Source organism: Campylobacter peloridis LMG 23910, assembly GCF_000816785.1.
GTDB classification, from domain to species: Bacteria; Campylobacterota; Campylobacteria; order Campylobacterales; family Campylobacteraceae; genus Campylobacter_D; species Campylobacter_D peloridis.
This window is the reverse complement of sequence record NZ_CP007766.1, coordinates 519043-576713: the sequence shown is the minus strand read 5'-3', so window position 1 is coordinate 576713 and position 57671 is coordinate 519043. Positions and strand designations below refer to the sequence as shown.

50 protein-coding genes, 6 tRNA genes and 2 rRNA genes (2 of these 58 only partly in view) are annotated in these 57671 nt (G+C 28.9%); 24 read left to right on the top strand and 34 right to left on the bottom strand.

What is annotated here, in order from left to right; all coding sequences use genetic code 11:
- From CPEL_RS02840 to CPEL_RS02810, 7 genes are all read right to left on the bottom strand, one after another.
- Positions 1-1645: ribosomal RNA gene (locus tag CPEL_RS02840) — 23S ribosomal RNA — on the bottom strand; it reaches 1263 nt to the left of the window's first position.
- A gap of 513 nt (positions 1646-2158) precedes the next feature.
- A tRNA-Ile gene (locus CPEL_RS02835) sits at positions 2159-2235 on the bottom strand.
- 7 nt (positions 2236-2242) lie between these two features.
- Positions 2243-2318 (bottom strand) — tRNA-Ala (locus tag CPEL_RS02830).
- A gap of 96 nt (positions 2319-2414) precedes the next feature.
- Positions 2415-3927, bottom strand: a 16S ribosomal RNA gene (locus tag CPEL_RS02825).
- The 16S and 23S rRNA genes sit together here with 2 tRNA genes alongside, the layout of an rRNA operon.
- Positions 3928-4504: 577 nt before the next feature.
- Positions 4505-7306, bottom strand: a complete 2802-nt coding sequence (locus CPEL_RS08700; protein WP_049984573.1) for a two-partner secretion domain-containing protein — start codon at positions 7304-7306, stop codon at positions 4505-4507.
- Positions 7307-7451: 145 nt separating this feature from the next.
- Positions 7452-7527, bottom strand: a tRNA-Met gene (locus CPEL_RS02815).
- A 13-nt stretch (positions 7528-7540) separates the two neighbouring features.
- A tRNA-Gln gene (locus CPEL_RS02810) sits at positions 7541-7615 on the bottom strand.
- A 94-nt stretch (positions 7616-7709) separates the two neighbouring features.
- Here CPEL_RS02810 and CPEL_RS02805 point away from each other — a divergent pair.
- The gene (locus tag CPEL_RS02805) at positions 7710-8732 is read left to right on the top strand and encodes a bifunctional 3,4-dihydroxy-2-butanone 4-phosphate synthase/GTP cyclohydrolase II (protein ID WP_044598530.1); all 1023 of its coding nucleotides are present in this window, start codon (positions 7710-7712) and stop codon (positions 8730-8732) included.
- Here the strand turns inward: CPEL_RS02805 and CPEL_RS02800 are convergent.
- From CPEL_RS02800 to CPEL_RS02785, 5 genes are read right to left on the bottom strand one after another with little or no spacing between them, the layout of a single operon-like run.
- Positions 8722-9672 carry an SAM-dependent methyltransferase gene (locus CPEL_RS02800; RefSeq protein WP_044599501.1) on the bottom strand — a complete coding sequence of 317 codons (951 nt, stop codon included), beginning with the start codon at positions 9670-9672 and terminating at the stop codon, positions 8722-8724. The genes CPEL_RS02805 and CPEL_RS02800 overlap by 11 nt on opposite strands.
- 2 nt (positions 9673-9674) lie before the next feature.
- Positions 9675-10481: a peptidoglycan metallopeptidase Pgp3 gene (gene pgp3 / locus CPEL_RS02795; protein ID WP_044598529.1), complete on the bottom strand. Its 807-nt coding sequence runs from the start codon at positions 10479-10481 to the stop codon at positions 9675-9677.
- Positions 10478-12472 (bottom strand): glycine--tRNA ligase subunit beta, encoded by a 1995-nt coding sequence (gene glyS, locus CPEL_RS02790; protein ID WP_044598528.1) that lies wholly within the window; start codon positions 12470-12472, stop codon positions 10478-10480. Before glyS ends, pgp3 begins: the two co-directional genes overlap by 4 nt.
- 33 nt (positions 12473-12505) lie before the next feature.
- Positions 12506-12646: a hypothetical protein gene (locus tag CPEL_RS09210; protein WP_167332807.1), complete on the bottom strand. Its 141-nt coding sequence runs from the start codon at positions 12644-12646 to the stop codon at positions 12506-12508.
- Positions 12646-14088, bottom strand: a complete 1443-nt coding sequence (locus CPEL_RS02785) for an alanine/glycine:cation symporter family protein (RefSeq protein ID WP_044598527.1) — start codon at positions 14086-14088, stop codon at positions 12646-12648. Before CPEL_RS02785 ends, CPEL_RS09210 begins: the two co-directional genes overlap by 1 nt.
- 219 nt (positions 14089-14307) lie before the next feature.
- Between CPEL_RS02785 and CPEL_RS02780 the strand changes: the two genes are divergently transcribed.
- The gene (locus tag CPEL_RS02780) at positions 14308-15060 is read left to right on the top strand and encodes an amino acid ABC transporter permease (protein ID WP_044598526.1); all 753 of its coding nucleotides are present in this window, start codon (positions 14308-14310) and stop codon (positions 15058-15060) included.
- Positions 15053-15781 carry an amino acid ABC transporter ATP-binding protein gene (locus tag CPEL_RS02775; protein WP_044598525.1) on the top strand — a complete coding sequence of 243 codons (729 nt, stop codon included), beginning with the start codon at positions 15053-15055 and terminating at the stop codon, positions 15779-15781. The genes CPEL_RS02780 and CPEL_RS02775 overlap by 8 nt, the downstream gene beginning before the upstream one ends.
- Here the strand turns inward: CPEL_RS02775 and CPEL_RS02770 are convergent.
- The 4 genes from CPEL_RS02770 to CPEL_RS02755 all read right to left on the bottom strand — a co-directional run bounded on the left by CPEL_RS02770 (position 15778) and on the right by CPEL_RS02755 (position 18085).
- Positions 15778-16242, bottom strand: coding sequence for a tRNA (cytidine(34)-2'-O)-methyltransferase (locus CPEL_RS02770; RefSeq protein WP_044598524.1), 465 nt, complete (start codon positions 16240-16242; stop codon positions 15778-15780). The genes CPEL_RS02775 and CPEL_RS02770 overlap by 4 nt on opposite strands.
- Before the next feature lie 15 nt (positions 16243-16257).
- Positions 16258-16334: transfer RNA gene (locus CPEL_RS02765), tRNA-Arg, on the bottom strand.
- 43 nt (positions 16335-16377) lie between these two features.
- Positions 16378-17391, bottom strand: a complete 1014-nt coding sequence (locus CPEL_RS02760) for a fla regulon two-component system sensor histidine kinase FlgS (protein WP_044599500.1) — start codon at positions 17389-17391, stop codon at positions 16378-16380.
- A 4-nt stretch (positions 17392-17395) separates the two neighbouring features.
- Positions 17396-18085: a DUF234 domain-containing protein gene (locus CPEL_RS02755; protein WP_232088151.1), complete on the bottom strand. Its 690-nt coding sequence runs from the start codon at positions 18083-18085 to the stop codon at positions 17396-17398.
- A gap of 220 nt (positions 18086-18305) precedes the next feature.
- On the opposite strand from CPEL_RS02755, the gene CPEL_RS02750 reads away from it, so the two are divergent.
- Complete coding sequence (locus CPEL_RS02750; RefSeq protein ID WP_044598522.1) at positions 18306-19571, top strand: cysteine sulfinate desulfinase; 1266 nt, start codon at positions 18306-18308, stop codon at positions 19569-19571.
- Here CPEL_RS02750 and CPEL_RS02745 read toward each other — a convergent pair whose 3' ends face one another.
- The 6 genes from CPEL_RS02745 to CPEL_RS02720 form a co-directional block, all read right to left on the bottom strand.
- On the bottom strand, positions 19572-20333 hold the full coding sequence (locus CPEL_RS02745; RefSeq protein ID WP_044598521.1) for an amino acid ABC transporter, permease/substrate-binding lipoprotein: 762 nt from the start codon (positions 20331-20333) through the stop codon (positions 19572-19574). It abuts the gene before it with no gap.
- Between the two features lie 193 nt (positions 20334-20526).
- A complete protein-coding gene (gene ftsW / locus CPEL_RS02740; protein WP_044598520.1) occupies positions 20527-21690 on the bottom strand; it encodes a putative lipid II flippase FtsW in 1164 nt (387 codons plus the stop codon).
- 109 nt (positions 21691-21799) lie between these two features.
- Positions 21800-22606 (bottom strand): adenylosuccinate lyase, encoded by an 807-nt coding sequence (locus CPEL_RS02735; protein WP_044598519.1) that lies wholly within the window; start codon positions 22604-22606, stop codon positions 21800-21802.
- Between the two features lie 18 nt (positions 22607-22624).
- A complete protein-coding gene (locus CPEL_RS02730) occupies positions 22625-23341 on the bottom strand; it encodes an arginyltransferase (protein ID WP_044598518.1) in 717 nt (238 codons plus the stop codon).
- Complete coding sequence (locus CPEL_RS02725; protein ID WP_044598517.1) at positions 23338-23601, bottom strand: hypothetical protein; 264 nt, start codon at positions 23599-23601, stop codon at positions 23338-23340. The genes CPEL_RS02730 and CPEL_RS02725 overlap by 4 nt, the downstream gene beginning before the upstream one ends.
- Positions 23601-25043 carry an acetyl-CoA carboxylase subunit A gene (locus tag CPEL_RS02720; RefSeq protein ID WP_414437338.1) on the bottom strand — a complete coding sequence of 481 codons (1443 nt, stop codon included), beginning with the start codon at positions 25041-25043 and terminating at the stop codon, positions 23601-23603. The genes CPEL_RS02725 and CPEL_RS02720 overlap by 1 nt, the downstream gene beginning before the upstream one ends.
- A 117-nt stretch (positions 25044-25160) precedes the next feature.
- Between CPEL_RS02720 and CPEL_RS02715 the strand changes: the two genes are divergently transcribed.
- Positions 25161-25237: transfer RNA gene (locus CPEL_RS02715), tRNA-Arg, on the top strand.
- 9 nt (positions 25238-25246) lie between these two features.
- On the opposite strand, the gene tgt is transcribed toward CPEL_RS02715, so the two are convergent.
- The 4 genes from tgt to folD all read right to left on the bottom strand — a co-directional run bounded on the left by tgt (position 25247) and on the right by folD (position 29473).
- Positions 25247-26365, bottom strand: coding sequence for a tRNA guanosine(34) transglycosylase Tgt (gene tgt / locus CPEL_RS02710; RefSeq protein WP_044598516.1), 1119 nt, complete (start codon positions 26363-26365; stop codon positions 25247-25249).
- A gap of 89 nt (positions 26366-26454) precedes the next feature.
- On the bottom strand, positions 26455-27621 hold the full coding sequence (locus tag CPEL_RS02705; RefSeq protein ID WP_044598515.1) for a pyridoxal phosphate-dependent aminotransferase: 1167 nt from the start codon (positions 27619-27621) through the stop codon (positions 26455-26457).
- Positions 27622-27779: 158 nt separating this feature from the next.
- Positions 27780-28628 (bottom strand): signal peptidase I, encoded by an 849-nt coding sequence (lepB, locus tag CPEL_RS02700; RefSeq protein ID WP_044598514.1) that lies wholly within the window; start codon positions 28626-28628, stop codon positions 27780-27782.
- The gene (gene folD / locus CPEL_RS02695) at positions 28625-29473 is read right to left on the bottom strand and encodes a bifunctional methylenetetrahydrofolate dehydrogenase/methenyltetrahydrofolate cyclohydrolase FolD (protein ID WP_044598513.1); all 849 of its coding nucleotides are present in this window, start codon (positions 29471-29473) and stop codon (positions 28625-28627) included. The genes lepB and folD overlap by 4 nt, the downstream gene beginning before the upstream one ends.
- 80 nt (positions 29474-29553) lie before the next feature.
- Here folD and CPEL_RS02690 point away from each other — a divergent pair, with 80 nt between their 5' ends.
- From CPEL_RS02690 to CPEL_RS02660, 7 genes are read left to right on the top strand one after another with little or no spacing between them, the layout of a single operon-like run.
- Complete coding sequence (locus CPEL_RS02690) at positions 29554-29895, top strand: c-type cytochrome (RefSeq protein ID WP_044598512.1); 342 nt, start codon at positions 29554-29556, stop codon at positions 29893-29895.
- Positions 29895-31172: a glutamate-1-semialdehyde 2,1-aminomutase gene (hemL, locus tag CPEL_RS02685; protein WP_044598511.1), complete on the top strand. Its 1278-nt coding sequence runs from the start codon at positions 29895-29897 to the stop codon at positions 31170-31172. Before CPEL_RS02690 ends, hemL begins: the two co-directional genes overlap by 1 nt.
- Positions 31169-31447 carry an AtpZ/AtpI family protein gene (locus tag CPEL_RS02680; RefSeq protein ID WP_044598510.1) on the top strand — a complete coding sequence of 93 codons (279 nt, stop codon included), beginning with the start codon at positions 31169-31171 and terminating at the stop codon, positions 31445-31447. The genes hemL and CPEL_RS02680 overlap by 4 nt, the downstream gene beginning before the upstream one ends.
- Positions 31431-31916: a hypothetical protein gene (locus CPEL_RS02675; RefSeq protein WP_049984571.1), complete on the top strand. Its 486-nt coding sequence runs from the start codon at positions 31431-31433 to the stop codon at positions 31914-31916. The genes CPEL_RS02680 and CPEL_RS02675 overlap by 17 nt, the downstream gene beginning before the upstream one ends.
- A complete protein-coding gene (locus CPEL_RS02670) occupies positions 31910-33106 on the top strand; it encodes an MFS transporter (protein ID WP_044598509.1) in 1197 nt (398 codons plus the stop codon). Before CPEL_RS02675 ends, CPEL_RS02670 begins: the two co-directional genes overlap by 7 nt.
- Positions 33096-35207, top strand: a complete 2112-nt coding sequence (gene fliK, locus CPEL_RS02665) for a flagellar hook-length control protein FliK (RefSeq protein ID WP_044598508.1) — start codon at positions 33096-33098, stop codon at positions 35205-35207. The genes CPEL_RS02670 and fliK overlap by 11 nt, the downstream gene beginning before the upstream one ends.
- A gap of 1 nt (position 35208) precedes the next feature.
- Positions 35209-35499: a FlhB-like flagellar biosynthesis protein gene (locus CPEL_RS02660; protein WP_044598507.1), complete on the top strand. Its 291-nt coding sequence runs from the start codon at positions 35209-35211 to the stop codon at positions 35497-35499.
- Here the strand turns inward: CPEL_RS02660 and CPEL_RS02655 are convergent.
- Positions 35474-36283, bottom strand: a complete 810-nt coding sequence (locus CPEL_RS02655; protein WP_044598506.1) for a phosphatidylserine decarboxylase — start codon at positions 36281-36283, stop codon at positions 35474-35476. The genes CPEL_RS02660 and CPEL_RS02655 overlap by 26 nt on opposite strands.
- The gene (locus CPEL_RS02650) at positions 36284-37435 is read right to left on the bottom strand and encodes a metallophosphoesterase (RefSeq protein ID WP_049984570.1); all 1152 of its coding nucleotides are present in this window, start codon (positions 37433-37435) and stop codon (positions 36284-36286) included.
- A 50-nt stretch (positions 37436-37485) separates the two neighbouring features.
- Between CPEL_RS02650 and abc-f the strand changes: the two genes are divergently transcribed.
- The 7 genes from abc-f (at position 37486) to CPEL_RS02615 (ending at position 44238) form a co-directional block, all read left to right on the top strand.
- Complete coding sequence (gene abc-f / locus CPEL_RS02645) at positions 37486-39426, top strand: ribosomal protection-like ABC-F family protein (protein ID WP_044598505.1); 1941 nt, start codon at positions 37486-37488, stop codon at positions 39424-39426.
- 61 nt (positions 39427-39487) lie between these two features.
- Positions 39488-40675 carry a M48 family metallopeptidase gene (locus tag CPEL_RS02640; protein WP_044598504.1) on the top strand — a complete coding sequence of 396 codons (1188 nt, stop codon included), beginning with the start codon at positions 39488-39490 and terminating at the stop codon, positions 40673-40675.
- Positions 40675-41475: a HemK/PrmC family methyltransferase gene (locus CPEL_RS02635; RefSeq protein WP_044599496.1), complete on the top strand. Its 801-nt coding sequence runs from the start codon at positions 40675-40677 to the stop codon at positions 41473-41475. Before CPEL_RS02640 ends, CPEL_RS02635 begins: the two co-directional genes overlap by 1 nt.
- Before the next feature lie 35 nt (positions 41476-41510).
- Positions 41511-41984, top strand: coding sequence for a DUF4149 domain-containing protein (locus tag CPEL_RS02630; RefSeq protein ID WP_044598503.1), 474 nt, complete (start codon positions 41511-41513; stop codon positions 41982-41984).
- 28 nt (positions 41985-42012) lie between these two features.
- Positions 42013-42762, top strand: coding sequence for a flagellin (locus CPEL_RS02625; protein WP_044598502.1), 750 nt, complete (start codon positions 42013-42015; stop codon positions 42760-42762).
- Between the two features lie 40 nt (positions 42763-42802).
- Positions 42803-43678, top strand: a complete 876-nt coding sequence (gene cmoB / locus CPEL_RS02620) for a tRNA 5-methoxyuridine(34)/uridine 5-oxyacetic acid(34) synthase CmoB (protein WP_044598501.1) — start codon at positions 42803-42805, stop codon at positions 43676-43678.
- Between the two features lie 20 nt (positions 43679-43698).
- Complete coding sequence (locus CPEL_RS02615) at positions 43699-44238, top strand: hypothetical protein (RefSeq protein WP_414437351.1); 540 nt, start codon at positions 43699-43701, stop codon at positions 44236-44238.
- Here the strand turns inward: CPEL_RS02615 and CPEL_RS02610 are convergent.
- Both CPEL_RS02610 and CPEL_RS02605 read right to left on the bottom strand, forming a co-directional pair.
- Complete coding sequence (locus CPEL_RS02610) at positions 44218-44391, bottom strand: hypothetical protein (protein WP_232088181.1); 174 nt, start codon at positions 44389-44391, stop codon at positions 44218-44220. The genes CPEL_RS02615 and CPEL_RS02610 overlap by 21 nt on opposite strands.
- A gap of 21 nt (positions 44392-44412) precedes the next feature.
- Complete coding sequence (locus CPEL_RS02605; RefSeq protein WP_044598498.1) at positions 44413-44937, bottom strand: thermonuclease family protein; 525 nt, start codon at positions 44935-44937, stop codon at positions 44413-44415.
- A gap of 56 nt (positions 44938-44993) precedes the next feature.
- Between CPEL_RS02605 and CPEL_RS02600 the strand changes: the two genes are divergently transcribed.
- Together CPEL_RS02600 and CPEL_RS02595 are read left to right on the top strand one after the other, a co-directional pair.
- Positions 44994-46262 carry a M20/M25/M40 family metallo-hydrolase gene (locus tag CPEL_RS02600; protein ID WP_044598497.1) on the top strand — a complete coding sequence of 423 codons (1269 nt, stop codon included), beginning with the start codon at positions 44994-44996 and terminating at the stop codon, positions 46260-46262.
- 134 nt (positions 46263-46396) lie between these two features.
- Positions 46397-47791, top strand: coding sequence for an anaerobic C4-dicarboxylate transporter (locus CPEL_RS02595; RefSeq protein ID WP_044598496.1), 1395 nt, complete (start codon positions 46397-46399; stop codon positions 47789-47791).
- Positions 47792-47812: 21 nt separating this feature from the next.
- Here the strand turns inward: CPEL_RS02595 and CPEL_RS02590 are convergent, their stop codons facing one another.
- Positions 47813-49663, bottom strand: coding sequence for an aryl-sulfate sulfotransferase (locus CPEL_RS02590; RefSeq protein WP_044598495.1), 1851 nt, complete (start codon positions 49661-49663; stop codon positions 47813-47815).
- 15 nt (positions 49664-49678) lie between these two features.
- On the bottom strand, positions 49679-50329 hold the full coding sequence (locus CPEL_RS02585; protein ID WP_044598494.1) for a thiol:disulfide interchange protein DsbA/DsbL: 651 nt from the start codon (positions 50327-50329) through the stop codon (positions 49679-49681).
- 132 nt (positions 50330-50461) lie between these two features.
- Here CPEL_RS02585 and CPEL_RS02580 point away from each other — a divergent pair, with 132 nt between their 5' ends.
- From CPEL_RS02580 to CPEL_RS02570, 3 genes are read left to right on the top strand one after another with little or no spacing between them, the layout of a single operon-like run.
- Positions 50462-54277, top strand: a complete 3816-nt coding sequence (locus CPEL_RS02580) for a type IIS restriction/modification enzyme (RefSeq protein ID WP_049984569.1) — start codon at positions 50462-50464, stop codon at positions 54275-54277.
- Complete coding sequence (locus CPEL_RS02575) at positions 54277-55719, top strand: pentapeptide repeat-containing protein (RefSeq protein WP_049984568.1); 1443 nt, start codon at positions 54277-54279, stop codon at positions 55717-55719. The genes CPEL_RS02580 and CPEL_RS02575 overlap by 1 nt, the downstream gene beginning before the upstream one ends.
- Positions 55720-55729: 10 nt before the next feature.
- Positions 55730-56116, top strand: a complete 387-nt coding sequence (locus CPEL_RS02570; protein WP_044598493.1) for a YbgC/FadM family acyl-CoA thioesterase — start codon at positions 55730-55732, stop codon at positions 56114-56116.
- Here CPEL_RS02570 and CPEL_RS02565 read toward each other — a convergent pair.
- Both CPEL_RS02565 and CPEL_RS02560 read right to left on the bottom strand, forming a co-directional pair.
- On the bottom strand, positions 56090-57304 hold the full coding sequence (locus CPEL_RS02565; RefSeq protein WP_044598492.1) for a hypothetical protein: 1215 nt from the start codon (positions 57302-57304) through the stop codon (positions 56090-56092). The two genes, CPEL_RS02570 and CPEL_RS02565, sit on opposite strands and share 27 nt — an antisense overlap.
- Positions 57301-57671: the 3' portion of a uracil-DNA glycosylase family protein gene (locus CPEL_RS02560; RefSeq protein WP_044598491.1), read on the bottom strand. It continues 241 nt past the right edge of the window; 371 of the gene's 612 nt are visible here — the last part of the coding sequence; the start codon falls outside the window, past its right edge; it ends in the stop codon at positions 57301-57303. Before CPEL_RS02560 ends, CPEL_RS02565 begins: the two co-directional genes overlap by 4 nt.

Below are 57671 nucleotides of genomic sequence, written 5' to 3'. Positions count from 1 at the left end.
CCTGTGTCGGTTTACGGTACGGGCAACATTAGCTAAACTTAGAAACTTTTCTTGGCTCGACGGCATCAGCAATTCTCCTATCCATCCGAAGACTTCAAAGAGCCTTTAAGATCTCGGAGTATTCTTATACGGATTTGCCTATATAAGCTCCTACATCCTTAGACTAGCACTTCCATCCGCTAGCTTGCTTAGCCCTAAGCGTCCTTCCATCGCACACTAATGTTGGTATTGGAATATTAACCAATTTGCCATCACCTACCCCTTTCGGACTCGGCTTAGGACCCGACTAACCCTACGATGACGAGCATCGCGTAGGAAACCTTGGGTTTACGGCGTTAATGATTCTCACATTAATTATCGCTACTCATGCCTGCATGCTCACTTCTATTCGCTCCAGCACTCCTTACCGGTATACCTTCGACGCAAATAGAACGCTCTCCTACCACTTAGTAAAACTAAGTCTATAGCTTCGGTGCTTACTTTAGCCCCGTTATATTTTCCGCGCAAAATCACTAGACCAGTGAGCTATTACGCTTTCTTTAAAGGATGGCTGCTTCTAAGCCAACCTCCTGGTTGTTTAAGTAACTTCACATCGTTTTCCACTTAAGTAAGACTTGGGGACCTTAGCTGATAGTCTGGGTTGTTTCCCTCTTGACGACGGATTTTATCACTCGCCGCCTGACTGCTGTGATTACATATAAGGTATTCGGAGTTTGATAGGGTTTGGTACATTGGTGTATGCCCTAGCCCATTCAGTGCTCTACCCCCTTATATTACGACACAACGCTATACCTAAATATATTTCGGAGAGAACCAGCTATCACGAAGTTTGATTGGCCTTTCACCCCTATCCACAAGTCATCCCATAGCTTTTCAACGCTAGCGGGTTCAGTCCTCCACTAGTTCTTACACTAGCTTCAACTTGCTCATGGATAGATCACTTCGTTTCGGGTCTGCAGCATCTGACTTAAGCGCCCTATTCAGACTCGCTTTCGCTACGGCTTCGCGTGTGCTTAACCTTGCCAGACACCACAACTCGCAGGCTCATTATGCAAAAGGCAGTCCATCACCCTGTATTGCTACATAGGGCTCTGAATGATTGTAAGCAAATGGTTTCAGGTTCTATTTCACTCTGATCACCTCAGTTCTTTTCACCTTTCCCTCACGGTACTTGTGCACTATCGATCTGGTATTAGTATTTAGGGTTGGATCGTGGTCGACCCAGCTTCAGACAAAATTCCACGTGTTTCGCCCTACTCAGGATACTGCTAGCTAAAGTTTGGTTTTCGTATACGGGACTATCACCCTCTATGGCTACACTTTCCAGAGTGTTCTACTAACCTTACTTATTGCACATTGCAGTCCTACAACCCCCAGTGCAAGCACTGGGTTTGCCCTCTTACGCTTTCGCTCGCCGCTACTGACGCAATCTCTATTGATTTCTTTTCCTGTAGGTACTAAGATGTTTCAATTCCCTACGTTCGCTCCATTATGGTAGTATATATCTCTATATACTGGGTTGCCCCATTCGGAAATCTACGGATCAAAGCTTCTTGACAGCTCCCCGTAGCTTATCGCAGTCTAGTACGTCCTTCATCGCCTTTACCAGTCAAGGCATCCACCATTCGCTCTTAGTAGCTTACCTTTTTTACCTTTTATTCTAAAACGCATCACTTCCTTGTTAAAGTTTTTAATGATAAGACTTTACTATCTTAAGACGGAAAGCATTTAAACACTTAAGGCAAACTAAAATATTAGTTTTATTAAGTCGTGAGTTTAAAACTTATCTTCAACTAGAGGTTAAAGAAAAGATAGTTAGGTTTTATCCTTTAACAAGTCCTGTAAAATTGTTTTTATTAAACTTGCTTGTGACTCTTAACAATGATAATTTAAATAACATTAAATAAAGCAATAAAATCTATAAAGTATAAGTTTTATAAAAGCATATGAAAAAACTTTTACAAATCTTGTTTTAAATTAATCAATTTTATTATTTTATTTAGCTTAGGTCTTAAAACCTAAAGCAAGTATATATAAAGAGTTTAAATAATTTAAAAATATAAATAAAGTAGTAAGTCTTTAATTTATATGTTTTTATATACTTGCTTTAAGTTTTAAAACTTATAAATGCTTATATGTTTTTCAAATCTTTTTTACATGGTGGGCCTAACAAGACTTGAACTTGTGACCTCACCCTTATCAGGGGTGCACTCTAACCAGCTGAGCTATAGGCCCTTAATAATGGTGGAGAATAGCGGGATCGAACCGCTGACCTCCTGCGTGCAAAGCAGGCGCTCTCCCAGCTGAGCTAATTCCCCAAAATTAGCTTTTTCATCAATCTTTGAAATCTAAACAAGGATGATTGAGTTATATATGAAGTAATAGTTGTGAGACTTATTACTTTAGTACTCTAGAAAGGAGGTGATCCAACCGCAGGTTCTCCTACGGTTACCTTGTTACGACTTCACCCCAGTCGCTGATTCCACTGTGGGGGATAACTAGTTTAGTATTTCCACTTCGAGTGAAATCAACTCCCATGGTGTGACGGGCGGTGAGTACAAGACCCGGGAACGTATTCACCGTAGCATGGCTGATCTACGATTACTAGCGATTCCGGCTTCATGCTCTCGAGTTGCAGAGAACAATCCGAACTGGGACATATTTTATAGATTTGCTCCATCTTGCGATATTGCGTCTCATTGTATATGCCATTGTAGCACGTGTGTCGCCCTGGGCATAAGGGCCATGATGACTTGACGTCGTCCACACCTTCCTCCTCCTTACGAAGGCAGTCTATTTAGAGTGCTCACCCGAAGTGTTAGCAACTAAATACGTGGGTTGCGCTCGTTGCGGGACTTAACCCAACATCTCACGACACGAGCTGACGACAGCCGTGCAGCACCTGTCTCTAAGTTCTAGCAAGCTAGCACCCTCATATCTCTATAAGGTTCTTAGGATATCAAGCCCAGGTAAGGTTCTTCGCGTATCTTCGAATTAAACCACATGCTCCACCGCTTGTGCGGGTCCCCGTCTATTCCTTTGAGTTTTAATCTTGCGACCGTACTCCCCAGGCGGTATGCTTAATGCGTTAGCTGCATTACTGAGATGACTAGCACCCCAACAACTAGCATACATCGTTTAGGGCGTGGACTACCAGGGTATCTAATCCTGTTTGCTCCCCACGCTTTCGCGCCTTAGCGTCAGTTGAGTTCCAGCAGATCGCCTTCGCAATGGGTATTCTTGGTGATATCTACGGATTTTACCCCTACACCACCAATTCCATCTGCCTCTCCCTCACTCTAGATTACCAGTTTCCCAAGCAGTTTAATGGTTAAGCCATTAGATTTCACAAGAGACTTGATAATCCGCCTACGCGCCCTTTACGCCCAGTGATTCCGAGTAACGCTTGCACCCTCCGTATTACCGCGGCTGCTGGCACGGAGTTAGCCGGTGCTTATTCCTTAGGTACCGTCAGAATTCTTCCCTAAGAAAAGGAGTTTACGCTCCGAAAAGTGTCATCCTCCACGCGGCGTTGCTGCGTCAGGGTTTCCCCCATTGCGCAATATTCCCTACTGCTGCCTCCCGTAGGAGTCTGGACCGTGTCTCAGTTCCAGTGTGACTGATCATCCTCTCAGACCAGTTAAGCGTCATAGCCTTGGTGAGCCATTACCTCACCAACTAGCTGATACTATATAGTCTCATCCTACACCGAAAAACTTTCCCTACTTAACTTGTGTTAAGCAGGAGTATAGAGTATTAGCAGCCATTTCTAGCTGTTGTCCTCTTGTGTAGGGCAGATTAACTATACCTTACTCACCCGTGCGCCACTAATCCACAACTAGCAAGCTAGTTGCTTCATCGTTCGACTTGCATGTATTAGGCACGCCGCCAGCGTTCACTCTGAGCCAGGATCAAACTCTCCATAATAATTAAAAATTATATTGATTGAAAAGTTTAATCTTTTTCATCAAAGAAAAAAGTTTATATTTGTTTTTATAGTTAAAGACAATTAAGCTTTAACTATCTGGCTCAATCGATCACTTATTTAGATTTCAAAGATTGACTAATAAGATTTGATTAACAATATTAATATTTTAAAGAACATAAAAAATTAAAACAAAAAGTTTTATTTTTAATTTCCTTTCAATAAAAAAGGAAATGAAATTATAGCTATATAAGCTTAAAGTATTATTAATATTCTTTTATATTCTTTTATATTCTTTTATATTCTTTTATATTCTTTTATATTCTTTTATATTCTTTTATATTCTTTTATATTCTTTTATATTCTTTTATATTCTTTTATATTCTTTTATATTCTTTTATATTCTTTTATATTCTTTTATATTCTTTTATATTCTTTTATATTTTTGTATGTTTTTATATTAAGCAAAGATTGTATTAGAATTAATTGGGTTAGTTGATAGTTTTTGTATTTATTTTAATAAATTAATAAGAAAAACACTTTGTATAATCTACACTGCTAAATTAGCAGTGTAGAGTTTTAATAACTTTCTACCACGCAAGGATTCATAGTTTTAAAATTATCACTTACTATACAAGTTCTAGCTCTTTGAGTTAGTGCTGTTTCTTCTATTTCTTTTTTTTCTTCCTCTTCTTCTATGGCATTATCGCCTATTAAATTAAGTGAAGCAGTTTGTTCAAATACAGGTTGTTTATCACCACCTAAAGAATTATCTATATCAGGAAGAATAGGTTTGGTTAAATCTGTTTTAATGATATTATCAAATTTAACAAAAGCAAATTGTTTATATCCTAATGTTGTATTGATATATTGAGTGTATTGATTTACTTTAGAATTTAACTCACCTATATCATTAGATAAGCTATTATAAGCATTATATGCTTTAGTCCAATTATCAAATGCTTGAGTAAATTTAGGATCATTATAATTTAGCTTACCTTTATTGACTAAATCTAAAAGTTTATTAAATTCAGCTTGGGCTTTAAAATAAGCTTGTTCTTTAATTTTAAAATCATTTTTTATGCTTTCATATTGTTGTAGCTGTGCTATGATATTGTTTTTATTGGTATCTAAATAAGTAATGATTTCTAAAGTATTAAAAACATTAGGTTTGATTTGATTATTGTAAAGCTCTAATGCTGTTTTGTCTAGTTTGTTGTTAAAATTAATTTCATTATAATGCAATAAAAAGCTAATACTTTGAGCTATACTTAAAGCTTTATCATCATCTTTTATACCCAAATGTGTTTTTACTATAGTTTTAATTTCATTTTCATTAGAATCTTTGTTTAATCCTTTAAAAGCTTGTATTAAACTATATAAGTTTTTAATATCAATAGTATATTTTTCATTTCTTATACTATCGATAATACCTTGTATGATATCTTGATGTAAATCATCACTTGTTAAGATAACATCGCTATTAATTATATTTACTCTAGACAAAAAGTCTTTATATGCATTTGCTTGGGTTTTATCTGTGTAAGTGTGAATTTGAATTTTATCATTAGTATTTCCCCAATAGTTTTTATCAGCTATTGCATTGGCTAAATCATTTTCATGGTGGTAGATGTGGACATTATCAAATTCTAAATAACCAGATACATTGTAACCATATAATTTACCAATATGATGAGAAACAAATCCTTCAGCATTTACTTGATAATTTTTATCAAAAAATATAGATACATTTTTTATATAACTATCATCATATTTTGCACCAATAAATCCACCAATACTGGCATGACTTCTATAATATTCACCATTAACAAGTATTGCATAAACATTATTTCCTATACCACTTATTGTTATATTTTCAAAAAAACTAGGCTCAGCTTGTGGTTTACCACTTTCATAGCCAGGTATACCTGTTGTACCTGCAAAACCACCAATCCAAGCTGTATACAAATCTTTTTCATCACTATATACCTTCATACTTTTTATATTTTTTATACTTATATTTTTAAAACTACCAGACCATATCATTCCTGCAAATCCACCAACAGCTATAGCATTCCCACCAGTAGCTAACAAATCGCCAATATTTGAGATATTTATATTATAAAAACTAGAATCAGTAATTGAATTTGCTATGGTTCCTATATGACTAGGAATTCCATTTGTATAATCAAAATTTATTGTATTTATATTTAAATTTCCTATATTAGCTTTTCTTACAACTCCAAACAAACCAATTCCATAATCCTTATTAGTATTAATTAGTAAATTACTCAATGTATAACCATTTCCATCAAAAGTTTTATTAAAAGCATTTTTATAATCATATGCTACCGGATCCATTGGTTTATTATCAAAATCGATATTACCCACTAACCTAAATTCATCTATACTTCTAGTTTCATTTAAATTTTCATTCCAACCTTTAGCAAAATGCCACCATTCTATAGCATTAGCTTTTTCATTACCCATATTGCCTATGGTTAGAGCTTTTTTGAAATTAGAACTTCCATGATGTGTTTCACCATCAGTTTCTGTATAATTTGTATTATTTATATTCACATTATTACCAAATTTATAATTATCTTTTGCAAAATTTATCATTTGTCTTTGTATATAGCCATCTTTTATAGCTGTTACATTGATGTTATTAGAATTTAATTTAACACTATCTGCGTCTATATATACATAATTGCCTACTAAGTGTGTTTTGGAACTAGTATTGCCTAATTTACCACCTTGTATATCTACCTTATGTCCTATAAGCAATACATCGTTTGCATTGATATTACCCATATTTACTACGCTACCTGCTTTTTGTGGTTTAAATACAGGAGAGAAATTTCCAGCTTGATTTTCATTTAGCTTTGCAAATTTATTCATATCCTCATTACTCATCGATGAAGTAGAAGCTACAAAGCGATTAGCATTGATATTACCTGTTTTAGTAATGATTACTCCATTAGGATTGATTAAAAATACATTATTATCTTTTGCGTTTAATATACCTGCTATGGTAGATTTATTTGTTCCATGAGCTATGTTTAGATAATTATGTTTATTCGTAGTAAAATTTACTTGTGCGTCTTTGCCTATATTAAAACCACCACCCCATTGGATAATATGATTTTTATTTGAAGTAGTTCCAGTAATATGCATATTATTACCATTTATATTTATACTACCACTTGTGCCATGAGTAAATTTACCACCACTTGGTAAGGCATTAGGACTAATTGCTGCTAAAGGTGAGAAAAGCAATGAAGCAACTATACTTGAAAGTAAGATGTGATTAGTTAGTTTTTTAGAAGGAGTTAAATCAAAATTATTCGATCCCCCCCCCCGTGGAGAAAATACTACCATAATAAATCCTTTGTATGAAAAAATTTATGTATGTTAATATTATATTTATAAAAAAATACTTAAGTTAATGGAATTTAATTTAAAAAAATAACTAAAAATTAAAAATGTATTAAAAATCACAAAAAGCAAAAAAATAATAGGGATATGGTTGCGAAGGGGAGATTTGAACTCCCGACCTTCGGGTTATGAGCCCGACGAGCTAACCACTGCTCTACTTCGCGGCATCATATAATGTGGATGGGGTAAAGGGATTCGAACCCCTGAATGACAGGACCAAAACCTGTTGCCTTACCGCTTGGCGATACCCCAATGCAAAAAAGAAACGATATTATATATTATTTTAATATTATTGTCAAGAAAATTTTATATAATATTTTAAAAATACTAAAAAGGATTATTATTTATGGGTTTTATCAGTATAGAACAAGCAATAAAAGAAATAAAAGAAGGAAAAATGCTAGTAATGGTAGATGCTGAAGATAGAGAAAATGAAGGAGATTTGATTTTTCCTGCACAATTTAGTTCTCAAGAAAAAATCAATTTTACCATTACACACGCAAAAGGTGTAGTATGTGTAGCACTTAGTGAAATTTTGGCTAAAAAATTTGATCTTGCTTTAATGGTTCCTAAAAATACCTCTAATCACGAAACAGCTTTCACTATAACAGTTGATGCCAAAAAAGCTACTACAGGAGTTAGTGCATATGAAAGAAACATGACGATTCAAATTTTTGCACAAGATGAAGCTACAGCAGATGATTTTGTGCGTCCTGGGCATATAAATCCGCTTATTGCTAAAAAAGGTGGGGTGTTAGAAAGGACAGGGCATACAGAAGGAACTGTGGATTTGTGCCGTTTGGCTGGTTTAAAAGAAGCATGCGTGATATGTGAAATAGTAAAAGACAATGGCGACATGGCAAGAAGAAGTGATTTAATAGAATTTTGCCAAAAACACAATATAAATATGATTACCATTTCTGATTTAATAGAATATCGCTTAAAAAATGAAAGCTTAATTAAACTTGTAAAAGAAGAGCATAGTTCTTTAGCTGGCTTTAGTGCTAAAAAAATGATTTTTCAAGATCACAACAATAGCGAGCATATAGCATTTTATTTTGGTGCTATGAAAGAAAGTCAAAATGTGAAATTTTATCTTAGTGGAAGTGATTTTGAGCTTTTAACTTCTGATAAATTTAATGAGCTACTAAAACAGATTGAATTTTTAAATAAAAACGGCGGTGTGATAGTTTTTATGAAAAATGAAAAACAAGAAAACACTCAATTTAAAAATTATGGCATAGGCGCTCAAATACTAAGATATTTAAAAATTTCAAAAATCAAACTTTTAAGCCAAAACACAGATAAAGAATTCATAGGTTTGAAAGGATTTGGCTTAGATATTACAAGTAGTGATTTTAAAGCTTAAATTCTAAAAATTTAAATTTATCACCAAAGTTAAACATTAAATTTTTACTTTGGTTGATAAAATTTTTATAAGTTTGTGGGTAAGTTTTTTTGGCATGATTGAGAATTTCTTCTAAACCAAAATCAATCAAAGCTTGGTTTTGATTTTTAAATTCTAAAATTTCAAAACTTTCTTCTTTTAAAACCTGTATAAGGTGATTAAAATTTACATTATAAGTAATATCACTCATAGCAAAAAAATCACTTAAATTTTCTTCAAGTAAATTAAAAACTTGGTGATTTTTATACATCCTAATACTAGGTTTTTCTTGTGTTTTTGCATAATCAAAACAAGCAAATACGATATTTTTACAAGAATTTTTTAAATCAAACAAAAAAGGTTCATAAGCTATACAAAATTCAGAATTATAAATATTGTATTTTTTACATTGATTGATGATATTTTGATTTGCTGGTTTAAAAACAATCTTTAAATTTTCATCAACATAAGCCATTGTATCGTCTTTTATAAGCTCGCAGGCAAAACAATCAAACAACTCATTAGCATAAAAAAATGCGTTATTAGAATGATATTTTTTTAAAGAATCATGAATTTTAATATCTAAATCGTATTGTTTAAATAATGCTTTTTGTAAATTTCTTAATTTTTCATGAGGTTCTATAATATGGCATTGTATATGTTTTAAAATACTTGGCCTAAGCGTATGCAAAGCTTGTATAAAATCAAGCATTAAATAACCTTCATTAGCTCCTATTTCAACAACATCTATGGGTAAAGCTAGTTTTTTATTGTCTATAAGTTTTAAAAAATGATTAGCAAGCAATACTCCAAAAAGATTTCCAACGCTTATTGCAGTGTAAAAATCTCCATTTTTTCCAACACTTACTGCTTGTGAGTAGTATTTATCAATCCAGTTTTGAAAAAACTCACTAAAAATAATCATTATAAAGCATTGAATTTATTAATAAAATCAAGTGGATTTACCTGAACACCATTTACTAAAATTCCAAAATGCAAATGTGGCCCTGTAACTCTTCCGCTTGCTCCACTTAAACCTATCACTTCACCTTTTTTGACTTTTTGCCCAACTTTTACATAAAGTTTTGATAAATGATAATATTGAGAATAAATTCCATACCCATGATCAATCACTACTGAATTTCCTGCATAGTAGCGATTTGAAGCAATTTTTACTATACCATCATTGCTGGCTTTGATTTTAGTTCCACTAGCTGCTCTAAAATCAGTTCCACTATGGTAGCTTTTTAAACTTCCATTAAACAATCTTGCCTTACCAAATTCACTAGTGATTTTAGACTCTAAAGGATAAATGAATTTTCCATTAAATAACGCATTATTAGTGTAGCTATTATAAACACTCAATGCTTCTTTGTATTCTGTTTTTATGCGTTCTAAGACATTTTTTGGTGGATTTACTTTGGAAGAACTTACTTTTAAAGACTCTTTTGTGTAATTTCCTTCTTTAAATTTAATAAAAATCTCTTCTTTGGTTTTGTCTTTAAAATTTATAAAAATTGTTCTGTTTTTAGGTTCTTTATAAGGCATAGCTATGCTTATGATTACTTTATTTTTGTAAATAAAAAATGGTAGATTTTTAGAATTAGAACTAGCTTGAAAAAAATTATTTTTATCAAATTCTAAAAACTGAACCTGCCCTTTAATGAGTTCTATTTCTTTAGAATTTAAAGTTAAAAATAAAAAACATATAAAAAATATAACTTTTTTCATAGGCTAATTTCTTTAATATCTGCAATTTTTAAAAACTCTTTGTATATTTCGCAAACTAAAGCTTGGCGATTGTTTTTGATTTTTTCATCTTTATCATTTATCATTACTTTATCAAAAAAATCATCTATTTGAGGTTTTAATGCAAAAAGATTTTCCAAAAGTTCTTGAGTGTTGTTTGAATTTTCTTTACAATCTTTAAAAGCTTGATATAAATTCTTTTCCTCTTGAGTGTTGAATAAATTTTCATCAACTTTAATATCATTAATAATAACTATATTTGCTAATCGCTTAAATGTAGCAAAATTTTGACTAAATTCTTTTTTGCTGGCATTTTGTATTAAAGCTTTAATGCAAGAATCTATATAAATAATATCATAATTTTTAGAGCTTAACACTGCTTTGATAAAAGAAGCATTGACTGCATAGAAAGTGTATAAACGCTCTAAAATAAAGTCAAGTAAAAGGTTGGTATCAAAATTTTTATATTCGCTACTTATCGTTTTTAAAAAACATTTAATATCAAAATTTTTATGCAAAGCTAAGATTATTTTTAACACTCCATTAGCTGCTCTTCTTAAAGCATAAGGGTCTTTTGTTCCGCTTGGAATTTTTCCAATAGAAAAAAGCCCCATGAGTGTTTCAAATTTATTTGCTAAAGCAACTATAGCACTAAATTCATTACTAGGCATAGCACAATTATCTCCATTTGGAAGATACTGCTCTTTAATAGCCAAAGCTATATCATCACTCATTCCCATAGCTTTTGCATAATATGAACCCATAATACCTTGTAAATTAGTAAATTCATAAACCATTTGAGAGCTAAGATCTGCTTTAGAATATTCAATGGCTTTTAAAATTTCTTCTTTTTTTGTATTGGCTAAAAACTCACAAAGCTTAAGGGCAATTTTTTGCTCTCTTTTAACTTTATCTTCTAGTGTTCCAAGTCCTTCAAGATAAGCCATTTGAGCTAATTTTTCATTACTTAAGCCGTGTGCAAGATCATTTTTCCAAAAAAACATCGCATCGCTTAATCTTGCTCTTAAAACCCTCTCATTTCCATTGATAATTTTAAAATAATCTTTACAAACTGCATTAGAAACTACAATGAAGTGATTGCTTAAAGTGTTATTTTTAAAAACCGCAAAATATCTTTGATTTTCTCTCATGGAAGTAATGATAACTTCACTTGGAATTTCTAAATACTCTTTTTCAAAATGCCCCAACAAAGCCTTTGGATATTCAGTAATAGCTACAACCTCAGCTAATAATTCCTCATCTTCAGCTATAACAATATCGTTTTCTTTTTCAAGGTTTTTTAGCTGAGTTGTAATAATTTGTTTTCTTAAATCTTGATCTAAAATAATATAATTTCGCTCTAAAATTTCAAAATATTCATCAATATTTTCAAAAGCTACTAAATCATAACTAACACTTCTATGAACAAAAGTGCTTTTGGAACTTTTAACTCCATAACTTTGAAATTCAACTAATTTTTCACCTAAAACACAAGATAATGAACGAATGGCTCTAATAAATTCAAAGCTTCCATCGCCCCATCTCATTGTTTTTCCAAAATTTAAACTTTTTAAGAAAGTTTCTATCATTTTAGGCAAAACTTCTTCGCTTTTTAAGCCTTGAACTTGTTTTTGGCAAAATAATACTTCTTTTCCTTTTATTTCTTTAAATTCTATTTCTTCTTCTTTCAGATTATTTTTTTCTAAAAAACTTACACCTGCTTGAGTAAGTTTACCTTCTTTATAAGCTATAGCTTTAGGTGCTCCTATAAATTCTACAAAAGAATCATCTTGTTTTTCTTTGAAATTTTCATGGATGAAAACTAATCTTCTAGGAGTATAGAAAAATTTAAATTCAGATTCTAAATGATACTCTTGTAAAATCTTTTCCCATTTTTTACTAATATTTGGAAGTTCTTTTAATAAAGGGATGGCAGGAAGCTCTTCTGTGCCTATTTCTATCAACAATTTCATTTTACACTCTTTTTTAAAAATTTTTAGTGTATTTTACCTATTTTTTTTAAAATCTTTCTTTGTTTTTTGCTTTTCTTCTCTTTGTTTGGCTTTTTCTTGCATTTGGCGATTAAAACCAAATACAAGAAAAATCATAAAACACACAAATAAAGTAATAATAATATAATCTATCATCAATCCCAACACTCTGCGTTTTTAATGCCAAGTTTTGAAGCACTAAAAACAGGATCTCTTCCTTGTCTTTTTTGCTCACTAAAATCTTTTAATACCTTTTTAACTATACCACCAAGCAATAAAATAGAAATAATATTAATCGTAGCCATAAAAGCCATAGTGGTATCGGCTAAATCCCAAGCAAATTTTAAATCCATATTTGCACCAATAAAAATCATAAGCACTGCACTTGCTTTGAAAAGATTAATGATAACTGGATTTTGAGTAAGGTATTTAATATTTGCTTGTGCATAATAATAATTTCCAATCAAAGAAGTAACTGCAAACAAAACTATACTTATAGTAGTAAAATGCACCCCTAAATTTCCATAGTATTCTTTCATGGATTCTTGCACTAAAGGTAAAGCTGTTAAAATAGGCTTACCATCTACTCCTATATTATTTGCATAAGCAAGCGAAAACAACACTAAAAATCCTGAACTTGTACAAATGATTACATCAATTAACACAGAAAAAGCTTGAATTACACCTTGTTTTGCAGGGTGAGTTGTAAGAGCTGAAGCTGCTGCATTTGGAGCTGAACCCATACCTGCTTCATTAGAAAATAACCCTCTTTTTATACCTATAACCAAAGCAGAACCTGCAAATCCACCAAAAATAGCTTCAAAATCAAAAGCACTTTTAAAAATCATAGAAAAAACATCTGGAATTTTTTCAAAATTCATAAACATAGCAATGATAGACAAACCAACATAAATCATAGCCATAATAGGAACAATCACTGAACTCACCTTGCCGATTTTTGTATGATCACCAAAAAACATATATGCAGCAAATATAGCTAAAATAGCTCCAATTACAATAGGCCACCAACTTTGAGAAAAGCTTACTTCGCTAGCATCAACCATACCTTTATAGTAAAATTCAAATGCTGAAGTCATGGTTTGACTTTGAAGTCCATTAAAACCATAAGCATAAGTAATGATTAAAATCACAGCAAAAATAGCACCCAACCATTTTAAATTTAAAGCTTTACTAATGTAATAAGCAGGACCACCTTTAAAGCTTTTTCCATCACGACTTTTATAAACTTGTGCTAAAGTGCTTTCTGCAAAAGCTGAAGCTCCTCCAAAAAAAGCCATAGCCCACATCCAAAACAAAGCTCCAGGGCCACCTAATACAACAGCAACTGCAATACCTGCGATATTTCCTATACCAACTCTTGAAGCTGTTGAAATCATCAAAGCTTGAAAAGGAGTGATATGATGCTTTTCATGCTTTTCTTGTTTTTCTGTTAAGATGTCAAATACATATGGAAGCATTCTAAATTGCACAAAACCAGTTAAATAACTATAAAAAAATCCTGTTACAATAAGCAAAACTACCAAAATGGAGTAGTATTGATTATTTACAAAATCAACAAATTGGAGCATTAAGTCCATATTTTCTCCTTTTTAAAATATTTATAAATCATAAATTTAGCATAAAAAAATGAATTTGTCATAAAAAATTATAATTTTATATTAATTTTATTTTATTTTTTACAGCTTTAGTATTTTTTACTTGAAAATTACAAACACACAAACTAAATTTTAAGCTTTAAGTAAAAAGAAAACTTTATTTTTATAAACTTTTGTTTTAATTTTTTATAAGGTGAGAAATTGAAACAAAATACAATTAAACTTTTTGTATTTTTTAGTATTATTATTTTTTGGGCTTATTTTTCTTTTCCTATTGAAATTTTACAAATAAAAGATCAAAATGGTTTGGCCACAGGAGAATATGCTTACACTATAGAAGCAAAAGCTTATGTTAATAGTTATTTTACAACTTTAGGGCTAACTATAGGTGGTATTTTAATAGGTATTGTACTTGGGTTTTTTTTAGCATTTTTAAGATTTTTGGAAATTCAAAGTTTAAATTTTATTATAGATGAATACATTGATATCATACGCGGAACACCTTTACTTTTACAACTTTTAATATTTTCTGTAGTAATTTTTGCTACTTGGAGTGATAATTTTTATGTTGCTATCATAGCACTTGGACTTAATAGCTCAGCTTATGTAGCTGAAATTGTAAGAAGTGGAATTCAAAGTGTTGATAAAGGGCAAATGGAAGCAGCTAGAGCGATGGGACTTAGCTACTCAATATCTATGAGAATGATTATTTTTCCACAAGCTGTTAAAAATATTTTACCTTCATTGATGAATGAATTTATTTCTTTATTTAAAGAGACTTCCATTGTGGGTTATATTAGCGTTATGGATATTACCATGCAAAGTAAAAGCTTACAAGCTGTTTATTACAACCCTAAACCTATCATTTTTACAGGACTTGTGTATTATGTAAGTGTTAAGATTTTAACCCTTTTTGCAAGAATTATAGAAAAGAGATTAAATAAGCATGATTAAAATCGAAAATTTAATTAAAAAATATGGTGATTTAGAGGTATTAAAAAATATTAGCGTAAAAATTCACAAGGGTGATATTATAGCAATTATTGGTCCTAGCGGGGGTGGTAAAAGCACCTTTTTACGCTGTATAAACAAGCTTGAAACTCCAGATAGTGGAAGTATATATATTAACAATATAAATATATTAGATCCAAAAACAAATATTAATCAAATTCGCCAAAAAGTAAGTATGGTTTTTCAGCATTTTAATCTTTTTAATAATAAAAATGTTTTAGAAAACTTATGTTTAGCTCCTATACAAACTAAAATAATGAATAAAGATGAGGCTATAAAAAAAGCAAGAGAATTATTAAAAAAAGTAGGTTTAAGCGATAAAGAAGAATATTTTCCTCATAAATTATCAGGCGGACAAAAACAACGCATTGCTATAGCAAGATCTTTAATGATGAATCCTGATATAATTTTATTTGATGAACCAACCTCAGCTTTAGATCCAGAAATGATAGGTGAGGTTTTAAGCATTATGAAAGAAGTAGCTAAAGAAGGTTTAACTATGCTTGTAGTCACACATGAAATGGGCTTTGCAAGAAATGTAGCCAATAGAATTTTTTTCATGGATAAAGGTGTTATAGCAGTAGATGAATGCCCTAAAATAGCCTTTGAAAAACCAAATAATGAAAGATTGAAAGAATTTTTAAATCAAGTATTAAATCATTAAGCTTTGAAAGAAGCAAAATTTTGTCTTAATGCTTCATAACTTATAATACCCACACTAGTAGCTAAATTTAAACTTCTACCACAATCTTTCATAGGTATAGTAATAGCATTTTCCCATTTTTGTTGCATAAGTTCCAGTGGCAAACCAAAACTTTCACTTCCAAAAAATAAAAAATCACCTTGTTTATAGCTTACATCAAAATATGTTCGCTTAGTTTTTGTTGTTGCGAAAAAAAATCTATCTTTAAATTTCTCATTTTTAAGCAAAAAATCATCTAAGCTATCCCAAAGCAAAGGATTTAATTTTTTCCAATAATCAAGCCCTGCTCTTTTAACCGCTTTTTCATCTATACTAAAAAGTGGATTTATAATATGCAAAGTAAATCCTGCGTTAAAACACATTCTACCTATACTTCCTGTATTTTGTGGTATGCGAGGCTCAACTAAAACTATATGAAACATTAAAAAACCTTTAAATGGTGTCCCCAGCAAGGTTTGAACTTGCGGCCTCAGAATTAGGAATTCTGCGCTCTATCCAGCTGAGCTATGAGGACAAAATGGTTTTATTATTCTAAGTAAAATTTTATTTTATAGAGCTTAAATTTTTAACTCTATAAAAAAACATTTTGGATTTTCATCAAAACCTAAAATTCCATTATGTGCATCAATAATTTGTTTTGATAAAGAAAGTCCTAAACCATTTCCTTTTAATTTTGTAGTCTTAAAAGCTTCAAAAACCATTTTTTTATCTTTTATAGCCACTCCGCTATCATAGACTTTAATAAAAATTTTATCTTCATTTTGCTCGCATTGAACCTTTATATAACCATCATTTTCACTTTCTTCAATAGCATCTATAGCGTTGTAAATTAAATTCTGCAAAACTAAAGCAAGTAAAGATTTATCAGCGTTTATTTTGATATCTAAAAACTCAAATTTAAAATCAATATTTGCTAGATAATTATAAGCACTAACAGCCTGTTCGCATTCATCTTGCAATTCCTTTAAATTAAATTCGTTAAAATTAACATGCACTCCTTTTGTAAAAAGCAAAGTAGAATTAACAATGCGTTCAACTCTAGAAATTGCTTTTTGAATTTCTAAAACTATATGCTTATTTTTTAGCTCACTTCTTTCAAATAAAGTTGAACTTAAAAGCGAAATGGAGCCGATTGGATTTCGTATTTCATGAGCTAAATGTGCTGCAATTGTCCCCATGCTAGCTAATCTTTCATTTCTTTTTTCATCGCTAATATCTGTTGCATTCACTATGAGTTTATCAGTGTGAGAGGTTATTTTTATTAGATAAAATTTATGATCAAATTCAAGCTCATAATGCGTTTTTTCAAGATTAATACTTTCTAAAAGTTCTGGTTTTTGCGTTGCAAGATTATTTTGTAAAATAATATTTTTTTTTGCATCTAAAATCCATAGTGCCATAGGTAAAACTTCAATAATTTCACTCACCATTTGTCTTAAAGCTGTGTAGTTTTCATTTAGCTGTTTGTATTCGTTTTCAATTACATAAGTTTGTTCTATTAAAGCTTTAAGTCCTTGTTGTAAATTTTCTTTTTCACTAGAATCTAAGCTTTTTAATATATTCTCATCCATAGTTTTATTCCTTAAGTAAAAATTTAAAATCATCCAAAGTATACAAAAGCAAATTACGCTCCTTATTTAAAACAAGTTCTTTACTAAAACCACTTTTTGAAAAAAGAACAAATAAATTAGGTTGAATTTGAAGTTGTTTTGCTTTGTTTTTTAAAATATTTAAAATATTTTTACAAATTTTCCTTTCTTTAAATTTTGCTTCACCCAAAACACAAAAACCATTTTCATGATAATAAAGATCTATTTCACAATAATAATTCCAAAAACTAAATACCTGTTCTACTTTTAATTTTTTTGCTAAAAAATCTTTTGCTAAAAATTCAAATATAAGACTTTGATAATTTTCTAAATTATTTTTGATTAGTTCTAATAATTTATCGTATTTTTTTTCATCAACTAAATTTAAATTTGGATATACAAAATAAAAGAAAAATCTTAAACCTTGATTTTTAAAAATTAGCTTATCTTGAACAATATAAGATCTTAATTCTTTTTTTATTTTTTGCCTTTTATTTTTAATGATAGGCTTTTCTTGGCTTTTTTCTAAAATTAAAATATTTTTTTCTAAAAGTTTATTTATGATACCAAGAGCTTGAAAATGTGGAATAAATTTATTTATAGAATATCGTTTTCTGTCGTTTTTACTTAAAATGCACAAAGCTTTTAAAGAATTTTCATCTAAATTTAGTTTCAATAAAATATTTTGAGCATTTTTTATAAAAATATCTAAAATATTTTCATATAAATTTTTCTTATTATCAAAAATAAATTCATCAAAAACACTATAAAAATCAAATAGTTCTTTTATATCAAAATCATTATATAGTTTTGAAAAATCACTAAAATTTATAACTATATCCTTAATTTTAAATCTATTGTATGTTATAATTTTAACAAATTTTTGAGGATTTTTATTGGAAATAAAAGATTTAAAAAACGATATTATTTTAAAAAAAGGTATACATTATTTTGATTTTACAGCTAGTGCTTTAGCATTAAAAAGTATAGAAAAAAAAATAAAAAAAATTTTAACAACCTATGCTAACACCCATTCTGATAGCTCTTTGAATTCTTTTATAACTCAACAATACTATGAAAATGCAAGATATGACTTAAAAAAATATCTTGAACTTGATGAAACCTTTGCCTTAATATCATGCGGTAATGGATCATCTGCTGCTATAAAAAAATTTCAAGAATTACTGGGTTTATATATACCACCATTGATTAAACAAAAATATTTTCAAAACATTGATAAAAAATCTTTACCTTTGGTTATAGTAGGTCCTTATGAGCACCACTCTAATGAGCTTTCTTTTAGAGAGGCTTTATGCGAGTGCGTGCGAATTCCTCTAGATAAAAATGGTGAAATAGATTTTATATTTTTGCAAAAAATACTACACCAATCACAACATAGACAAATCATAGCTAGCTTCAATGCTGCTTCAAATGTAACTGGAATTTTAAGTGATTATAAAAGAATTTATACTTTAATTAAACAATACAAAGGAATTGTTGCTTTTGATGTATCCACTTTAGCACCTTATGCGAATTTGGATTCTAAATTTTACGATGCTGTGTTTATTAGTTCTCATAAGCTTCTTGGAGGGGTTGGATCCTGTGGTTTACTTGCAATTAAAAAGGATTTATGCGGAAATATCCCTAGTTTTGCAGCAGGTGGAACCGTTGGTTATGTTTCAAGAACTTCGCAACAATATGTGTGTGAAATAGAAAATTTAGAAGAAGGTGGAACACCTGGAATTATTCAGCTTATTAGAGCAAGCTTAGCTTTTAAAGTTCGCAATGCAATCGGACTTGAAAATATTGCAAAAAAAGAACAAGAACTTTGCGAATATTTTTTTCAAAAATGTCAAAATTTTTCCAAAATGCATTTATACGCAAAAAATATCACACACAGACTTCCCATCTTTGCTTTAAACATAGAAGGGATTTCGCCTTTTGATTTAGCCTATATACTAAGCAAAAAATTTAAAATAGAAACAAGAGCAGGTTGTGCTTGTGCTGGTCCTTATGGGCATGATTTGCTTAATTTAAAAGATAACCAAGAATTATTTTTTAAACCTGGGTGGTTAAGAGTTGGATTTCACTATATACACACAAAAGAAGATATTGATTATTTTATTAAAGCCTTGAAAGAAAGTATCAAGGCTTTGAATTGATTATTGTAAATCGTATTTTTCTACGATTTTTTGGTAAGTTCCATCAGCTTTAACTTTTTCCAAACCTGCATTGATTTTTTGAACAAGCTCACTTTGCTTTCCTTTATCAAAAGCTATACAAAATCCTGAACTTCCATCATTTTCTTCTAAAAATGCTTCTAGATCTTCATTGGTTTTTAAATAACCTTTACCAATATCTTTATCTGTTAATACCGCATCTACTTTTCCAGCTTTTAAAGCTAAAATTGCACCTAACATTTCTTCACTTGCAACAACTTGTGCATTTGGAATTTCTTTAGCAGCACTTTCTTGTATGGTTCCAAGTTGAACACCTATTTTTTTACCTTCTAAACTTTGCTTGTTACTAACGCTAGTATCTGTTTTTAGTTTTAAATATAAATTTTTGGTATTAAAATAAGTATTACTAAAATCCATACTTGTTAATCTTTGTGGAGTTGAACTCATTGCCGAAGCTATCATGTCTATTTTTCCAGCTTTTAAAGCAGGGATTAATCCATCAAAACTCATATTTACCCATTCAAGCTTTAAATTTTCTCTTTTTGCGATTTCTTCAAGTAAATCCACATCAAAACCAGTAATTTTTGTATCTTTAATAAAATCAAAAGGAGGATAATTTGCAGCTATACCTACTTTATAAACTTTTTCATTAGAAACATTATTTGCTTGATTTTTATCACTTGAGCAAGCACCTAAAGCTAATATACCAAATAACGCTAAAACAACATATAAAATTTTTTTCATTTTAATCCTTTTTCAATAGTAATTTAAAAATATAAATAAAAAATTATAATATGCCTAAACGCCTGTATTTTTTCATATTGCCTCCTTAAATTTTTAATGTAGGCAAAATTATAGCAAAAAAAAGTTTTTTGTAAAGAGTTGTTGTAAAATTATTTTTATTTAAGTTAAAATTTATATATTTTGATTAGTCTATTTATATTTTTACCTTTTTGCTAATCATTAAAACATAACCAATACCAAGACAAATTGACCACATAGAACTACCACCATAACTTAGAAGCGGAACAGCAACACCTTTAAGTGGAGTTAAAGATATAATACCAAAAGCATTCATAAAAAATGAGAATAATAATAACAATGCAACACCCGAGCAAAATAAAAAATGAACTTTATTTTCACAACGCCCAGCAATCCTAAAAATTCTAAGTATTACCATAAGATAAATTATACAAATAACACCCAAGCCCAATAAACCAATTTCTTCGGTAATACCTGATAAAACAAAATCCGTATGAACCTCACTTAAAAATCCCAACTTAAATGTTCCAAGACCTAAACCTTCTCCAAAAAATCCACCATGAGCTATAGCATTTAAACTATGCGAAATTTGATATGGCTCAGAATTATGACTCACTCTTAAAGAATTTGCAATCCACTCAGGAAATAAAGGCAAAAATGCATCTTGAATATTTCCCCACCAAGCAGAAATACGCTGAATTCTTCTTTGATTGCTTAAAATCACTAAAACACCTATCATACCTACTATAACTATACCAAAAGCAAAAAGTCTTTTACTAGCTCCTGCAAAAAATGCCAAAGCAAAAACTAAAAAAAATGATATAACGCTTTGCCCTAAATCATTTTGTGTCATATAAATATAACCTATAACAAACGCCGCTAATATAAAATAAGGAATTAAAATTAAAATTTCATGTTTAATAGCTTTTTTACTATCATCAATTCTTCTAGTATAAGACCATGCAAGAAAGTAAATCAAGCCTATTTTAAAAAATTCAACCGGAGAGATAGATAAAGGGCCTAATCTAATCCATCTTTTAGCTCCACCTGCTGCTGTTGCTAAAAAAGTAGGCAAAAAAGGTAATATAATAATAAACAAAAATGATATCACCAAAATGCTTATCATCAAATAATGAGCCATTTTAGTATCAGGGTTTAATCTTGAAATAAAATAAATAATAGCTATACCACTAATTCCAAAAAAAAGCTGCCTAATAAAAAAATGAAATTCGTTATATTCTAAATATAACACCGTAAAGGCACTTAAAGAATACGAAAAAAGTATTCCTATAGTGATTAAAATACAACTTAAAAAAAATAATCTTCTATCAGCAACCATTTTTTTCCCAAAAATATATATAAAAGATTAATTTTAATAAATTACAACTTAAAATGATGTTATTTTGTGTATTTAGATTATCAATTTATCTTGCTATGCACTTAAAATATCAAGTATTATTTTTATATAAAGATTTCAAGCTTTCATATGCAAGTTGAATTTTTTCAAATTCTTCACGACAATAAGCTTGTTCAATTTTGCTTTTACCTTGGTGGCGATCAGGATGATAAATCTTTACTAAATTTAAATAATTTTGTCTAATAGTAGCAAATTCATCGTTGCTATTACATCCTAAAGTTTGAAAATAATTTTCAAAAAGCTTAGCAAGAGCATTAAATTTCCAATTAGTACTAGCTTTGTTTTTCATTTTATTTCTAAATTCTAAAAGCTGACTTTCATTAATGGTAAAGTCTATACAATACTTTAAATGCTCATTAACACTAGCTAGTATTTCTAATAAATTTAGAGTATTATCGTCTTTATATTCTACAGAAAAAATACAATTTTTTTCATCATAAGAGCTCTTATGATCTTTAAAATACTGCTCTAAATAAACAGCAAAAAGTTTTTCGTTAGAGCTTAATGTAATTAAAATATTTCTTTGTGCAAAACCTATTTTAGCAAAAATAACCGGTTTTAAAGTATTAGCTTGTGCTAAATTAAGCTTAAATGTTTTATAGTGAGCAAATGCAAGATTATCAATTTGATTTCCCGTATCTTTTTTATATTTATGATTAACAAGTTTTAAAAAATACCTTCTTTGAGGAATTTCATTTTCAACAAAAAAAGATAAGGTTTTGTTTTTATTTCCTATAACTTTTGAAAAATTTTTACGGATAAGATCTTGAAAATATTTAAACATTAAAAAATCATCTGTATTAACACTAACTGATTCTAAAGTTTGAACTACCTGCATAAAATCCTCTCTATAAAACTAACTCCACAAAAATGCTTCTTCATTTAAAGCACTAGTGTATTTTAAAATTTCATTTGGACTATAATCGGCTTTATAAGATAAAGATTGACACCCTTTTACAAAATATCCTAAATATATATATTTTAATTTTTTAATTTGAGCAAGTTTAATTTCAGTTAAAAGAGAATACTTTCCAAGACTCAAGTGAGAAAAATCTGGATCATAAAAACAATAAATACTAGAAATTCCATCTTCTAAAATATCAATCAAATCAACACAAACTAATTTATTATCAATATAAAAATCTAGCTCATAGCCAAAATTTCTAGCATTATCTATATAAAGATTATAATATTTTCTAAAATTTAAATCATATATTTTCCAATTTCTTTTGTTTTTTTGATGATAATGATATTTTTCATAAAGCAATAAATGCTCATCACTTAAAGATGGTTTTTGTAGAATAATCTTAGTTGCAGTATTTTTTTTTAAAACCCTACGATAACTTTTACTAAAACGGAAATTTTCAACTAAAATTCTTAAATTTTGACATTCATTACAATCATTACACACTGGTCTTGAAAAATACGAACCAAAACGCCTCCAACCTCTAGAAACTAACTCTTGATTTTGAGATTTGGTAATGAAAGATATATAGTTATATTCATTTCTACAAAATTTATTTTCAAGATAAGGACATTCTTCCTCTAAAGTACAAAAACCTATAATATTCATTTGAGTTTTTTAATATCACTATTTTTAACAAATTCCATAAATTCATTTGCAAGTCGTTCTTCTTTTAAAAAAATATTTTCAAATTCTTGCTCTTGCTTCTTGCTTTCATTTTGTATAGTTAATTCATCTTGTATAGATTCTAACCTACTATTTTTAAAACTAACTCCGCTCTTACTTGATTTAATTTTATTTTTTTTATTTATAGCTTGCTCTTTTTGAAGCTCTTTTTTTATGTCTTTTAACTCATCTAAAAAACTCATTACTCTCTACTTTCTTTGATTTTTTGCAATGCTGCAGCTATAGCAGCAATTACTTCTTCTTTGTTTTCTTGATGCCTATCTTCTGTTTTTTCCAAAAGCTCTTCCATGTGCGTTTCTATAAATGAAGTATCAAAATACCCTCTTCTAAATTCTCTTATTTTAGTAATTGCAATCAAAAACGGCACAGTCGTTCTAATGTCATCAATTACAAATTCTTTTAAAGCTCTTTCAAGTCTATTTACTGCACTATCATAACTTGAACCTTTGACAATTAATTTTGCAAGTAAAGAATCATAATATGGAGGAACTGTATAATCTTTATACAAATGGCTATCCACTCTTACAGAAGGTCCTAAAGCTGGAAAATATTCTGTAATTTTTCCAGGACTTGGAATAAAATTTTTCCATACATTTTCTGCTGTAATTCTAGCTTCTATAGCAAAGCCTCTTGGCTTAATATCACTTTGCTCCAAATCTAAAATTTCTCCATTTGCTATACGAATTTGTCTTGTGATAAGATCAATTCCTGTAATTTCTTCTGTTATTGGATGTTCTACTTGAATTCTTGTATTCATCTCCATAAAATAAAATCTATTATAATCATCAAGCAAAAATTCAACCGTTCCAACATTAGTATAACCCACAGCTTTTGCAGCAGCAACAGCGGTAACTCCTATAGTTTTTCTTAATTTTTCAGAAATACTTGGACAAGGTGCTATTTCAATGATTTTTTGATGTCTTCTTTGGATAGAGCAATCTCTTTCACAAAGGTGTATAATATTTCCGTAATTATCTGCTAAAATTTGAAATTCAATATGCCTTGGATTAATAACATATTTTTCCATAAAAACTTCATCGTTTTTAAAAAAACTAAGTGCTTCTCTTTTGCAAGCTTCAAAAGATTTTTCCAAATCTTCCTCTTTGTGCACCACGCGTATACCTCTACCGCCACCGCCGCCACTAGCTTTTAAAATCACAGGATAGCCTATTTTTAATGCCTGAAGTTTTATTTCTTCTAAAGTGCAATGATTAAGCTTTTCAGTACCTGGAACCACAGGAATTCCATTTTTTTTCATTAAATATCTTGCTATGTTTTTATTTCCCATTTTACGGATAACATCAGATTTTGGTCCTATAAAGATAATCCCTGCTTCTTCACATTCTTTTGCAAACTCATAATTTTCACTCAAAAATCCATATCCAGGGTGTATAGCATCTGCCCCACAAGCTTTAGCAATTTCTACTATTCTTTTAGCATCTAAATATCCTCTTATTGCATCAGTTCCTATTCTATAAGCCTCATCAGCAACTTTTACATGTAAACACTCATAATCAGGTTCAGTATAAACAGCTACGCTTTTAATATGCAAGTCTCTACATGCGCGTATTACCCTTACAGCTATTTCACCTCTATTTGCTATTAAAATTTTATGTATCATCATATATTTTGCCTTAAGCTAAATTATTTAAAGAAGATTAGCATAAAAATGTAAAAATTCTATAAAATATGCATTTTTGCTAATTTTAAGATTTTTTTGATAGAATTCCTACTTTAATTTGCGCCCATAGCTCAGCTGGATAGAGCATTTGATTGCGGTTCAAAAGGTCAGAGGTTCGAATCCTCTTGGGCGTACCATTTTTTAAACTAACTTCTTTGCCTATAAAATTCTTTTTTAAAATTTTCAAATTCATTTTTTATAATTGCTTCTCTCATTTGCTTGACTAAATTTAAATAATAATGTAAATTATGCAAACTTGCAAGCCTAAAAAAAGTCAGTTCCTTGGCTTTAAATAAATGATTTAAATAAGCTCTTGAAAAATTTCTACATGTATAACATGAACACTTTGGATCTATTGGGGTATGATCTGTAATAAATTCTGCTTTTTTAATATTAAATTTACCAAAACTTGTAAATAAAGTTCCATTTCTTGCATTTCTTGTTGGCATCACGCAATCAAACATATCCACTCCTCTTGAGACATTTTCAACCAAATCCTCAGGAGTCCCAACCCCCATTAAATACCTAGGACGATTTTCATCCACATATGGCATCATAGCTTCAACCGTATCATACATAGCCTTGTTTTCTTCTCCTACGCTCAAACCACCTATAGCTAAACCATCAAATTCCATTTCACAAAGAGCCTCAGAGCAAATTTTTCTAGCTTCAAAATCAGTCCCACCTTGGATAATACCAAAAATATTTTGCCCTATACCAATACCTTGATTTTGCTTTATTTTGTGATAATCAATAGCTTCTTTTGCCCATTTTATAGTGCGTTTTAAAGACAACTCTATTCTTTCTTTGCTTGCTGGTAAAGCTACTAAATCATCTAAAATCATCATAATATCTGAATTAAAATCATATTGAGCATCTAAAACATTTTGAGGGGTAAAATAATGCAAACTTCCATCAATGTGACTTTTAAATTTAATCCCACACTCATCAGGTTTTGAATTTTTACTTAATGAAAAAGCTTGAAAACCTCCACTATCTGTTAAAAAAGAGCCTTCAAATTTACTAAAACCATGCAAACCTCCCATTTGTTTAATCACCTTAGAACCTGGCCTTAAATATAAATGATAAGTATTTGCTAAAATAATTTTTGCATTTAAAATTTCACTCATATCTATAGCATCTAAACTTTTAATCGCAGCCAAAGTTCCAACAGGCATAAAAATAGGGGTTAAAATTTCACTATGTGTAGTTTTTATACGGCAAGCTCTGGCATTTGCACTTTTATATTGAACTTCAAATTCCATTATTTTTCCTACATTTTTTATATAATCATACCAAAGACTTGCTTATAAGTTTTTTGAAAGAAAAGCCTGCTTTTAACAGGCTTGAGAAATTAATAATTTTTTACAAAATCAACAATTTTTTCACAACCTTCAATTATATCTTTTTCATTAGTTGCATAAGAAAGTCTAAAATAGCCTTCCATACCAAAACCAACACCAGGAACTAAAGCTACTTTTTGCTCTTGCAATAATCTTTTACAAAATCTCATAGAATCATTATCAACTTCTTTACAAGAAATAAATAAATAAAAAGCTCCTTGCGGAAGTTGTTCTAATTTCAATTTTTCACTTTTAGCTAAAATTTCACATGCTAATTCTCTGCGTTTTAAAAATGCTTGTCTCATCATTTCAATATCGCCATCTGCTTTACCAAGTAAAGCTGGTAAAGCTGCGTATTGAACAATAGAACAAATATTAGATGTACTTTGCCCTTGAAGTTTTTTTACAGCATTGTTAAATTCATTTATTTTGCTAGCCATATAACCAAAACGCCATCCTGGCATAGCCCCGCATTTGCTAAGTCCATTAATACTTACCGTTCTATTTAAAGCATCTTCACTAACTTGTGCAAAAGCACAAAATTCGCCATCATAAACTAATTTTTCATAAATTTCATCACTTAAAACAATGATTTTTGTTCCTTCTAAAACCTTAGCTAAAGCAGTTATTTCTTCTTTAGAGTATATAGCTCCTGTAGGATTTGATGGGGAGTTAAACATTAAAACTTTTGTTTTTGGAGTAATTGCTTGTTTTAATTGTTCTGGAGTTATTTTAAAACCATTTTTTGCTTCACCTTCTATAAATACTGGAGTAGCACCTGCAAATTTTACCATTTCAGGATAACTTACCCAATAAGGGCTAGGAATGATGACCTCATCACCCTCCTCAACAAGGCATTCAATAGCCATGAATAAAGAATGCTTAGCTCCTACATTGGTAATGATTTCGCTTATCTTATAATCAAGATTGTTATCTTTTTTAAATTTGTATTGTATTGCTTCAACAACTTCTTTTATACCAATAACTGGCGTATAAGCACCACAACCTTTTTCAATCGCTTCAATAGCTGCTTTTTTGATAACTTCTGGAGTATCAAAATCAGGCTCACCTGCTGAAAAACTAATAACTTTTTCTCCATTTGCTTTTAAATTTTTAGCAATATCAGTCATAACCAAAGTTAAGGATTCCCCTAAATTCTGAGATCTTTGACTTAACATTTTTTATCCTTTTATATGCTGTTTTTATTTTTGTTAATTGTTACAACTTGGAGCTTAAAAAAATATACGAATAAATATAAGAAAAATTATTTTTAAGAAATTGTGTAGAAACTATACATTTTCTACACAAAAAACAAACTACTTGTTTCTTTGGGTAATTATTCTAAAGCCTCTATATCGCTTTCATTATGATGAATAAAGCGTTCATCTTTTTCAACTGTTTCAACTAAACGCCCTATTCTTTCCCATCTTACTTTTTTATTTTCATCCCATGAAAAATATATAAACCAAGGCTGTCCTACTATATATTTATAATCTACACTACCCCAAAATCTACTATCGCTAGAATGATCACGATTATCACCCATCATAAAATATTCATTTTCAGGAACCTTATAATAATATGCATTAAATCCATAAATATTATTATCCCCTAGCTCCTTAAAAGATTCTGGTTGCATTGCAAATTGTCTTAAATTTAAATAACGAAATATTACACTATCTATATCTACCCTAGAATCATAATGAATTCCTTTTTCCAAATAAGGCTCTTTAACAAAAAGTCTTCCGCCTATAATCTTTGTTTTGTTAGGATAATAATCTTTCATATACTCATCACCCTCAATCATACGCACATATAAAGTTTTATTAGCAAAAATCACCTCATCCCCGCCTTTTGCTACACATCTTTTTACATAATGAATTTTTGGTTCATGAGGGTATCTAAAAACTACTATATCTCCTCTTTCTGGACCTTTTGCGCTAATTAAATGTCCATTTTTATTAAAATCAGGTAAGATTGGTATTTCTATCCATGGAATATGAGGAGTTGGAATACCATAAGAAAATTTTTTTACAAATAAAAAATCCCCTACCAATAAAGTATTTTTCATAGAACCACTTGGTATGGTAAAAGCCTGTATAAAGAAAAATATTATCAATAATACTACAACTAATGTTCCAGTCCAAGATTGAGTAAATTTATAAATTTTTTTCAAAAAATTCATTTTTTTATCCTATTTTTAGCTGATTTAATCGTGTTCTCCAAAAGCATTGCAATAGTCATAGGGCCAACTCCACCAGGAACAGGAGTAATATAGCTAGCTTTTTTACTTACATTTTCAAAATCTACATCACCAACTATTTTCCCATCTACTCTGTTTATGCCAACATCTACTACAATTACCCCATCTTTTACCATATCTTCTTTTAAAAGATTTACACAACCTGCTGCAACTATAATAATATCTGCATTTTTCGTATAAGTTTTTAAATCTTTAGTGTATATATGGCATACACTTACACTTGCATTAGCATTTAACAAAAGTGTAGCCATAGGCCTTCCCACGATATTAGAAGCACCTATTACCACAACATCTTTACCTTCTAATGGTATATTATAATGTTGCAAAATTCTTAAAACTCCCAAAGGAGTACATGGTATAAATCCTCCTTTGAGGTTTAAATTTAAATTACCCACATTAAATGGATGAAAACCATCAACATCTTTATTAAAATTAATGCTTTCTAAGATTATATCTTTATTAATATGCACTGGCAATGGAAGCTGAACCAAGATTCCATCCACGCTATCATCATGATTTAATGTATTAATCAAAGCTAACAGCTCATTTTGTGTGGTATTTTTATCTAATTTATAAACTAAAGATTTAATTCCACATTGCTCACAAGCTCTTGCTTTAGAAGCCACATAGGTTGCACTAGCAGGATCTTCACCCACTAAAATCACAGCCAAGCAAGGTTCTATTCTGTTTTTATTAAGCTCTAATACTTCGCTTTTTAAAGCTAACTTAATTTCATCACTTAACTGCTTACCATTTAAAAGTGTCATTTTATTCCTTGAGATTTTATAGCTTTTTTAATTTAAAAAATTGTATCATAACAAAACTTCTTTTTTGTTAAAGGTGTTAAATGAAAATAATATTTTTTTTATTATTTCTATTTTATAGTATTTGGGCTGCAGATTTTATATCCCCTAAAGAATATCAAGAATCCCTTTATCAAAATCCAAGAGGTATTAGTTGTGCAAAATGCCATGGAGATGGTAATAAACAAATATTGGGTTATTATACTAAAAATGGTGAAAAAATACCTTTTGTGGTTCCAAACATAAAAAATATAGACTATACGCGTTTTAAGAATATCTTAAACCAGCCTCAAGAATCAAAAAGTATTATGCCAACATATTCTTTAACTGAACAAGAAATTAAATCACTTTATAATTATTTAAAAACAACCAAAAAGGAGAAATAATGAAAAATAACAAAAAAGCCTTTGAAGAAGCTTGTGAATTTATAGCAGGTGGAGTGGATTCACCTGTGCGTGCTTTTGCAAGCGTTGGAAGCAATCCTTTATTTATACAAAGTGGTAAAGGTGCATATATAAGCGATATAGAAAATAATGTTTATATAGATTATGTTCAAAGCTGGGGTCCTTTGCTTTTTGGGCACTGCGATGAAGATATTGAAAAAGCTTGTAAAAAAGCTTTAGAACATGGATCTAGCTTTGGTGCACCAACTTTAGCAGAAACAAAATTAGCTAAATTCATATTAAAAGATTGGCCACATCTAGATAAGATTCGTTTCGTAAGCAGTGGAACAGAAGCTACTATGAGTGCTATTCGTCTTGCAAGAGGTTTTAGTAAAAAAGATAAAATTATCAAATTTGAAGGTTGTTATCATGGGCACTCTGATTCTTTGTTAGTTAGTGCAGGAAGTGGTGCAGCTACTTTTAATACTCCAAGCTCTTTAGGTGTATTACAAGATGTGGCTAAAAATACTTTAGTTGCAATCTACAACGATATAGATAGTGTTAAAAATTTAATCGCCAATGATGATAATATAGCTTGTATTATCATAGAGCCAATAGCAGGAAATATGGGATTAGTTCCTGCAAAAATAGAATTCTTACAAGAATTGAGAAAAATCTGCGATGAAAATCAAATTCTTTTAATTTTTGATGAAGTAATGAGTGGGTTTAGGGCTTCTTATTTGGGTTCATATGGAATTAACCATATTAAAGCTGACATAGTCACTTTTGGCAAGGTTATAGGAGGTGGTATGCCAGCTGCTGCATTTGCCGCAAGAGCTGAAATCATGGATTTGCTAAGCCCACTAGGAGGAGTATATCAAGCAGGAACATTAAGTGGCAACCCACTTGCTATGGCAGCTGGTTATGCTAGTTTAAAAAAAGCAAGAAATTATGAAGGTTTGTATGAAAAATTAGAAAAATTAGCTAAAAGACTCATGCAAGGTTTTAAAGAAGCTGCAAATGAGTGTAATATTGCATTAGAGGTAAATTATATTGGCTCTATGTTTGGCTTTTTCTTTTGCGAAAATCCTGTTTATAACTATCAAGATGCCTTAAAATCAAATACAAAATTATTTGCTAAATTCCACGCACAAATGCTTAGCAAAGGCATATATTTAGCCCCATCTCAATTTGAAACTGGTTTTATTTGTGAAAGTATGGATAAAAAAATTATCGACAAAACAATCCAAGCAGCCTATGAAAGTTTTAAAGCAATATGAGTAAAAAACAAAAAATTATACGCAAAGGTATAGAAGCAGCCGATGGATTAAGTCTTGGTATTTCTATGGTAGTTGCTGTTTTAATTGGTATAGGTATAGGGTATTTTTTAAAAAATTTAACCAATATAACTTGGCTTTTTTGGATAGGTGTTTTTATAGGGGTTAGCGCTGCGATTTTAAATGTATATAAAGCCTATAAAGCACAAGTTAAAAGCTATGATGAATTTAAAGAAGAAAATCGTTATAAAGATTTAAAAAATGATTTTAAAAATTAAAATCTTACTTTATCTCTTGCTAGGATTAAATTTAACTTTTCTAGCAGGAATTTTCTTTTTCAAAGAATTTGATTTTAAATTTTTTATTAGCTTTGAATTTGGTTTTTTAGCACAAAATCTAATTATTTTTGTTTCTTTTTTTAATTATAAAAATTTTATAATTAAAAATGCGAAAAATTATAATTTTCGTCAAAAACCTTTGCAAATTTTTACAAAAAAACAATTTTATTTTCCAAAAATTGTAAAATTTGTATGCATAGATGACGATTTAAAACCAAAATTTAAATTTATTTTCAAAAATGCTTTAGTATTTTTTTCTTTATTTAAAATACTTGCTTATGTGTTTTTGATTTTAGGATTTTTAGCTTTAGAGTTTCAAGGAATAATGGATATTTTTTCCTTGTTTTGTGCAATGTTTGTAACACCTTTAGCTGTGTTAATTTATAATTTTATAATAAGAAAATGTTAAGCTCAAAAAGAACGATTAGATCATTAACTGCTTTATTTTTTGGTATGGTTTTTGTATTTATAGGAAGCGCTTTAACGGTTAATTCTATAGCTATTATACTTAAACAAAATAATGTAAGTAATTTTGATATAGGACTTGTTGGAAGTTGTTATTTTCTAGGAGCTATGGTAAGCACAATTAGTGCTCATAGGATAGTATCAAAAGTAGGACATATTAGATCTTTTGGAATTTTTGCTATTATTTTTGGCATATCAACTATGCTACATAGTTTAAGTTCAAATTTGTATTTTTGGATGTTTTTAAGATTTTTATTAGGCTTTTGCTATTATGCGCTTTTAATGGTAATAGAATCTTGGCTTAATGAAAAAGCTAAAAACGCCATAAGATCTAGAGTTATTGCTTTTTATGAAGTTGTATTTTATTCTTCATCAGGTTTTGGAATTTTACTCATGTCTTTTGATTTACCAAGCCACACAGTGTTTATTTTGAGTGCTAGTTTTATTATGTTTGCTTCCATACCTTTGTTTTTAATTCGTATTAAAGAACCCGTTTTACCACAAAAAACAAAAATTTCTATTCCAAAAGTATTTGATATAGTTCCCTTAGCTTTGGTAACAAGTTTTATAGCAGGAATGCTTTTAAATGGATTTTTTTCTATGTCATCTTTGTTTATACTTATACAAGGTTTTGGTGCCAAAGAAGCTTCGTTTTTCATTTTTTCAACCATGCTAGGAGGTTTTATTTCACAACTTTTTATCGGAACACTTTCTGATAAAATAAGTCGCAAATTTGCCATTATTTTATGTGCCTTTACTGCATTAAGTGCTATGCTTTGTATATTATTTTTAAGTGAAAATATTTATTTAAAATACTTTTTTGGATTTTTATTAGGTATGGGGCTTTGTTGCTTATATGCTCTTTCACTTGCAAGAGCAAATGATATGTTAGATGATCCTAGCAAGAGAGTAGAACTTGGTCGTGCTGTTTTATTTACTTATTCTTTTGGAGCATTATTTGCACCTGCAGTTCTTGGAACTTTAATGTATTATTTTGAAGCACATGGTTTTATGTATTTTTATATATGCTTATTAAGTGTTTTAATAATTTTTGCCATTGACAAGCCAAAATTTAAAAATTTCACTAAATTTAAAAGAAAACCTGGAAATATGGTAATGCTAGATGATCACTAATATTTCTAATCAAAACCAATTTGCTAAAAATGAAACCAACAAAGAAAACAATAATAAAGAAAAATTAGACAAAAAAACTTCATTAAATGATGTTTTGAAAAACCCTTTATTTCTTAAAGAAGAAAGTGATGTAAAACTTCCTAAAGACTATGTAAGCAAAATAGATCAAAAACTACAAGAATTGCTTAATAAGCTTTTAGATCAAATTAAAACTGATAAAGATTCTAATCTTGCTGTATTAAAAAATCATAAAGACTTAAATTTTGCACCTAATCTTGCCAATGAGCTAAAAAAATTACAAAATGAACTTTCTAAAAATCCAGAATTTGAAAAACTTTTTCAAAATTTAGAAGAATTAATCAAACCAGCAAAAGATATAAATATAAAAAATTTATCCTCTTTAGTGAAAAATTCTGGAATTTTTTTAGAAGCTAAGTTAAACCATTCTTTAAAAGAACAAAATCTTCCTCAAAGTTTTTTTAATCTTTTAAACACCATCAAAAGCACTAGTAATCAAAATTTAAAAAATGATATCATTAATTTAGATCTTAAAAATCTTGACACCACAAACACACTAAAAGAACTTATTCAATTATTAAAAAATCATAAGCAAGAAAATAAAAATACCTTAGATTCAACTCAATATAAAACTCTTTTTAAGCTTTTTGACAAAATAGAAAATTTCAAAAACTACATCAGTAAAAATCCAAATTTAATTCATGAGAAAAAGTTGCAACAAATTGCAGATAATTTCATCAAAGACTTAAGCAAGAATTTAATCCATGTCAATAAAGAATTATCAAAACCCCAAAATATAAAAATTCAAAATACTCATATTTTAAAAGAATTAAGTCAAAATATTAAAGATTTTATATCGCTTTTAAAAAACATTAAGCATACAAACAACACGGCTAATCATCCTACAAATAACACTAACGATAAACTAGATGAAAAACATACCAACATAAACACTCACTCAAAAGATATAAAAGAACAAAACCCAAATGAAAACAAACCAAGTAAAGACATCAAACAAGAGCCAATAAAAGATGAAAAAGACACACAAAAACCAAATTCAGAAAATACAAATAAATTAGAAAACAATAAAAACAATAACTTAGAAAACAACAACACTCACACAAAAGATATAAAAGAACAAAACCCAAATGAAAACAAACCAAATAAAGACATTAAACAAGAGCCAATAAAAGATGAAAAAGACACACAAAAACCAAATTCAGAAAATACAAATAAACTAGAAAACAATAAAAATAATAACTTAGAAAACAATACAACAAAAGCACAAGAGATATCTTTGAGTAAAATCACTGCTGATAATAAAAATTTAATTGAAGAAATTTTCAAACAAAATGTTAGTAAAAATCTTAATTTTTCACAAAATTCACAAGAGGAAATTTTAACTAATATAAATAAAGAACTAGGTTTGATTAGTCGCAAACTCAACGAAGTATTGAAATCTTTAGATCCAAAGAGTTTTGATGCAAAAAATTCTTTAGATGATATAAAAAATATTGAAAAAAAATTAGAAGTTTCCATCAAAGATTTAAACAAAATTACACAAAAAAACACAACACAAATTAATGCAGAATTACAACAAGATATAAAATCAACCCTTTTGCAAGTTTCAAATTTAGCTAAAAATTTAGAAAATGAAAGCATTTTAAATCAAGCAAATAGACTTATAGTTCAACTTGAATTTAACCAGCTTTTATCTTTAGCTAACAATAGCTTACACACTTTTTTACCATTTTTTTGGGAAGATTTAGAAAAATCTAATGTAGTATTCAAACGCGGCAAAAAAGACAAATTCTATGCACAAATAAATCTTGAATTTGAAAAACTAGGAAAAATAAATGTATTTTTATCTCTAAGTAATGATAAATATATTGATATAAATATGATGGTAGAAAATATAAATTTTAGAAAAAAACTTTATGAAAGAGCACATGAATTAAAAAAAGCATTAAATCAAGCAGGACTTTTAAGTTCTAATTTTTTCATTAGTGATATCGTTAAAAGCAAATTTCAAAATCAAGAAGAATATAACGATTTTAACATGGGCTTTAACACAAGGGTTTAATTTGAGTAAAAAAACTAAAAAAGCTGTTGCACTAGGCTATAACAAACAAGAACAAAATGCTCCAAAAATCCTAGCAAATGCCAAAGGCGAAAATGCCACCAAAATCATCTCTTTAGCTAAAGAAAATGGCATTCCTATAAAAGAAGATAAGGACTTAGTAGAAGTTCTTAGCAAGCTTGACTTAGGCGATGAAATTCCACCTAATATGTATAAAGCAGTAGCTGAAATTTTCGCATTTTTATATAAGGTGGCAAATGAAGATGGTTCTAAAGAAAATCCGCAATCTTCTTAGCAAACTCAACTTCCTCATAAGCTTTTTTGCTAAATTTCAAAAATCCTTTTTGGGCAATTAAAACTATAGTTGAACCTAATTCAAAATTTCCAAGCCTTTGGCCTTTATCTACAAACAACTCTTCATAAGTATGAGTAAAATCAAAATTTGCTGCGTTAGTTTGTATGCTAGTATCAAAGCTAAAGTGCATTTTACCTACATTTAAAGCTCCAACAAATACCATCCAAAGTATAAATTTATTTTCTACCAAGCACTTTAAAACTACTCTTTCATTTTTAGTATAAAGATTTATAATTTTTGCAAGCTTTGCCTCACTCACACTAAATAAAGCCCCACTCATATAAGTAGCGCTTAAAATTTGCATTTTACAAGGTGCATGATAATGATGATAATCTTTTGGAGATAAATAAATATTTACATAATCTATGCCATTTTCTAATTCATCTTTGCTGGCTGAATTTTTTAAAAGCTCTTCTATGCTATAACTTGAACCTTTAATACTAAAGGCTAAATTTTCTTTTAAATCATTTTGAAAACTGCTTCCAAGTTCTAAAATTTTACCATCACTTGGACTTGTAAAACCTTCTTCTAATTTTCGCTCATTTATTAAGCTTCTTGTAAATAAAGCATTTAAACTCTCATACTCTTCTAAAGACTTAAATTCACTCATATTAATATTAAAAGCATTTACATAAGCTTTATTAATATTTTTTTGTATGATTTTTGGAAATTTATATTTTGCTATGATTCCAAACATTTTTGAAGCACTATTGCTAAGTCCCATCTATTCTCCTTTTAATCTAATCAAAGCTATCTCACTAGGAGCTAAAAATCTCACAGCAGGCCCCCAAAATCCAGCCCCACTACTTACATAAAGTAAGCTATCTTTACTTAATTTATAAAGCCCATACACAAAGCCTTGCTCTAAATACACCAGCAAAGAAAAAGGAAAAATTTGCCCTGCATGAGTATGTCCTGATAAAATCAAATCAAATCCACTCACATCATAAGTTTTTACATATTTTGGTTGATGTGTGATTAAAATATTTACTTTTTCTTGATTGATTTCATTTTTGATTTTTTCTATATTGCTTTCTTTAAAACCCAAACGCTTAGCAGCCAAATCCAAAGTTCCGCTTAAAGTAAAATCTCCAAAATCAATGCTTTCATCTTCTAAAACTTTGAAATTTTTAAGCGTTTTAAGCTTTTTGCTTATAGCATTTATATCATTATAATACTCATGATTTCCATAAACAAAATATGTGCCATATTTTGATTTAAAATTCTCTAATAAATTAATATAAGACATACTAGCAATATCTGCATCTATTAAATCCCCTGCTATGATAACTATATCTGCGTTTAAAGCATTAACTTCATTAATCAAGGTTTTTAAAAAATCTTCACCTAAATTTTTCCCTAAATGTACATCAGAAAGCAAAGCTATGTTTAAATCTTCTTTTAAATTTTTAATTTTAATATCTATTTCATTAATCTTAGGCGTGCTAATAGCATTTACAAAACCCTTAAATACCATACTAACACTAAGTATAATAAGCCAAGAATCAAAAATTAATTTTAAAAATTTTCTCCTTTGAATGCTAAAAATCTGCTCTTTTTTCTTTTCATTAAAAAAAATCCAAGAGCCAAATTCAAAAACCACTCCAAAAAGCAAGAAAAAGCAAGTAATAGTAGGAAAAATCGCTAAAATATAATAAAGCTTTTCATGCAAAAAATCTCCACGCATATTTACAAAAAAGATTAATTCACACACAAAAACTATTAAAACAAAAGCTAACACTAGCTTCTTATAAGGCTTTAAAAAATCAACTCTACTTAAAAATCTTTTATAAATAAACCAATTTGCCAAAGCAAAAAATAAAACTAACAAACTAAAAAAAATAACTACTCTCATTGCGTAATTGTATTTAAGCAAAATTAATACTTTTTAAAGTAAAATCGCAAAAAACATTTTGGGAAAGAAATTTGGCTTTAATAGATTTAATCGATGCAAATAAGAAATTTAATACAAAAATAATTTTAGAAAATGTAAATTTTAGTGCAAATTTAGGAGAAAAAATCGCCATTATAGGCAAAAATGGTGAAGGAAAATCAAGCTTTTTAAAAGCCCTTATGGGAACTTTAAAATTAGATAGCGGTAGAATGATTAAACAAAATAACGCTAGCATAGGCATGCTAAATCAACAAGTAAGCTTTGAAAGCACCTTAAGCGTGGGTGAAGCTATCAAAAAAGAACTTGAAGAAATTTACCAAGCCTTAAAAGAATTTGAAAACTACAATGAAAAACTAGCTCTTGATCCAGAAAATAAAGAATATTTAAAAAAAGTAGATGAGTTAAGTTTATTTATAGACTCAAAAGATGCGTGGAATATAGATCAAAAAATTCAAAGAGTTTTAGAAGAATTTAATTTACAAGAATACAAAGACAGAACACTCTGCTCCTTAAGTGGAGGCGAGATTAGACGCGTAGGGCTTTGCACGCTTTTGCTGAAAAATCCTGATATATTATTGCTTGATGAACCAACCAACCATTTAGATGTATATATGAGTAGTTTTTTAGAAGAAAGATTAAAAGCTTCTAAAATGTGTGTTATTTTCATCTCTCATGATAGGTATTTTATCGATGCAATAGCGCAAAAATGCGTAGAAATAGAAGCAGGAAAATTAAGTGTTTTTGAGGGTGGATATACGCAGTATTTAGAAAAAAAAGCAGCTATTTTAGCTTCTTTAGCAAAAAGCCATGAAACCTTACTTAAACAACTAAAAAGTGAAGAAGAGTGGTTAAGAAGAGGTGTAAAAGCTAGACTTAAACGCAATGAAGGGCGTAAAGAGCGGATTTTTAAAATGCGTGAGGAAGCTAAGAAAAATCCAGGAGCTATCAAACGCTTACAACTTGAAATCAAAAGAGCAAGTAAAAATTTCAACCAAACTCAAAGCCAAAACCGCAAAAAAATGCTTTTTGAGCTTAAAAATATCTCAAAATCCATTGCAAATAAAACACTTTTTAAAGACTTTAATGCAAGAATTTTACAAGGTGAACGCATAGCTATAGTAGGTAAAAATGGCTGTGGGAAATCTACTTTTTTAAAGATTTTACTTGATCAAATTCCACTTGATAGTGGAGAGATTAAAAGAGGTGAAGTTAAAATAGGCTATTTTGATCAAAGTAGGAGCTTATTAAATACCGATAAAAAACTTTTAGAAATTTTTTGCCCAAATGGTGGTGATCATATTCAAGTGCGTGGTAAAAATATGCATGTTTATGGGTATTTAAAACAATTTTTATTTCCAAAAGAATTTTTAGAGCAAAGCGTGAGCGTGTTAAGTGGGGGTGAGAAAAACAGAGTTGCTCTAGCTTTGCTTTTTACTAAAGAATATGATGTGTTAATCTTAGATGAACCAACAAATGATTTAGACATAGCTACGATTAATATCTTAGAAGAATACTTGCTTTCTTTTGAAGGTGCGATTTTGCTTGTTTCACATGATAGATATTTTGTTGATAAAATCGCAACCAAACTTTATGCTTTTGAAAATAATGCAAATATTAATATAGAAGTTCTTTCTTACAGCGAATATTTAGAAAATGAAAAAGAATACAAAGATTTTGAAGAATTTTCTAAAAATTTAACACAAACCACCTCTGAAATTACCACAAAGACAAAAGAAAAATCAAGTAAAAAATTAAGCTATAAAGAAAATGAAATTTTAAACTCATACCCTGATAAAATTCACAAACTAGAAGAAGAAATAAAAGAAATTAAAAATTCTCTAAGCAATCCTGTTATCTATCAAGAACTAGGTATAAATACCCTTTATGAAAAACTAAATTCCTTAGAAAATGAACTTAGCACTTTAGAAGAAGTATATTTTGAAGTTTTAGAAAAAAGTGAAAATACAAATTAGCATTAACTTTTATATACTTAAAAAAAGATAAAATTACTCAAATTTTATTTGAGGAAAAACTATGACTTTAATAACTATTTTATGTATATACACAGCATTTTTGCTTTTTATATCTTTTATGCAAATTTCTTTTTTAAAAAAAGAAAGAGAAAAACAAGCGGTGATTTTAGAAGAGAATGATTATAAAAATGCTGCAAATATCGCCATAGAAAATGAAAAATATAAAATATTTTCCAATCTTTATAATTTGGTAATTAATATTTCTTGGATAAGCTTTGGCTTTTTATATTTAAAAGAATTTTTTATAAAAGAAAATTCTACCTTAGAAAATACTTTATTTTTACTTGCTTTTTTGTTGATTATTAGTGTTTTAAATTTACCACTAAGTTACTACGAAAGTTTTTTCAAAGACAAAAAACATGGCTTTTCCAATATGACTTTAACGCTTTTTATCAAAGATAGCTTAAAATCTTTAGCTTTAATGCTAATTTTTGGCTTTTTAATCACCTATGCTTTGGTTTTTTGTTTTGAATTTTTTGGAGATTATTGGTGGATAGTTGCCTTTGGATTAAGCTTTGTTATTATACTCATAATCAACCTCATCTACCCTACTTTGATTGCACCAATATTTAATAAAATGCAAAAACTTGACGATGAAAATTTACTTGAAAAAATTTCTAATTTAATGCAAAAATGTGGTTTTAGTGCAAATGGTGTTTATGTAGTTGATGCAAGCAAAAGAGACAAAAGGCTAAATGCTTATTTTGGTGGTTTATTTAAAAGCAAAAGAGTAGTGCTTTTTGACACACTTTTAAATGCCTTAAAAGAAAAAGAACTCATTGCAGTTTTAGGTCATGAGCTAGGACATTTTGTGCATAAAGATTTGCTAAAAATGCTATTTGCTAGTACTTTGATGCTTTTTGCTTTATTTTTCATTTTCGCTCATTTGCCTGATTTTTTTTATATCCAAAGTCATCTAAATGGTGTTAATGCTGGGGTATTTGCACTTTTACTAATTTTTGGTAATATTTTTACCTTCATTATCTCACCTTTACTAAATAAAATGAGTCAAGCAAATGAATTTAATGCTGATTTACATGGTGCAAAAGTTAGTTCTAAAGAAGATATGAAAAATGCTCTTATAGCTTTAGCAAAAGAAAACAAAGCTTTTGTTAAAACAAGCAAAATTTATACTTTTTTTCATTTAAGCCATCCTTGCATTTTTGATAGAATTAAAGCCTTGCAATGATTTCCATCAAAGAGGCTTTAGAGCTAGCTTATAAAAAAGATCAAACACAAAAACAATATATACTTTATATACTTTGTGAAATACTGCAAAAGGATAAAGCTTGGATTTTTTTAAATTCTGATTTTCAGATAAATGAAAAAATCTTTTTTGATTATGTTGATAAGTTTTTAAATGGTGAGCCTTTTGAGTATTTATTTAAAAAAACACAATTTTATGGCTTTGATTTTTTTATAGAAAAAGGAGTTTTAATACCGCGTTTTGATAGTGAATTATTGCTTGAAAAATGTTTAGAAATTTTAAACACTAATTCTTTTAAAAATATACTCGAAATAGGTTTTGGCAGTGGAATTTTAAGTATAAGCTTAGCTAAATTAAAACAAATTCATATCCAAGCATGCGATATTAATCCAAAAGCATTAAAACTTGCCAAAAAAAATGCGCAATTACACAATGTATTAAATTTAGTTGATTTTAAACTTTGTGATTTTAAAAACATACAAGGAAATTTTGACTTTATTTTTTCTAATCCTCCTTATATTAAAAATGATTATCCTTTGGATAAATGGGTAAAAAATGAACCACATAGTGCATTATTTGGAGGTGTTAATGGATGGGAAATTTTGCATGAAATCATTCTTTTTGCTAAGGCCAAAAACACAAAAATTTTAGCTTGTGAATTTGGATATGATCAAAAAGATATTTTACAAGATATATTAGAAAAAAACAATTTTAGAGCTTTTTTTTATAAAGATTATAATAACTTTGATAGAGTTTTTGTTGCATATAATTTAAAATATTAAATTATAATTATCTTTTTCAAATAAAGGGGCGTATTTTGAAGGCAATCTATTTGTTTTTATTGGCTAGTTTAATTGGTATAGAAATAAGCATAGGAGCTTTTTTAGCACCTACTATATTTTATCCTGAAAAATTTATAGGAGAAGGTGTTTTAAGCCATTTTCAAAGCGGACTTTTAATGACAAATATTTTTATTCAATTTGGCTATGCACTATTAGGCGTAAGTGTTCTTTCTGTTATCATAGAAATCTTTTCTTTTAAAAATAAAGATTTAGGATTTAAAATAAATTTTTCAAAATTTATGCTTTCTTTGATAATTTTGGCACTAAGTTTGCTTTTTGTTTTCTACTTCACAGCTTATGTTTTAAATGCACAAAGCTTAGGAGAAGAAGCAACTAAAACTGAAGAATTTGTAAAAATTCATGGTACTAGTGAAGTTGTAATGAAAATTATTATGTTTTCGCAAGTAATTTTGTTTTTTTTAAATTTTAAAACAAAAAAAATGGTATAATAAAACAAGTCTTTAAAAGGAGTCAAAGATGAAAATAGGCGATATAGGAACAACTCAACAAAATCATTATGTAAATCAAGCTCAAAAAAATCAAGAAAAGGCTTTAGAAAATATAGCAGCTATAAGAGCTATAGATGGAACGGATGGTTCTAATTTAGCTATAGCAGATTCTTTAAGAAGTCAATATGGCACCATCGATCAAGGTATTTTAAATGCTTATGATTCTATAGGAGTTTTACAAATTGCTGATTCTGCACTAAATAATATTACAGCAACAGCAGATAGACTAAACGAACTTTCAGTTCGCTCAAATAGTGCTGCTTTAAACGATAGACAAAAAAGCATGTTAAATACAGAAGCAACTAAACTTGTAAGTTCAATCAATGATGCTTTTTCTAATGCGACTTTTAATGGAAAAAATGTTTTTCAAAGTATGGATTTTGTAGTAGGTGCAGGAGTTGAGAGTATCAATTTAAACCAACCAAGCACAGCAAATTTAAGCCTTGAAAATCAAGATGGAATCCGTAGTTTTCTTGATCAAGTTGGTTCTTTACGCGCTGACATTGGAGCAGGTATAAATGCTATTAATTCAAACATTAATTCATCTTTACAAACAAGTATTAGCACAAAAGAAGCTGAAAGTAATTTACAAAACAATGATTTAGCTAAAAATATTAATGATTTTAATGCTAATTATTTAAAAGAAAATGCATATTTATTTACAAATGCACACTCAAATGTAGCATTACAAACTAAACTTGCAAGCTTACTTCAATAACTTTTTAAACTCCCTATAATGGGAGTTTTTTGGAAATATAATGCAAAAAATCACTTTACCGCAACAAGTTTTAAATCATCCACTTTATCATAAAATTCAAAATCTTAGTTCTAAAATAACACAATCAAATTTTTATATAAACGATAGTTTTAACATCACTTGTGATGAGAATTTAAATGATGAAATTAAACAAATTGCTTTAGAATTAAAACCATGGCGTAAGGGGCCTTTTAAAATCAACGAACTTTTTATTGATACAGAATGGCAAAGCTTTATAAAGTTTAATATATTAAAAAAACACATGCCCTGTATTGAAAATAAAATAGTAGCTGATATTGGATGTAATAATGGCTATTATATGTTTAAAATGCTTGAATTTAATCCTTTAAAAATCATTGGTTTTGATCCTTCTGTAAAGTATTTTTTACAATTTTTACTTCTAAATACTTTAGCAAAAACTTCTATAAAATATGAACTTTTAGGCGTAGCTGATGTTCCAAATTATCATACAAAATTTGATATCATCTTTTGTCTTGGAGTGATTTATCATCGTAGCGATCCATTAGCTATGCTAAAACAACTTAAACAATCTTTAAATAAAAATGGTATTGTTTTTTTAGACACCATGTATATAGAAGATGAAAGGGAAATTGCCTTAATTCCTAAAAAAACTTATTCAAAAATACCAAATATTTTTTTCATTCCGTCGATATTGGGTTTAAGAAATTGGTGTTATAGAGCTGGCTTTAATGAATTTGAAGTGATAGCTACAAAGCAAACAGATCATCAAGAACAAAGAAAAACAGAATGGATAGATTCTTATTCTTTAGATGAATTTTTAGACAAAACAGATTCTAATTTTACTTGCGAGGGCTATGCAGCACCAAAGAGAGTTTATGTTAAATTAAAGGTATAAAAATGGCAAGAAGTGCTAGCATGATAAACATAGAAGAGTTAATAGACCCAGAAGAATTAAATCGTATCAAATCAGAACTTATAACTTGTCCGGATATTAATAATGCTTTAGCAGGAAGTATTTCTCATATAGAAAAAAATTTTGCAAAAGGTATATTAATCACTACAGATGAAATGGCTGTGGATGAGCTAGGTTTAGTTCATAGTGGTTTTGTGTTTAATGCTGCAAATTATATAGCACAAGCAGCTATTAATAAAGAATTTAGTGTATTAATAGGCTCAAGAAGTTTTTTTTATGCTCCACTAAAAGTAGGAGATATTTTAAATCTTGAAGCTAGTGCTTTATTTAGCGATGATTCTAGAAAAAGAGAAGTAAAAGTAGTTGGTTTTGTAAATGAGATAAAAATTTTTGATGCATCATTTCAAGTTGTAACAACCGAAGAGCATATTTTCAAACTAAAACAAAACCAAACTAGCAGCACTTCAAGTCAACAGCAAGAAAATGCAAAAGATGAAACACAAGATGCATTAAACGCTGCTTTAAAAGGAATCGGGGGTTAAGGGTAGATTAATCCAATTTTTTGGACATTCTTTGTGATATGTCCCACTTGCATCGTAGTATTCTTTACAATCATCATAAAAACGATTTGAAACCCCTCTTTCATTTACAAAACATCCACTAAAAAAGACTATAAAAAAAGTTAAAAAAGATATTTTTCTTAACACAATTTTTCCTTATTGTAATCTTATTTGCTTTCGCCAAATATATGGTTTTATAGGATTTTCATCTTCCCATAAACCTTTTTTATTTTTTTGTGCATAATTTTGATCATTAATATATAAATCACTATAATGATCATAAGCCCAAGCAAAACCATTTTTAACCATAACTTGATTAATATCTTTATCATTCAAATAAACAATAGCCAAAATTCTACCATATTTATCTTCATCTTTTATATTTAAAGTTATTTCTTTATTCAAAATAATTGCGCTTAAAAATTTAGCAGATAATTTTCCATATGCTTGATCTTTTTCAGGAGCATCTATACCAAATAATCTTACTTTAATTTTATCATCATTTAAAAAAACTTCTATAGTATCACCATCAATGATTTTATCAACCTTACTTTGAATATAAGAATTTGGATCGTAGTTTATAATATAAGCAAAAGCAAGTAAAAAAAGAGCAATAAGAAATTTTTTAGGATCTTTTAAAAGCTCTGAAATAATTTTTATTTGTTTTTTAGAAATTTTCATTTATACCTCAAAAAATGGATAAAAATATGCCATAATTATATTAAAAAGGATTTTTAATGCAAGAAATTATACAAAATTTTAAACAAATTACTCAAATACCACATTGTAGTTTTCAAACAGAACAATTACAAAAATTTCTTATAGATTTTGCAAAAGAGCAAAACTGCGAAGTTAAAATCGACAAAGCAGGCAACATCCATGCATACAAAGGCAAGCCAAAAATCTGTCTTCAAAGTCATTATGATATGGTATGCATGGGAGAAGCTCCAAATATACAAATGTATGAGGAAAATGGTTATTTAAAGGCTAAAAATTCTAGTTTAGGTGCAGACAATGGCATTGGTGTTTCATTAATGATGCAAGCATTGAAAGAATTTGAAAACATAGAATGTCTTTTTACTAATAATGAAGAAGTTGGACTTTGTGGTGCAAATGATTTACAACATTCTTTAATTGCAAATAAGCTTTTAAATTTAGATCATGAAAGTGATGATGAAGTGGTTATAGGGTGTGCTGGTGGAGTTGATATTTTTGCTAATTTAGCTTTAGAATTAGATGAAAAAGAAGAAGAATGCTATGAATTACAAGCAGTGGGCTTCAAAGGAGGTCATTCTGGTATAGACATCATAAAAAACATTAAAAATTCAATCAAAGAAGCTGCGTTGTTTATTAGCCAAAACCATGGTGAAATTTGCGAGTTTAATGGCGGTGAAAGAATCAATTCTATACCAAAACATGCTAAAATCATAGCTTTTTTTAAAAATCCTCCAAAAGAAAATGATAATTTTAAAATCAAATCCTTAGGAAAAATCAAAAGAAGTTATTATAAAAATTCAAATATAATTTTAAATCTCATAAATGCATTTGCACAAGGTGTTAGAACTTTCAATCATCACTTAAATTTAGTCCAAACAAGTATCAATCTTTCATTAGCTTATGAAAAAGATGGAAAATTTTATTTTGAACTCTTTGCAAGATCAAATGATTTAAAAGAACTTCAAAATATCGAATTTGAAACACTGACTTATTTTAAAATGCAAAATTGTCAAACTTCTAGTGCAAATTTTTATCCACCTTGGGCAAATAAAGACACTAAATTTGGAGAAGAAATTTTAAATTATTTTAAAAAAGAAGATGAAAAAGCTAAACTTTATACTATTCATGCTGGTTTAGAATGCGGTATCATTAGTGAAAAACAACCTTTAGAATGTTGCTCTATAGGACCAAATATATATAGTCCTCACTCCACAGATGAAAAATGTGAAATAGCCTCAATTGAAAAAATAAGCAAAATTCTTTTTAATATCCTAAAAGATTATCAATAATTCTTAAAATTCCAATATTTTGATAAATAAATTCAAAATATTGGTAAATAATCATTTAAAATTTTTATCTTTTTATTTAATTTATGATAAAAATTATGCTATACTCTCGCATATTTTAAAACAAAGGAGAGAGTATGGAAATACTAACAAGCCTTAGCGAAGGGACTCAATTTAGTATCCAACTAGCCGTAGTTCTCATTTGTCTTTTTTATGGGGCAAAAAAAGGAGGTATCGCCTTAGGTTTATTAGGCGGTATAGGTTTATTGGTTTTAAGTTTTGGTTTTGCAGTTGCACCTGGAAAGCCTTCTATTGATGTTATGCTTACGATTTTAGCTGTTGTTATTGCAAGTGCTACTTTACAAGCTAGCGGTGGTTTGGATGTGATGTTGCAAATTGCAGAAAAAGTTTTAAGAAAAAATCCTAAATTCTTAACTATTTTAGCTCCATTTGTAACTTGTTTTTTAACCATACTTTGTGGAACAGGCCATGTTGTTTATACTATGATGCCTATTATTTATGATATAGCTATTAAAAACGGAATTCGTCCAGAAAGACCAATGGCTGCTTCAAGTATATCAAGCCAACTTGGAATTATTGCAAGTCCTGTTTCAGTTGCAGTTGTTAGTTTAACCGCTCTACTTTTAAATCCAGAAATCAATAAACACCCTTTAGCAGGCTTTGATGGCTATGTAGATTTGCTTGCTATCACCATACCTTCTACCTTGATAGGAGTTTTAGCTATAGGAATTTTTTCTTGGTTTAGAGGAAAGGATCTTGATAAAGATGAAGAATTTCAAGCAAGACTTAAAGATCCAGAACAAAAAGAATACATCTATGGCGATAGTAAAACTTTATTGGGCGAAAAACTACCAACTATACAATGGGTTGCAATGTGGATATTCTTAGGTGCTATTGCTATTGTTGCGATTTTAGGAGCTTTTCCAGAACTTAGACCTCAATTTACCTCTAAAGGTGTTACTAAACCTATGAATATGGTGGCAACCATACAAATGTTCATGCTCTTAGCAGGTTCAGCTTTAATTATCTTTACAAAACTTGATACAAGCAAAATTGCTAAAAATGAAATTTTTAAATCTGGTATGATAGCTTTAGTGGCTGTTTTTGGAATTTCATGGATGGCAGATACTATGTTTGCAGTGCATACTCCTATGATGAAGGCAGCATTAGGTGATGTGGTTAAAGAACACCCTTGGACTTATGCGGTTATGCTTTTGCTTATCTCTAAATTTGTTAATTCTCAAGCAGCAGCGATTGCAGCGTTTGTGCCACTTGCATTAGGAATTGGCGTTGAACCAGGTATTATCATCGCTTTTGCAGCAGCTTGCTATGGATATTACATTTTACCAACCTATCCAAGCGATCTTGCTACTATACAATTTGACAGATCAGGAACCACAAAAATTGGTAAATTTGTTATCAACCACAGCTTCATAGCTCCAGGATTAATAGGGGTTATCGTTTCTTGTATAGCAGGTTATTTTTTAGCATTAGGTGCAGGATATTTATAAAAAAGGGCTTAAAGCCCTTTTTTAATTAAAAGCTTTATTCAAATCAATAGGCATAGCCTGATACGAAGAACTCGTTCCAAACATACGAATTTGAACTGAAGGTTCTTTTGCTCCCCATTTAAATTCATCGATTTCAGGTTTTGGCTCACCAATGGCTATTCCTTTACTTAAATCAAAACTCATTCCAGCACTTGCACTAAAAACAAGTAATGAATTTTTATCTTTATGAAATTCTGCTAAAGAAGTGATAGGAGAAAACCATTCATTTGCTCTTTGTTTTCCATACTCCCAAATTTGCTCTATAGTTTTATTTTGCTGATCTATTTTATACACCACTGCTCTTGAGTATTTCATAGTAGCAAAAGGAGGTTGAGTTAAGCCTCTTGCATCGCCATTATCAAAAACACTAAGATATACATAGCGTTTATTTGATTTTTCATCTATTCTAAATGCAGTATGCTGTGTCCATGTAAAATCAAAACCACCATCTTTGTTTTTATAGCCTGGACACTTGCTATACTCATCATCACAAATAATTTTTTTTCCATTTTTATCTATAGGCTGTAAAAGAAAATTTTTATATTTAGCATTCCAACCTTTATGTGCTCCTAATATCCATTTTATTTTTTTGTCGCGTCCTATTTTTACAATGGCACTTTGGTGTCTACTTGAAATGATAATGCTATCATCACTTGGATCATAATCTACACTATTTACATGAGCCCAATTACGCCCTACTCCAGTCCCTGCAATATCTCCAAACATATCGCTTGTATCCATTTTGGCAAGTTCTTCATCACTTAAAGTATGCCCTGCTTTAGAGACATCTATATTTAGACACACAGCTCCTTGATCTAAAACTTTTATTACATTAGCTCTATATGGATCTAAAATTTCAAAAAGTCTCCACTCATCGACTACATTGCCATTTTTATCTACTTCTATAATCACATCTCGCACTGAACGAACATTTTTATTATCAGGGCGTTTGACATTAGCCAATGCAACTCTTAAAAGATAATTTCCATTTGGCATTTCATCCATAGAATGAGAAAAATCAATATAAGAAGAAGGTAAAAGCCTATTAAAAATCTTCCTTCCCATTAAATCATATTTTACATATCTTTGCCCAAAACCAAAACTCAACGCTCCATCTGTATTTTGCCTAAACCCCATCATAATACCACGATTGTAAATATTATCAAAATCCATTAATTTATCAGAATCCAAATACCAACGAATTTCGCCCTTAGTATCTATAATCACAGCATTAGAACTCTCATCCCATTCTAAAGCACCTCCGCTTGGATTATTCCATATAGCTTTAGAACTAGTTCCTGTAAATTTTCCAGGGGTATTGTTTATCAAATACAATCTATCTTTAAATTCTTTATCTACCTTTATAACTTCTATTTTTTCAAACGGCACACCTCTTTGAAGGGTATTGCCACTTGGCATTATGCTAACTCCTGATGTTGCGATTTTATAAATTTCATTTTGCACTTTTTGACTTTTACCAAAAAAACTCTTAGTATAACTTACTTTGATAGTGTTTAAATAAGAAGGATATAAACCAAAAATAGGAATTCCTCCATAGTTTTTAAGTTTATTCTTATCAACTTTATATTTTATTTCTTGGCCGTTTGGTTTTGGCATTATAGTTACTTCTACATCATCAAGTTTATAACCACCATCTAAGATTACCGCTGTTAAAGGTGCTAAGCCATAAGGATTTACCTTTATAGCACCAATTTGTCCTTGCACCTGCCAATCAACCCTAGCTCCACTTGCCCCGCCAACTGCCAAAGAAGCACTAGGAAGCATAATAAGATTAGCAAGCAAAGCCGTGCATACAATTTTACTTAGTTTCATAATGCATTTCCTAGATTATTTCGTAGAAAGCTCTTTAACTATATTAATCAACTCTTCCAAAGAAGTGATATATTCTGGGTTAATTTGGTATTTTCCATTTACCACAAAAGCAGGAGTTCCATAATTCTTAGAAATTTCATTTGCCACACTATATGCTTTTAAAATCTCTTTTGCATCATTTGTTTTTAAAAATTGCATAAGCTCTTCTTTGCTCGCACCTATAGAATTTAAACCTATTTTATAAAATAAATTTATATCATTTAAATTTTGTCTTTGTTCAAAGTGACTAACAAAATAAACATCAGCAACTTTATGCGTTAAACTTTTTTCACTTGCTGAATCCATCCCTAAAGCTTTTTCTTTAAAAGATGCTAAAGCCATGATTTCATTTAATTCATTTCCAAATTCACTCATAGAACTTACTGAAAAAATATCATATCTTAAATTTGGAAGCACTTCTTTGATTCTAGCTAAAGTATTAAATTGATGGTGATTATAACAATACCCGCAACGATAAGAAAAAATCTTTATCAAAGAATTTTGCGCATTTGGAATAGGCGTTTTTAAAACGATATATTCCTTGCCTTCACTAAGTGCGTTTGCACTTACACCAAAAATAAAAGCTAAAATAGCTATAAATTTAAAAATTTTTTGTGATATTTGCATTTGTTTCCTTTTTATTTTATATAAATATAATTTTAACACAAGATATAAAATTAATCATTACTATAAAATAATATTTTATGCTTTTATTATAGCCTTTTTGATAAAATTTACTAAAAATTTATAAGGACTTTCATGCAATTTGATTTGATACCACTTCAAGAATTCATTAAAAACAATGCAAAGACACCAACTAAAGACACCATAGAAGATTTTAAAATAAAAATAAATAATTTTTTATCTCAAGCTTTAAAAGCAAATGAAGAAGATTATCAAAAAAAAGAAATTTCAAATTTTTTAGAAAAAACATATGATTACATAACAAACATAAGAGGTAGTATAGATTTAACTATATATGTAGATGATATAGTAAATGTTATATTTGAAGTAAAATCCACTATAAATAAAAAAGAATTCCCACAATCAAATCAAGATTTATCATCTAAAGCATTTTATGAAAGTGTGCTTTATTTTTTAAGAGAAAGAAAAAGCAAGAAAAATAATTTCATAAAATTCATTATTATTTGCACTGTAAAAGATTTTTTTATCATAGATGCAAGGGAGTATGAAAGATTATTTGAAAATGATAAAACTATTATCAAGCATTATAAAAATTGCGATGAAAAACAAGGCACTAACACAAAAACGCAAGAATTTTATGATCAACTTTCATCTTATTTAAAAACCCTTGATAAGAATTTAAAATACACACATTTTGAACTAAGAGATGATTTAGATGAAACAACACTTAGCTATATTTATCAAATTCTCTCACCGCAAGTTTTATTAAAAGAAAAAATAACCCAAGATGCTAATGCTTTAAATGAAAATTTTTACAAAGAATTACTTTATATACTAGGTTTAAAAGAAGAAGGAGAGAAAAGTAAAAAAATCATCTTATCAGACACTCCAAACACGCTAAGTTATGCCATAAAACAAGCTTATAAAGATATAAGTTTTGATGATATTTTTGCTCTTTTAATCACTTGGAATAATAGAATTTTGTTTTTAAGATTGTTTGAGTCTATGCTTTTATCTTTTAATCACATACAAAAACCTTTCTTAACAATAGAAAAAATTCCAAATTTTGCAAAATTATCCGAACTTTTCTTTGAAGTTTTAGCCAAAAAAGAAGAACAAAGAGGTGTTAAAGAATTTGATTTTATACCTTATTTAAATTCATCTTTATTTGATAAAAACACACAAGAGCAACAACACAAAGACATAAGATTGCTTGATTCTAAGCCACTTGAAATTTTTCAAAACTCTAAATTAGCACAAGAATACAAAGACTTAAAATCCTTGCCACTTTTAGAATATCTTTTTGCGTTTTTAAGGACATATGATTTTACCACCACAAGTAAAGATATACAAAATAATCAAAAAATCAACCACGACAAACTCATAAACGCAAGTGTTTTGGGAAATGTTTTTGAAAAACTAAATGGCTATAAAGAGGGAAGCTACTATACTCCAAGCTTTATAACTTCATATATGTGTAAAGAAAGCATACAAAAAATAGTGTTTGATAAATTTGAACAAGAGCATTCTTTAAAAGCAAATTCTATAGATGATTTAAGGGTGTTAATCGATAGAAATTTCACTCTAGAAAAACAAAAAGCTTATTTTAACACTATATTAAGTATAAAAATTTGCGATCCAGCTGTAGGAAGTGGGCATTTTTTGGTTTCAGCTTTAAATGAGCTTGTATATATTTTATACCAACTAGGGCTTATAAAATCTTTACTTAGAGAAAAACTAATCCTAGAAAATGATGAGCTTATCATCTATACTAACGATAAAGGAATTTTTAATTACCAAAAACCAAATTTTCAAAACGATCCTTTTCATCAAATTCAAAAAGAACTTTTTGAGTGCAAAAAACTCATTATAGAAAATTGTCTTTTTGGGGTAGATATCAACCCTAACTCATGTGAGATTACCAAACTAAGACTTTGGATAGAGCTTTTAAAATACAGCTTTTATATCTTTGAAAATGATAAAAACACAAACACTCTTCAAATTTTACCAAACATCGATATAAACATAAAATGTGGGAATTCACTCATTAGCAAAATACCTACAAATGAGCCTTTAATGCTACAAACTCAAGAAAGTGTAAAATTATATAAACAATTAGAAGATGATTACTATAATGGCTTATATATAAACAAAGAAGAACATTTAGAAAAAATAAACAAAATCAAATCAAATTTTATAAAAGCGTATATTAATGTAAAACACGCAAAAGAAATAAAAGACTTTCACAAAAAATGCGAAGAATATGCTAAAAACTATGAAGATTTTGGTTTAAATACTTTGCCTGAAAAATACGAAGAATTAAAAATGCGTATACAATGCCAACTCATAAATTTATCACTTTTTAATGTCGCAGATATAGACAAGGAAAAAGCCTTAAAAGACTTAGAAGTTTTAAAAGAAAAATATGATGAAATTTTTTATGGTTTTGAATGGCGTATGGAATTTTCTAAAATTTTACATTCTTCTTTAAGCAAAGAAGAAATAACAAATAACAATCTTTCTAAGCAAAAAGGAAACTTTAAAAATTTACATAAAGATAAAGAAGGGGATTTTCTTGGTTTTGATTTAGTTATAGGTAACCCGCCATATATAAAAGAAAATGATAATAAAGAAATTTTTGCAAACACTAAGAATTTAAGAACTTATCAAGGAAAAATGGATATTTGGTATCATTTTGTAGGGCGTGGATTTGATATATTAAAAGATAATGGAATTTTATCTTTTATTGCTACAAACAATTGGATTACAAATTCAGGTGCACAAAAATTACGCAATGTTGTTTTAGAAGAATCTAAAATTTTAAACATTGTAGATTTTAATTCTTTTAAAGTTTTTAGCTCTGCTGATATACAAACCATGATAATGGAATTTAAAAAGACTAAACCACCTAAAAATTATAATTTTCATTATGCAAAAATAACAACTAAAGAACCAAATTTTAAGGATGCTATAGCTATTTTAAACAATGAAAATTCTCAAAATAATGAAATATTTGATATAAATTTCGCTCCAAAAAACTTCATAGGAAAAACTTTAAATTTTGCAAAAAATGATTATGATGGATTATTTGAAAAAATTCAAAAATGTGGAAAATTTTATCTTGATGAAAAAGAAGTGGCACAGGGGATAGTTCCTAATCCTGATGTAGTTACCAAAAAGAATATTAATAATGAAATGATATCTAAAGGGATAAAAATCGGAGATGGTGTTTTTGTTATTGAAAAAAATAGCTTGAATGTTCCCAAAAACGAACAAAAATATTTAAAACCATTATACGAAGTTGAGAATTTTGAAAAATACCACTTTAATAAAAAAAACTCAAAACAATTAATATACACCACAAAAAACAATTGTAAAAAAGAAAATATACCTACCATAATAAATCATCTTCATAAATTTAGAACTATCATGGACAATAGAAGAGAAAATTTAAATAAAAAATTAGATTTTTACCATTTGCACTGGGCAAGAGATAAAAGTTTTTTTGAAAGTGGAGAAAAGATTATCAGTGTAAGAAAATGTGCAGAGCCTATTTTTTCATATTTAAACAGCGAAGCTTATGTTATGTTAAGTTTAAATGTAATAAAAACCCAAAGAATTAATACAAAATATCTAACCGCTATTTTAAATTCGAAGCTTATAGCATTCTGGCTAAAATATAAAGGAAAAATGCAAGGTAATAATTATCAAATCGATAAAGAGCCTTTGTTAAATATTCCCATAGTAGATATAAATTCTAAAAATGAAAAATTAGCAAACGAGCTTATAAGCTTAGTCGATGAAATTTTAAAAGCTAAAGTTCAAGACAAAAATGCAAACACATCACCTTTAGAAGAAAAAATAAATTCTATCGTTTATAAACTTTACAACCTAAGCGAAGAAGAAATAAAAATCATTGAAGGTAAGTGATGTGTAAAATAGTTTTAAATCAAAATATGCAAGATTTTTTATTACAACAAATTGAAAAAGAAATACCATTAGAAATATTTTTAGACACTCAAGTAAATAAAGAAACATTAAAACAAAATATTTACGATAGAGTTATAGGTGTATTTGAAGGCTATCAACGATATGGAATGAAAAAAGATATCAATAAAGACACATTAAAAGAAGAAACAAAAAAAATATCATATGAAATAACATCCAAAAAAATACTATCAAGAGAGTTTGAAATTGATGAAAATTATATTTTTGTCGGAACAGATATTATAATAATCTCTCATCAAGAATCCTTCCCCTATGATGAAAATACAGAAAATCTTATAAAAAAACAATCAGATGAAAGATTAGTTATAGAAAAAGCAGATATACGATTATTTTCACAGTTTCCTTTGCATTTTATTCGATGTGATTTTCAGTGTGAAATAAAAAATACTTTTTGGAATTATTTAGAATGTGAAAATTTAAGTTTTGAAAATTGTAATTTTTACAAAGAAGTTTATTTTGGATTTCAAAAAAAATTTAAACTTTTAATTATGGAAAATTGCTATTTTCACAATAAAGTTTATTTTTCAGGTGTTTTTAAAGAAAATGCTTTTTTTAATAATTCTCATTTTAAAGATTATGTTGATTTTCACGCGTGTGAATTTGAAAAAATAGCTTGTTTTTACGGGGTAACTTTTAACAAAGCTCCAAATTTTTCTCAAGTAGTTTTTAAAGATAACACAAATCTAGTAAATATGAAAGCTAGTTTTGATTTTAGAAATTTAAATATTGCTATAAAGAATATAAACAAGTCAAAGGATGAAGCAGCGAATGACTTTAGAGACTATTTTAGGGTTTTTAAAAATATACTAATAAAAGATAATAATCTTTTAAACGCTTCAAAATTTCACAAATATGAGCTTTATTGTAAAGAGATAGAGTTAAATTCTAAAAAATCTAAGATATTTTCTAAAGAATGGATAGATAAATACCAACTTTTCTTTTATCGCAAGCTTTGCGATCATCATACGGATTTGATTTTAAATGTAAAATGGCTAATCATAACCATAGGAATGTTTGCAAGTATACTTTTTATGATAAAACTATACAAGCATGGTTTATCTATTTTAAATATATTCAATTTTTATGGATTATACTTAAGTGCTTTAGGAAGTTTTGTTTTATCTGCTTTAGCTTTATTTGGGTGTATAGATAAAATGAAAGCATTTGTTAGCATTAATGCCATAACTATTCTTTGGGTGATTTGTTATAAACCAAAGCTAATCTTTGGTATAGCAAACCTCATCGGAGATAACAGCTACAATGCTTTTGAAAATCTTTTAATCACGCTTTATACTTTAATAGCAGGTTTAATCATCTTTTCCCTTCAAAAGACAGCAAGAAAAAACACTATCATACCAAACTAAAGGATTTTAAATGCAAATACGAATTTATTATGAAGATACCGACGCAGGTGGGGTTGTATACCATAGTAATTATTTAAAATTTTGCGAGCGTGCAAGAAGTGAAATGTTTTTTCAAAAACAAGCTGATATATTTGACAAAAACAAAGGACATTTTTTGCTTACTAAGGCAAATTGTAGCTTTTTAAAGCCGGCTAAACTTGGAGATCTCATAGAAGTAAAAACTTTCATTACAAAGCTTAAAAAAGCTTCAGTTTGCATAAAACAAGAAATTTACAAAGAAAACACCAAGCTTTTTGAGGCTGAATTTACCCTAGCTTTTTTAAAAAATGAAAAAGTAGCTCCTATAGATGAAGCTACAATGCAAATTTTTCTACTCTTGCAAAGTGCTAAAACCTAAGCCTTGCGAGCGAATGATTTTTACTTTATAGTTAAACTGATTTTCATTTAAATTTTCATTAAAAATTCTATGAGAATCCGTATCTAAAAATTGCGTATAAAAATAATCAAGCCCAACACTAGTTGCATAAGCTATCCAGTTATAATTAATATTTTGTGAAAAAAGTTCGTTTAGATAACTCAAAGTTTGATCTTCATTAGAGATAGAATTTGCTAGTAAAAGTTTTTTTCTATCATTAATTTGCGTTAAACTTAGCAAAACAGGATTGTAATTTAACTGAGTAGACAAAAGCACATAAGGTTCTATATCATATGCCCTTATTTGAGAACTTATAAGTGCAGTTTTAATCAAAGAAGTATTAAGTATAATACTTGAATTTTCAAAACTTTTATTTTTATTTAAAATACTTTTAAAATCAAATTTAGAAGTATTGATAGTATAAATTTTCTCGCTACCATTACCTGTATTTACTGCCTCTTCATCTAAACGATTTGCCAAAGGTGTCCCATCTGAAAAAATAATATTTTTTCCATTAGAATACTCCAAAAGCTTTATAATTTGTTTTTGATAATCTATACTTCCAAAATAAATATTTTCTTTAGTAGTATCAAAATACTTCTTATGAGCTGTTGGTATAAAAACTTTCACATTAGGATTTAATTCTTCTTTTAATAAATTTTTTACCCCTTTTTCAGTAAAACCTGCGATGATGTAATTGAATTTTTCATTTTGTGCTTGCTTTAATGCTTTTGAAATTTTACTTTCATCTTCATTATTGGTTAAAAATACTTTTACTTTTATCTGTGCTCTTTGCCTTAAAAGATAAGCTATACTTGAATTTATAATAGTATTAGAATAACTCTTTATCACTTGCTCAGGAATGATAATAGCAAGCTTAATGCTTGCATTTTTTTGAACTCTTCTTTCAAAATCTATAATGGAATTTAAAAGTTTGGTATAGATATTAACTAAAAGTTCATTTGTATTATCATTGTTAAATCTTGATAAAAAATTAAAATAAAGCCCAGTTTCTAATAAAGTAAATAAACAATCATTATCGCAAGTTTGCATTTCTAAATTAGGATAAAATGCCTCACTAGGCTCTATAGGGGATAATTTTTGCTCCTTTGCAAAAACATTTAAAGCTAACACAGCACTTAATAAAACACATATTAATTTTTTTTTCATAAACGCCCTTTAATTTTCTTAATATCTTCTATAAATTCTACAAATAAACTAGGATTTTTACTTAAAAATTCCAAATCATAAGTTGGCATAACAAAACACTCTCCAAAATGCAACCATTCTCCTTTATATCGTTCAAAATTATCAAATCCTAAACTAAAAAATGCTTCTTTTCCAAGACACAAAATTATTTTTGAATTAACAAAATTAAGCTCATTATAAAAATACGGCAAACACAACTTTAAAGCATTATCATCTGTTTTAAAATTACTAAAGCATTTTAACATATAAGAAGCATAAATATCTTCTTTTTCTAAATTCAAATGCTCTTTGCAAAGTTTTAAAAAATCCTGCTTTAATTTAGAAGCAA

Coding starts and splice junctions, on each gene's coding strand:
- cmoB (WP_044598501.1), top strand. CDS start 42,803: ATGCAAAAAATCACTTTACCGCAACAAGTTTTAAATCATCCACTTTAT.
- CPEL_RS02730 (WP_044598518.1), bottom strand. CDS start 23,341: ATGAATATTATAGGTTTTTGTACTTTAGAGGAAGAATGTCCTTATCTT.
- folD (WP_044598513.1), bottom strand. CDS start 29,473: ATGACACTTTTAAATGGTAAGCAGTTAAGTGATGAAATTAAGTTAGCT.
- CPEL_RS02575 (WP_049984568.1), top strand. CDS start 54,277: ATGTGTAAAATAGTTTTAAATCAAAATATGCAAGATTTTTTATTACAA.
- hemL (WP_044598511.1), top strand. CDS start 29,895: ATGAAAAATAACAAAAAAGCCTTTGAAGAAGCTTGTGAATTTATAGCA.
- CPEL_RS02770 (WP_044598524.1), bottom strand. CDS start 16,242: ATGTTTCATATAGTTTTAGTTGAGCCTCGCATACCACAAAATACAGGA.
- CPEL_RS02625 (WP_044598502.1), top strand. CDS start 42,013: ATGAAAATAGGCGATATAGGAACAACTCAACAAAATCATTATGTAAAT.
- CPEL_RS02690 (WP_044598512.1), top strand. CDS start 29,554: ATGAAAATAATATTTTTTTTATTATTTCTATTTTATAGTATTTGGGCT.
- CPEL_RS08700 (WP_049984573.1), bottom strand. CDS start 7,306: ATGGTAGTATTTTCTCCACGGGGGGGGGGATCGAATAATTTTGATTTA.
- CPEL_RS02775 (WP_044598525.1), top strand. CDS start 15,053: ATGATTAAAATCGAAAATTTAATTAAAAAATATGGTGATTTAGAGGTA.
- CPEL_RS02585 (WP_044598494.1), bottom strand. CDS start 50,329: ATGCAAATATCACAAAAAATTTTTAAATTTATAGCTATTTTAGCTTTT.
- CPEL_RS02725 (WP_044598517.1), bottom strand. CDS start 23,601: ATGAGTTTTTTAGATGAGTTAAAAGACATAAAAAAAGAGCTTCAAAAA.
- pgp3 (WP_044598529.1), bottom strand. CDS start 10,481: ATGAAAAAAGTTATATTTTTTATATGTTTTTTATTTTTAACTTTAAAT.
- CPEL_RS02680 (WP_044598510.1), top strand. CDS start 31,169: ATGAGTAAAAAACAAAAAATTATACGCAAAGGTATAGAAGCAGCCGAT.
- glyS (WP_044598528.1), bottom strand. CDS start 12,472: ATGAAATTGTTGATAGAAATAGGCACAGAAGAGCTTCCTGCCATCCCT.
- ftsW (WP_044598520.1), bottom strand. CDS start 21,690: ATGGTTGCTGATAGAAGATTATTTTTTTTAAGTTGTATTTTAATCACT.
- CPEL_RS02565 (WP_044598492.1), bottom strand. CDS start 57,304: ATGAAAAAAAAATTAATATGTGTTTTATTAAGTGCTGTGTTAGCTTTA.
- CPEL_RS02745 (WP_044598521.1), bottom strand. CDS start 20,333: ATGAAAAAAATTTTATATGTTGTTTTAGCGTTATTTGGTATATTAGCT.
- CPEL_RS02705 (WP_044598515.1), bottom strand. CDS start 27,621: ATGTTAAGTCAAAGATCTCAGAATTTAGGGGAATCCTTAACTTTGGTT.
- tgt (WP_044598516.1), bottom strand. CDS start 26,365: ATGGAATTTGAAGTTCAATATAAAAGTGCAAATGCCAGAGCTTGCCGT.
- CPEL_RS02580 (WP_049984569.1), top strand. CDS start 50,462: ATGCAATTTGATTTGATACCACTTCAAGAATTCATTAAAAACAATGCA.
- CPEL_RS02600 (WP_044598497.1), top strand. CDS start 44,994: ATGCAAGAAATTATACAAAATTTTAAACAAATTACTCAAATACCACAT.
- CPEL_RS02640 (WP_044598504.1), top strand. CDS start 39,488: ATGACTTTAATAACTATTTTATGTATATACACAGCATTTTTGCTTTTT.
- CPEL_RS02570 (WP_044598493.1), top strand. CDS start 55,730: ATGCAAATACGAATTTATTATGAAGATACCGACGCAGGTGGGGTTGTA.
- CPEL_RS09210 (WP_167332807.1), bottom strand. CDS start 12,646: ATGATAGATTATATTATTATTACTTTATTTGTGTGTTTTATGATTTTT.
- CPEL_RS02655 (WP_044598506.1), bottom strand. CDS start 36,283: ATGGGACTTAGCAATAGTGCTTCAAAAATGTTTGGAATCATAGCAAAA.
- CPEL_RS02785 (WP_044598527.1), bottom strand. CDS start 14,088: ATGGACTTAATGCTCCAATTTGTTGATTTTGTAAATAATCAATACTAC.
- lepB (WP_044598514.1), bottom strand. CDS start 28,628: ATGAATTTTTTGAAAAAAATTTATAAATTTACTCAATCTTGGACTGGA.
- CPEL_RS02605 (WP_044598498.1), bottom strand. CDS start 44,937: ATGAAAATTTCTAAAAAACAAATAAAAATTATTTCAGAGCTTTTAAAA.
- CPEL_RS02760 (WP_044599500.1), bottom strand. CDS start 17,391: ATGGATGAGAATATATTAAAAAGCTTAGATTCTAGTGAAAAAGAAAAT.
- CPEL_RS02590 (WP_044598495.1), bottom strand. CDS start 49,663: ATGAAACTAAGTAAAATTGTATGCACGGCTTTGCTTGCTAATCTTATT.
- CPEL_RS02720 (WP_414437338.1), bottom strand. CDS start 25,043: ATGATGATACATAAAATTTTAATAGCAAATAGAGGTGAAATAGCTGTA.
- fliK (WP_044598508.1), top strand. CDS start 33,096: ATGATCACTAATATTTCTAATCAAAACCAATTTGCTAAAAATGAAACC.
- CPEL_RS02805 (WP_044598530.1), top strand. CDS start 7,710: ATGGGTTTTATCAGTATAGAACAAGCAATAAAAGAAATAAAAGAAGGA.
- CPEL_RS02670 (WP_044598509.1), top strand. CDS start 31,910: ATGTTAAGCTCAAAAAGAACGATTAGATCATTAACTGCTTTATTTTTT.
- CPEL_RS02615 (WP_414437351.1), top strand. CDS start 43,699: ATGATAAACATAGAAGAGTTAATAGACCCAGAAGAATTAAATCGTATC.
- CPEL_RS02675 (WP_049984571.1), top strand. CDS start 31,431: ATGATTTTAAAAATTAAAATCTTACTTTATCTCTTGCTAGGATTAAAT.
- CPEL_RS02595 (WP_044598496.1), top strand. CDS start 46,397: ATGGAAATACTAACAAGCCTTAGCGAAGGGACTCAATTTAGTATCCAA.
- CPEL_RS02735 (WP_044598519.1), bottom strand. CDS start 22,606: ATGCAGGTAGTTCAAACTTTAGAATCAGTTAGTGTTAATACAGATGAT.